At 63.5% G+C, this 57,671-nt stretch carries 41 protein-coding genes; 26 read left to right on the top strand and 15 right to left on the bottom strand.

Going from position 1 to position 57,671, the window contains the following annotated elements; translation table 11 throughout:
* Positions 1-657 precede the first annotated feature (657 nt).
* Positions 658-1,092: a nuclear transport factor 2 family protein gene (locus BLU76_RS27145; protein WP_063325053.1), complete on the top strand. Its 435-nt coding sequence runs from the start codon at positions 658-660 to the stop codon at positions 1,090-1,092.
* A gap of 115 nt (positions 1,093-1,207) precedes the next feature.
* Here the strand turns inward: BLU76_RS27145 and BLU76_RS27140 are convergent, their stop codons facing one another.
* Positions 1,208-2,131, bottom strand: a complete 924-nt coding sequence (locus tag BLU76_RS27140; protein WP_092225226.1) for a LysR family transcriptional regulator — start codon at positions 2,129-2,131, stop codon at positions 1,208-1,210.
* A gap of 126 nt (positions 2,132-2,257) precedes the next feature.
* On the opposite strand from BLU76_RS27140, the gene BLU76_RS27135 reads away from it, so the two are divergent.
* Both BLU76_RS27135 and BLU76_RS27130 read left to right on the top strand, forming a co-directional pair.
* Entirely contained in the window at positions 2,258-2,464 is a 207-nt protein-coding gene (locus BLU76_RS27135; protein WP_025213530.1) for a tautomerase family protein, read from the top strand.
* Positions 2,465-2,717: 253 nt separating this feature from the next.
* Entirely contained in the window at positions 2,718-3,452 is a 735-nt protein-coding gene (locus BLU76_RS27130) for an SDR family NAD(P)-dependent oxidoreductase (protein WP_092145806.1), read from the top strand.
* Positions 3,453-3,517: 65 nt separating this feature from the next.
* On the opposite strand, the gene BLU76_RS27125 is transcribed toward BLU76_RS27130, so the two are convergent.
* Both BLU76_RS27125 and BLU76_RS27120 read right to left on the bottom strand, forming a co-directional pair.
* Positions 3,518-5,659 (bottom strand): TonB-dependent siderophore receptor, encoded by a 2,142-nt coding sequence (locus tag BLU76_RS27125; RefSeq protein WP_092225224.1) that lies wholly within the window; start codon positions 5,657-5,659, stop codon positions 3,518-3,520.
* 200 nt (positions 5,660-5,859) lie between these two features.
* Entirely contained in the window at positions 5,860-7,251 is a 1,392-nt protein-coding gene (locus BLU76_RS27120) for an aminotransferase-like domain-containing protein (RefSeq protein WP_092225222.1), read from the bottom strand.
* A gap of 136 nt (positions 7,252-7,387) precedes the next feature.
* On the opposite strand from BLU76_RS27120, the gene BLU76_RS27115 reads away from it, so the two are divergent.
* The 17 genes from BLU76_RS27115 to BLU76_RS27035 all read left to right on the top strand — a co-directional run bounded on the left by BLU76_RS27115 (position 7,388) and on the right by BLU76_RS27035 (position 22,863).
* Entirely contained in the window at positions 7,388-8,554 is a 1,167-nt protein-coding gene (locus BLU76_RS27115) for an MFS transporter (protein ID WP_092225220.1), read from the top strand.
* A 203-nt stretch (positions 8,555-8,757) separates the two neighbouring features.
* Complete coding sequence (locus tag BLU76_RS27110; protein WP_063320817.1) at positions 8,758-9,429, top strand: GntR family transcriptional regulator; 672 nt, start codon at positions 8,758-8,760, stop codon at positions 9,427-9,429.
* Between the two features lie 112 nt (positions 9,430-9,541).
* The gene (locus BLU76_RS27105) at positions 9,542-10,474 is read left to right on the top strand and encodes a 4-hydroxyproline epimerase (RefSeq protein WP_092225218.1); all 933 of its coding nucleotides are present in this window, start codon (positions 9,542-9,544) and stop codon (positions 10,472-10,474) included.
* On the top strand, positions 10,471-11,586 hold the full coding sequence (locus BLU76_RS27100; RefSeq protein WP_092225216.1) for an NAD(P)/FAD-dependent oxidoreductase: 1,116 nt from the start codon (positions 10,471-10,473) through the stop codon (positions 11,584-11,586). Before BLU76_RS27105 ends, BLU76_RS27100 begins: the two co-directional genes overlap by 4 nt.
* A gap of 191 nt (positions 11,587-11,777) precedes the next feature.
* The gene (locus BLU76_RS27095) at positions 11,778-12,014 is read left to right on the top strand and encodes a 2Fe-2S iron-sulfur cluster-binding protein (RefSeq protein ID WP_092225215.1); all 237 of its coding nucleotides are present in this window, start codon (positions 11,778-11,780) and stop codon (positions 12,012-12,014) included.
* The gene (locus BLU76_RS27090) at positions 12,011-13,267 is read left to right on the top strand and encodes an NAD(P)/FAD-dependent oxidoreductase (protein ID WP_092225214.1); all 1,257 of its coding nucleotides are present in this window, start codon (positions 12,011-12,013) and stop codon (positions 13,265-13,267) included. The genes BLU76_RS27095 and BLU76_RS27090 overlap by 4 nt, the downstream gene beginning before the upstream one ends.
* Positions 13,268-13,387: 120 nt before the next feature.
* Entirely contained in the window at positions 13,388-14,137 is a 750-nt protein-coding gene (locus BLU76_RS27085; protein WP_092225212.1) for an AraC family transcriptional regulator, read from the top strand.
* A gap of 233 nt (positions 14,138-14,370) precedes the next feature.
* A complete protein-coding gene (locus BLU76_RS27080) occupies positions 14,371-15,189 on the top strand; it encodes an ABC transporter substrate-binding protein (RefSeq protein ID WP_092145822.1) in 819 nt (272 codons plus the stop codon).
* Between the two features lie 10 nt (positions 15,190-15,199).
* Positions 15,200-16,975, top strand: coding sequence for a cis-3-hydroxy-L-proline dehydratase (locus BLU76_RS27075; protein ID WP_092145824.1), 1,776 nt, complete (start codon positions 15,200-15,202; stop codon positions 16,973-16,975).
* Positions 16,968-17,633 (top strand): amino acid ABC transporter permease, encoded by a 666-nt coding sequence (locus tag BLU76_RS27070; protein WP_092225210.1) that lies wholly within the window; start codon positions 16,968-16,970, stop codon positions 17,631-17,633. Before BLU76_RS27075 ends, BLU76_RS27070 begins: the two co-directional genes overlap by 8 nt.
* A gap of 12 nt (positions 17,634-17,645) precedes the next feature.
* Entirely contained in the window at positions 17,646-18,296 is a 651-nt protein-coding gene (locus BLU76_RS27065) for an amino acid ABC transporter permease (protein ID WP_003202560.1), read from the top strand.
* A complete protein-coding gene (locus BLU76_RS27060; RefSeq protein WP_063320807.1) occupies positions 18,289-19,011 on the top strand; it encodes an amino acid ABC transporter ATP-binding protein in 723 nt (240 codons plus the stop codon). The genes BLU76_RS27065 and BLU76_RS27060 overlap by 8 nt, the downstream gene beginning before the upstream one ends.
* 120 nt (positions 19,012-19,131) lie before the next feature.
* Positions 19,132-20,160, top strand: coding sequence for a trans-3-hydroxy-L-proline dehydratase (locus tag BLU76_RS27055; protein WP_092145828.1), 1,029 nt, complete (start codon positions 19,132-19,134; stop codon positions 20,158-20,160).
* A 214-nt stretch (positions 20,161-20,374) separates the two neighbouring features.
* The gene (locus BLU76_RS27050; RefSeq protein ID WP_063320805.1) at positions 20,375-21,292 is read left to right on the top strand and encodes a dihydrodipicolinate synthase family protein; all 918 of its coding nucleotides are present in this window, start codon (positions 20,375-20,377) and stop codon (positions 21,290-21,292) included.
* A 137-nt stretch (positions 21,293-21,429) separates the two neighbouring features.
* Entirely contained in the window at positions 21,430-21,984 is a 555-nt protein-coding gene (locus tag BLU76_RS27045) for a DinB family protein (protein WP_092225206.1), read from the top strand.
* Positions 21,985-22,009: 25 nt separating this feature from the next.
* Complete coding sequence (locus tag BLU76_RS27040) at positions 22,010-22,360, top strand: DUF6152 family protein (RefSeq protein ID WP_092225204.1); 351 nt, start codon at positions 22,010-22,012, stop codon at positions 22,358-22,360.
* Positions 22,360-22,863, top strand: coding sequence for a DUF6644 family protein (locus BLU76_RS27035; RefSeq protein WP_092225202.1), 504 nt, complete (start codon positions 22,360-22,362; stop codon positions 22,861-22,863). The genes BLU76_RS27040 and BLU76_RS27035 overlap by 1 nt, the downstream gene beginning before the upstream one ends.
* 52 nt (positions 22,864-22,915) lie before the next feature.
* On the opposite strand, the gene BLU76_RS27030 is transcribed toward BLU76_RS27035, so the two are convergent.
* From BLU76_RS27030 to BLU76_RS27010, 5 genes are all read right to left on the bottom strand, one after another.
* Positions 22,916-23,980, bottom strand: a complete 1,065-nt coding sequence (locus tag BLU76_RS27030) for a 2,3-butanediol dehydrogenase (protein ID WP_225917632.1) — start codon at positions 23,978-23,980, stop codon at positions 22,916-22,918.
* 85 nt (positions 23,981-24,065) lie between these two features.
* Positions 24,066-25,178 (bottom strand): acetoin dehydrogenase dihydrolipoyllysine-residue acetyltransferase subunit, encoded by a 1,113-nt coding sequence (locus BLU76_RS27025; RefSeq protein WP_092225197.1) that lies wholly within the window; start codon positions 25,176-25,178, stop codon positions 24,066-24,068.
* Positions 25,178-26,194 (bottom strand): alpha-ketoacid dehydrogenase subunit beta, encoded by a 1,017-nt coding sequence (locus BLU76_RS27020; protein ID WP_014339122.1) that lies wholly within the window; start codon positions 26,192-26,194, stop codon positions 25,178-25,180. The genes BLU76_RS27025 and BLU76_RS27020 overlap by 1 nt, the downstream gene beginning before the upstream one ends.
* Positions 26,195-26,230: 36 nt before the next feature.
* On the bottom strand, positions 26,231-27,208 hold the full coding sequence (locus BLU76_RS27015; protein WP_063320801.1) for a thiamine pyrophosphate-dependent dehydrogenase E1 component subunit alpha: 978 nt from the start codon (positions 27,206-27,208) through the stop codon (positions 26,231-26,233).
* A 2-nt stretch (positions 27,209-27,210) separates the two neighbouring features.
* Complete coding sequence (locus BLU76_RS27010; protein WP_092225195.1) at positions 27,211-28,284, bottom strand: ATP-NAD kinase family protein; 1,074 nt, start codon at positions 28,282-28,284, stop codon at positions 27,211-27,213.
* 342 nt (positions 28,285-28,626) lie between these two features.
* Between BLU76_RS27010 and BLU76_RS27005 the strand changes: the two genes are divergently transcribed.
* The gene (locus tag BLU76_RS27005) at positions 28,627-30,492 is read left to right on the top strand and encodes a sigma-54-dependent Fis family transcriptional regulator (RefSeq protein WP_092225191.1); all 1,866 of its coding nucleotides are present in this window, start codon (positions 28,627-28,629) and stop codon (positions 30,490-30,492) included.
* A gap of 4 nt (positions 30,493-30,496) precedes the next feature.
* Here the strand turns inward: BLU76_RS27005 and BLU76_RS27000 are convergent, their stop codons facing one another.
* From BLU76_RS27000 to BLU76_RS26990, 3 genes are all read right to left on the bottom strand, one after another.
* Positions 30,497-30,826 (bottom strand): hypothetical protein, encoded by a 330-nt coding sequence (locus BLU76_RS27000; RefSeq protein WP_063320798.1) that lies wholly within the window; start codon positions 30,824-30,826, stop codon positions 30,497-30,499.
* A 231-nt stretch (positions 30,827-31,057) separates the two neighbouring features.
* Positions 31,058-32,269 carry a cytochrome c biogenesis protein DipZ gene (locus BLU76_RS26995; RefSeq protein ID WP_092145846.1) on the bottom strand — a complete coding sequence of 404 codons (1,212 nt, stop codon included), beginning with the start codon at positions 32,267-32,269 and terminating at the stop codon, positions 31,058-31,060.
* A gap of 168 nt (positions 32,270-32,437) precedes the next feature.
* Positions 32,438-32,701 (bottom strand): DUF2790 domain-containing protein, encoded by a 264-nt coding sequence (locus BLU76_RS26990; protein WP_092145848.1) that lies wholly within the window; start codon positions 32,699-32,701, stop codon positions 32,438-32,440.
* Positions 32,702-32,924: 223 nt separating this feature from the next.
* Here BLU76_RS26990 and BLU76_RS26985 point away from each other — a divergent pair, with 223 nt between their 5' ends.
* The 5 genes from BLU76_RS26985 to BLU76_RS26960 all read left to right on the top strand — a co-directional run bounded on the left by BLU76_RS26985 (position 32,925) and on the right by BLU76_RS26960 (position 40,467).
* The gene (locus BLU76_RS26985) at positions 32,925-33,665 is read left to right on the top strand and encodes a response regulator (protein ID WP_003202589.1); all 741 of its coding nucleotides are present in this window, start codon (positions 32,925-32,927) and stop codon (positions 33,663-33,665) included.
* Positions 33,662-34,972: an ATP-binding protein gene (locus BLU76_RS26980; protein ID WP_092225189.1), complete on the top strand. Its 1,311-nt coding sequence runs from the start codon at positions 33,662-33,664 to the stop codon at positions 34,970-34,972. Before BLU76_RS26985 ends, BLU76_RS26980 begins: the two co-directional genes overlap by 4 nt.
* 316 nt (positions 34,973-35,288) lie before the next feature.
* Positions 35,289-37,088 carry a thiamine pyrophosphate-requiring protein gene (locus BLU76_RS26970; protein WP_092225187.1) on the top strand — a complete coding sequence of 600 codons (1,800 nt, stop codon included), beginning with the start codon at positions 35,289-35,291 and terminating at the stop codon, positions 37,086-37,088.
* 11 nt (positions 37,089-37,099) lie between these two features.
* Positions 37,100-37,780, top strand: coding sequence for a DUF2238 domain-containing protein (locus BLU76_RS26965; protein WP_092225185.1), 681 nt, complete (start codon positions 37,100-37,102; stop codon positions 37,778-37,780).
* A gap of 113 nt (positions 37,781-37,893) precedes the next feature.
* Positions 37,894-40,467, top strand: a complete 2,574-nt coding sequence (locus BLU76_RS26960) for a bifunctional diguanylate cyclase/phosphodiesterase (protein ID WP_092145855.1) — start codon at positions 37,894-37,896, stop codon at positions 40,465-40,467.
* A 143-nt stretch (positions 40,468-40,610) separates the two neighbouring features.
* Here BLU76_RS26960 and BLU76_RS26955 read toward each other — a convergent pair whose 3' ends face one another.
* The 4 genes from BLU76_RS26955 to gspE all read right to left on the bottom strand — a co-directional run.
* On the bottom strand, positions 40,611-53,231 hold the full coding sequence (locus tag BLU76_RS26955; RefSeq protein WP_092225183.1) for a filamentous hemagglutinin family protein: 12,621 nt from the start codon (positions 53,229-53,231) through the stop codon (positions 40,611-40,613).
* Positions 53,232-53,445: 214 nt separating this feature from the next.
* Positions 53,446-54,630, bottom strand: coding sequence for a substrate-binding domain-containing protein (locus BLU76_RS26950; RefSeq protein ID WP_092225181.1), 1,185 nt, complete (start codon positions 54,628-54,630; stop codon positions 53,446-53,448).
* Positions 54,631-55,140: 510 nt separating this feature from the next.
* The gene (gspF, locus tag BLU76_RS26945; RefSeq protein WP_092145861.1) at positions 55,141-56,352 is read right to left on the bottom strand and encodes a type II secretion system inner membrane protein GspF; all 1,212 of its coding nucleotides are present in this window, start codon (positions 56,350-56,352) and stop codon (positions 55,141-55,143) included.
* A partial coding sequence (gene gspE / locus BLU76_RS26940) for a type II secretion system ATPase GspE (protein ID WP_139211681.1) occupies positions 56,352-57,671 on the bottom strand: 1,320 nt, incomplete at its 5' end. The genes gspF and gspE, both read right to left, overlap by 1 nt.

The raw sequence follows: 57,671 nt of genomic DNA, 5'->3' as shown, positions 1-57,671 counted from the left end.
TGTGGCGAAGGGATTTATCGCGAGGGGCTGTGAATACACCACCACAGCTAAAAGGCCCCCCTGTGGCGAGGGAGCTTGCTCCCGCTGGGCTGCGAAGCAGCCCCAAAAAGACAACGCAATAAACCTGACACACCTCGGTGCCGATTCCTGGGGGCTGCTGCGCAACCCAGCGGGAGCAAGCTCCCTCGCCACAAAAGCCGGATGCGACGCGCCTGTGGCGAGGGGATTTATCCCCGCTGGGCTGAAGCAGCCCCAAAAAAGACAACGCAATAAACCTGACACACCTCGGGTGCCGACTCCTGGGGGCTGCTGCGCAACCCAGCGGGAGCAAGCTCCCTCGCCACAAAAGCCGGATGCGACGCGCCTTGTGGCGAGGGGATTTATCCCCGCTGGGCTGAAGCAGCCCCAAAAAAGACAACGCAATAAACCTGACACACCTCGGTACCGATTCGTGGGGGCTGCTGCGCAACCCAGCGGGAGCAAGCTCCCTCGCCACATTGTTGGCCATCCCCCCCGATGTTCTTTTGACCAGACCTGGCTGATTTCACAAATGGCCTAGCTGCCTGGCTATTCCCGTTGCCTTCGACAAGTTGTACGATGACCGATGAGAGCAAGCGCTCGTATGTTCCGGATACCTACAACAACAAGGAAATCTCCATGAAAAAAGCGACATTGATCGTCAGCTTCTTGTGCCTGTTCAGCGGCTACGCAGCGGCAGCCCCTTCTTCGGCCGAGCAGGAAGTGGCCGAGGCCGTCGACCACCTGACCCAAGCCATGCTGCACAAAGACATCCCACAACTCCAGGCACTGGCCGCCGAGAACCTGACCTACGGGCACTCCAGCGGCAATATCCAGGACAAGAAAGCCTTCATCGCCGACATCGAAACGGGCAAGAGCGCGTTCAAGACCCTGGAAATGCAGAACCAGAAAATCACCTTGTCCGGTGACGTAGCGCTGGTGCGCAACCACTTCTCGGCCCAGGCGCTCAAGGGCACCGAAGTGGTTCCGACGGAAATCGAGAACTTCCAGATCTGGCAGAAGCAGAAGAATGGCAAGTGGCTGCTGATTGGCCGTCAGGCGTTTCGGTTCTGATCGCGATCTGACGGTTGGAATCTCTGTGGCGAGTGAGATCGAGTGAGCACTTCGCGCTCAAGCGGGAGCAAGCTCCCTCGCCACAGGAATGCTTTTTCAGCCCTGGCACCTTGTGTCAGGCCAAGGCCCATTGCTGCCGGTGCTGCAGCAGGAAATCCACGAAGGCGCGCACCCGTTGCGGCACGTACCGGCCATGGGGATACAGCAGTGTGAAAGGTCGTGACCGTCCCCCGAAAGGCTGCAACACCTCCACCAGCCGGCCATCCGCGAGTTCCTGTTCGACGATGAATCGATAGGTCTGGAACAACCCGGCGCCATGCTTGGCCAGCGTCACGCCGCCAAGCACATCGTCCGAACAACAATATCCCCCTTCGCCGAACACCTCCTTTTCTTTGCCCTCGACATTGAACAACCAGGAAATCCGTCGTCCGCTGCTGGGCAATTCGAACTGGATGCACTCGTGATCGTCCAGGTCTTCAAGGGTCTGCGGCGTGCCGGCCTTGCGCAGGTAGTCCGGTGAGGCGACCACCGCCAGATTCGCGTCTTCCAACAACCTGGCGATCATGGAGGAGTCCGGCTGGGCCCGCACCCGGATGGCGAGGTCATAACCTTCGGCAACGAAATCGATGTTTCGATTGCTCAGGTGCAGGTCCACAGTCACTTGCGGGTACAGCGCTCGAAAGGCCGGCAGCAACGGCAGGATGCGGTGATGGCCGTAGGTAGTGGGCAGGCTGATGCGCAGTTGCCCGGACGGCACCGATTGCGCACCCATCATTTCCTGTTGCGCCTCGACCAGTTGCGTCAACGCCTGCCGACATTGCTCGAAATAGGTCTTGCCGGCTTCGGTCAGGCGGATGCTGCGGGTGGTGCGCACGAAAAGCCTTGAACCCAGGCGCTCTTCCAGGCGAAAGATCGAGCGGCTCACTGCCGCCGGGGTAACCCCTGCCAACTGCGCCGCCGCCGTGAAGCTGCCCGCCTCCGCCGCCAGGCAGAACAGTTCTATGCTGCCCAACTGCAGGTCTTCGAAATGACGCTTCATGATTCATTACACCGCGTATCAACTGAAGTTTCCAAAGGCCTGTTTATCAGTCTGCGGCGTATAAATACAGTGGCCTTCCACCGCGCAGGGTTGTCCTGCGCTCATTTCCATCAGTTGGAGTGCAACATGCCTTTCGTCAATGTGCGAATTACCCGAGACGGCGTCACCCGTGAACAGAAAGCCCAGGTGATTTCCGAAATCACCGAAACCCTCCAGCGCGTACTGGGCAAGGACCCGCATTTGACCCACATCGTGATCGAGGAAGTCGACACGGATAACTGGGGATACGCGGGCATGACCACGACGGAGTATCGAAGTCTTCCCAAGGAATAACGCCCTGCCCCTCCCGAGCCCGGTCCAACTGACCGGGCTTTTTTCTGCCTGCGACAATCCTGTGAGCGTTACCGGCGAACCTGGGTTTGCAATCAGCCGGGAACATTGTGTGTGGCCCCGACCATTGATTACATGACGTATCAACTCAAGTACCAGAAGCCTTATTTATCAAACCCTGGCGCATCAATACCCTGGACTCAACCACCGCCAACACAGGCGCACCGGTTCAACTCAATGTGATCAGGAGTCAATCATGAGCCTCAAACAAACCGTCATCATCACCGGCGCTTCCAGCGGGATCGGCCTGGGTTTGGTCAAAGCGTTCCTGGGTCGGGGCTATAACGTGGTGGGCAATGCCCGCTCCCCGTCCGGCCTGGAGGCTGCCGCCGCCGACCTCGGCCACCCGGCCGGCTTCATCGGCGTGGCCGGCGACATCGCTGACCCGGCCACCTCAACCGCCCTCATCACCCAAGCCGTCGCGGCGTTTGGCGCCGTTGACGGGCTGGTGAACAACGCCGGCTTCTTCCTGCCAAAACCCTTCGTCGAATACAGCCCCCAGGATTTGGACGCGCTACTGGACACTAACCTCAAGGGTCTGGTCTACGCCAGCCAGGCCGCTGCCGCGCACATGATCGGGCGCCAACAAGGCTTTATCATCAACATTTCAGCCGCCGTGGCCCTGCAACCGAACATCCAGGTGCCGGCAGCACTGCCGGTGTTGATCAAGGGCGGCGTCAACCAGATGACCCGCGCCCTGGCCCTGGAGCTGTCGCCCCACAACATCAAAGTCAACGCGGTCGCCCCCGGCATCATCGACACGCCCATGCACGACCCGGCGCACCGCGCATTCCTCGACAACCTGGCCCCGGCCGGTCGGGTGGGCACCATCGAGGAAATTGCCGAGGCCGTGTTGTACCTGGCGGGCGCTGATTTCACGACTGGCGCGATACTGCCGGTGGACGGCGGGATGAGCACAGGCAAGTGGTAAAGAGGCAAGTGGTAAAAGAAAAACCCCGAAGGCAGAACCTTCGGGGTTTTCATGATGCATCGAATTCAGAGCGTGTAGGAGATGCCGGCCTGCACGGTTCGCGGTGCACCCGGGTAGGCATAGACGCCCCCGAATGCACCCTCTTCGTAGTCGGCGTCAAACAGGTTCTTCAGGTCCAGGTTGAGGCGGATCCGCTCGTTGACCTTGTAGTAACCGAGCAGGTCCACGACGGTGTAGCTGTCCATGGTAAAGGTGCTGGCCGCGGTATTGCCGGCCCGCGCATCGACGTATTTGGCACCAACGCCAAGGCCGAGGCCCTTGAGGCCACCGTCCTGGAACTCGTAGACGTTCAACAGGCTGAAGGAGTTCTTGGGCACGTTGAGCAGGCGAGTACCGGACGGGATGCTGATGTCCTTGGTCACTTCGGCATCTACATAGGCGTAACCACCGATCACGCGCCATTGTGGCGTCAAATTGCCCGCCACGTTCAAGTCAAATCCGCGACTGCGCACTTCGCCGGCAGCCACGTTGAATGTTGCATCCTGCGGGTCGGGCGTGAGTACATTGCGCTTTTCAATCTGGTAGATCGCCGCGTCGACGCTCAACTGGCGATCCAGCGCTTCCCACTTGACACCCATTTCGTAGGACTTGCCCTCTTCCGGCTTGAACCCTCCGCCCTGGAGTCTGGCACCGGTGTTGGGTTTGAATGAGCGTGCGGTGTTGGCATAGACCGCCACGGTGTCGGTCAGGTCGTAGATCATCCCCAGGCGCGGAGTGACGGCGCTGTCGGTGACGTCCCAGTTCCGGCTACCGGGCGGGTTCTGGGGGACGAAACTTTCGTACTCATGCTCGAACCGCTCGAAACGCGCCCCAGCCAACAACTTCAAGCGCTCAGTCAGCGCCACCTGATCCTGGACGAACACGCCAAACGTCTTGAGGTTTTCCTGGTCATCGGTGGGCTTGCGCGTCAATGCCGGGCGTGGCTGGCCATACACCGGGTCGAAGATATCGATCGGGTAAGCCCCGACGACGCCGGAGGAACGCTGGATGATGGACTGGTAGTCGTAGTCTTCATACTCGATACCCGTCAGCAACGTGTGCTCGAACCCGCCAGTGGAAAAATGCCCGGTGAGGTTGAGTTGGGTGTCGCGGTCGGTCCACTCCAGCTTGCGGTAGTTGAAGTTGCGACCCAGGGTGCGCCCATCGGCGGCGATGCCGTTGCCTTCGATGGCATTGCCCTGCAAGGTGCCGTCGAGCCATTGGGTACCGCCGGCCAGGGTCCAGTCGTCGTTGAGCATGTGCTCGAAACGCACCTGCAGCATGTTGTTGTCGTTATGCAGCTTGCCGACGTCTTTTTCACCGAAGAACGTATCCCGCGACGCGGTGCCGCGCTGGCCGGCGTAATGAGTCAAGCCACGGTCCAGCGGCGCATTGTTGCGCATGAAGTCGCCTTCGAAGGTCAGGCGCGTGGTGTCGTTGACCTGCCAGGACACCACGGGTGCAACGCCGTAACGCTCGGTCTCGACGTGATCGCGGAACGTGTCGCCGCCCTCGCCGATCACGTTCAGGCGATAAGCCAGGCGCCCTTCTTCATCCAACGGACCGGACGCGTCCAGCGTACCGCGACGCATCCCCTGGTCGCTGACCTGGCTACCCAGGGTCACCGTGCGCTCGGCCAACGGCTGCTTGGACACCACGTTGAAGGTACCGCCGGGATCGCCCCGGCCATAGAGCATGGTGGCCGGGCCGCGCAAGACCTCCAGCCGCTCGATGGTGTTGGCGTCAGGCATGTTCGGGTAGCCACGGTTGATCGGAAAACCGTTGCGGTAGAACTCTCCGGTAGTGAAACCGCGTACGGTGAAAGTAGTCAGGCCCTGGCCGCCGAAGTTGTTACCCCGGCCGACCCCTCCAGCGTAATCGAGGGCGTCCTGCAGACGCGTGGCGCCAAGGTCTTCGACGACGTCGCGAGACACCACGGAAATGGATTGCGGGGTTTCATGGATCGCCGTGTCGGTACGGGTGGCACTGGCCGAACGGGTGGCGTGATAGCCCTTCACCGGTCCCTGTGCTGATTCATAGTCGGCGCTACCGACGATATCCGTGGCTTGCAACTCAAGGGAAGCCGGCTTGGCAGGGACTGGCTGTTCAGCCCAAGTGGAAACGGAGTAAGCCTGGAGCACACACAGTGAAACGAGTATCCGACGCATCGATGCACAATCCTAATGGAAAAAAGCCTCCACATCGGGAGGCTGACAAGAATGTGTCGCGAAAGATACAGCAACTCATTTCTGTTTGACATCTATTCCCATTAACGCCGATATTTTTTGTGACCGGTCAGTCCGTCATCGCGAGCAAGCTTTGCTCCACAGGGGATTGCTCGCGATGACGCAGAACAATCTCCCAAACCCTACTGAGCCACCGCAGTCGACTCCTGCTCCACCCGCTGGAAGAACACCTGCGCCCGATGATCCTGGGTATAGGCCACATTCAACCGCAACCAATCGCACGCCTCGCCCTGGGGCAGGAACGTCGAGCCTTGGGACAGTTGGATTTGCAGCTCCCGGGCGATCTGCTGCACCCGTTGTGCCGCCAGGTACCGAGGCCTGGCCCAGACGAACATCCCCCCCAGCGGCTCGGCAAACACCTCCCAGTGGGCTGGGTCCAGTTGGCGCAGCGTATTTGCCATCTGCTTGTTCAGGCGCTGGCGCAAGCGCTGGATCAACTTGCGATAAGCACCGTTGGCCAGCAACGTCGCCACCACGTTTTCTGCCAGCAGCGAACAACCGATGCCAGTAATCATCTTGACTTCGGCCAGGCGCTGGATGATCTCGGGATGGGCGACCACGTAACCGATGCGCAGCGAACTGGACAGCGTCTTGGAAAAACTCGCCAGGTAGATCACCCGGTCCAGGGCATCCAGGGAGGCCAGGCGTGAGGTCGGACCATTCTGGAAATCGGCGTAGATATCGTCCTCGATGAGGCGAAAGTCATGGGCCGTTGCCAGTTGCAGCAGACGATAGGCCACGCTTGGCGCCAGGCTGGTGCCAGTGGGGTTCTGGTACATGCTGTTGATGAAGAAATACGAGGGCTTATGCTCGCCGAGAAGCTGTTCCAGGCGGGCGATGTCCGGGCCTTGGGCGGTTCTCGGCACCGCCACGGTCTTGACCCCATTCAGTTTCAGCAGATTGAACAGGTTGTAGTAGCCAGGACTTTCCACCAGCACCAGGTCACCGGGCTTGAGCAGGGTTCGCACCAGCAGGTCGAGGCCCTGGCTGGCACCTTGGGTGGTAATGATTTGCGTCGGGTCGACATGAATATCGATCAGGCCCAGGCGCTTTTGAAGGTGCAGGCGCAGATGAGGCGAGCCCAGCGGGGTGCTGTAGTTGAACAACGCATGGTTGTCGCTGCGCACCACTTGGCGGATCGCCTGGCCCAGGTCGGTGTCGTCGCGCCAGGCATCGGGCAGCCAGCCACACCCCAGCTTGAGCTGCGTCGACTCATTGTCGAACAACCGCCACCGCGCGTTATCCGTTTCCGGCTCCGGCTCCACGGGCCGGACCAACTGCTGCGCGACAAAAAAACCCGCGCCATGTCGAGACTCCAGCACCCCGCTGGCAACGAGTTGGTCATAGGCCTTGATCACGCTCGACAGGCTCAAGCTGTTTTCCCGGGCCAGTTGACGAATGGACGGCATGCGCGCACCGGGGCGGATGCCATGGGCGTTGATCCAGCCCATGAGGTGCGTCACGAGCTGCCGGATCACAGGCTCGGCAACGTTGCGATCAATCTTCAGGTCCACGGCTGGCACTCTTGGCTAAGTGTTCTCGAATTTCGAGCGAACAGTTAAGCACAAATGGCCTGGGTCTGTTCCTTGTTTGCGCTGTGCCCGGCAGTGATAGTCCCCGAGACTTCATGCACACCTCTAAGGAACACCCTTGAACCCATCGCATCGACATTCCTGGGGACTGGCTTTCGGCCTTTGCCTGATCACCCTTGCGGTCAACCTGCAGGCGCCGCTGTACACCACTTACGCGCAGTTGTCCGGCTACGGGGCCGGAGCCACGGCGGTGGCGTTTTCCGGTTATGTGCTGGGCGTACTGCCGGTCCTGCTGGCGTTCGGCGGGCTGGCCGACCGGGTGGGACGCAAGCCGTTGATCCTGGTCGCCCTCGGGCTGTCGATGCTGGCGACGCTGGTGACACTGCTCTGGCCGAGCCTGGAAGCCCTGGGCGTGGCGCGCCTGATGATGGGGGTCGGCACAGGGCTGGCCTCGGCCACATCAACCGCCTATATGGCCGAGCTCATGGCAACCCGCGATCCCCGCTCGCCGGCCAACCGGGTCACCGCCAGCACCTCCCTGGGCTTTGGCCTGGGCGCGGCGTTGACCAGTCTGTTCCTGTTCGTCCATCACAGCGCCACGCCCGGCAGCTTCTGGTTGCAGTTGATGCTGGCTGCAATGGCGATCGTCGTGGTCTGGCGCTTACCGGACCCGGCGCAGAAAATCAAAGATGCACCGTTGCTGCGCCTGCCGTTGTTTCCCGCCGGCAGCCTGCCCTACAGTTTTTCCATGCTGTTGGCCTGGGCGACCTCGGGCCTGGTCATTGCCATATTGCCATCGGTGCTGGCGACCCACGACTTGCAGCGTTGGTCGGGCCTGTCGACCTTTACGGTGATCAGTTGCGGCTTGCTCTTCCAGCCCTGGGTTCGACGCATGCAGCCGGCCAGGGCCACGGGCTTGGGCCTGTTGATCCTGCCTGCGAGCTACGCGTTGCTGGCCTGGGGCGCGAGCGCCGGCTCCCTGCTCGCCGTGTTGCTGGGAGCGCTGGGCGCCAGCAGCGCTTGCTACGGTTTCCTGTACTTGGGTGGGTTGTCGGCCGTCACGGCCATGGCTGGCGCGGAAAAGGCCCGGGTCAGTGCCGGGTTTTTCCTGTTCGCCTATGTCGGGTTCAGCATCCCGGTGGTGGTGACCGGGTTGCTGGCCGATCATTTCGGCGCGGACGTGGCGTTGATCGTGTTCGGCCTGGCGTTATTGGCTGGGGTGTCTGTTACCGGATGGCGCATCGTCCGGACCGAGGCTTATGTGAGCCACCTGTCCCACGGCTGAAACAACCAACCGGTGGCGAGGGAGCTTGCTCCCGCTGGGTTGCGCAGCGACCCCAACATTCTGCGATTGCTGCGCAATCGAGCGGGAGCAAGCTCCCTCGCCACAGAGGCTGACTGAAGGATTGGGGAAGCCTTGGACAGCTCGACACTGCGCTCGGCAAAGTCGTATACCATATCCCCACCTAAGCCGAACGACCCGCCGCCGTGACTTTATCCAAGTTCAACCTGCCTGATCTGGGCAACACCCCTTCCACCTCGGAAATCATCACCCGCCATCTGCGCGATGCCATCGTGGCCGGGCACTTTGCCGAGGACGAGCCTATTCGCCAGGATGACATCGCCCGGCAGTTCAACGTCAGCAAGATCCCCGTGCGCGAAGCCCTCAAGCGCCTGGAGGCCGAGGGCCTGGTGATGTTCCAGCGCAATCGCGGGGCGATGGTGACGCGCATTTCCGAGGCAGAGCTGGCGCAAATGTTCGAAGTGCGGATGCTGCTGGAAGACAAAGTACTGCGCCTGGCGATTCCCAACATGACCGAAGCCACCTTCGCCCGCGCCGAAAGCATCTGCCGGGAGTTCATCGGTGAAGACGACGTAGGGCGTTGGGCGGAACTGAACTGGCAGCTGCATGCCTGCCTCTACGAACCGGCGCAGCGGCCGTTCATGGTGAGTCTGATCCGCTCGGTCCACGACAAGCTGGAGCGTTATTTGCGCATGCAGATGAGCCTTTCGGCCGGCAAGGAGCGCGCCGATCACGAGCACCGGGAAATCATCAAGGCCTGCCGCGCCGGTGACGTCGAGCGAGCCGTGATGCTGCTGGACGAACACATCGCCGGGGTCTGCGAGACCTTGTTCAAGTTCCTGCCTTCCAGCCATTGATGGGCCGGCACTGTGCCGATTTCGTCATCGGCGACAGGTAAAACCATCAAGCCGTCGCCCCCTGGCGCGGGCCACGCTTGCCGTCACTCATCTGAACGGACGTGGCCCTCCCATGAAACGCATCACCGTGATCGACTCCCATACCGGCGGCGAACCGACCCGACTGGTCACTGGCGGTTTTCCTGACCTGGGCCAGGGCAGCATGGCCGAGCGCAAGCAACGCCTGGCCACGGAACACGACGCCTGGCGCACCGCCTGCGTGCTGGAACCGCGGGGCAGCGATGTGCTGGTGGGGGCGCTGCTCTGCGAGCCGGTGGACCCGAGCGCCTGTGCCGGCGTGATCTTTTTCAACAACAGCGGCTACCTGGGCATGTGCGGCCACGGCACCATCGGCCTGGTGGCGTCACTGGCCCACCTGGGCAGGATCGGCCCCGGCGTGCACAGCATCGAAACCCCGGTGGGCACGGTACAGGCAACCTTGCACGAAGACCGCTCGGTCAGCGTACGCAACGTGCCGGCCTACCGTTACCGCAAGGCCCTGGCCCTGGAGGTGCCCGGCATCGGCCAGGTGGTGGGCGACGTGGCCTGGGGCGGCAATTGGTTTTTCCTGATCGCCGAACATGGCCAACGCGTGGCCGGCGATAACCTCGACGCGTTGACCGCCTACACCTACGCCGTACAGCAAACCTTGGAGCAGCAGGGTTTTCGCGGCGAGGACGGCGGCTTGATCGACCACATCGAACTGTTTGCCGACGACCCGCATGCCGACAGCCGCAACTTCGTACTCTGCCCGGGCAAGGCCTATGACCGCTCCCCTTGCGGTACCGGCACCAGCGCCAAACTGGCGTGCCTGGCGGCCGATGGAAAACTGCAACCCGGCCAGATCTGGCGCCAGGCCAGTGTCATTGGCAGCGAGTTCGAGGGCTCCTACGAGCGCTCGGGCGAGCGCATCGTGCCGACCATTCGCGGTCGCGCCTACATCAGCGCCGAAACCACACTGATCATCGAAGCCGATGACCCGTTCGCCTGGGGCATTCGTCCGTGAGCGAAGGCCATGTCGCCGACGTGATCATCATCGGCGCGGGCATCATCGGTGCGGCCTGTGCCCAGGCATTGGCCCGACGCAACGTCAACGTGTTGGTGCTGGACGCCGGTTGGCACGGCGCCACGGCGGCCGGCATGGGGCACCTGCTGGTGCTCGATGACAACCCGGCGGAGCTGGCCCTCAGTCAATATTCCCTGCAACGCTGGCGCGAGCTGGCCCCAGCCCTGCCCGACGGCTGCGCCTGGCGCAACAACGGCACCTTGTGGCTGGCGGCCAATGCCGAAGAAATGGCGGTGGCCCATAGCAAATACCTGAACCTGCTGGCCCATGACGAAGCCTGTGAGCTGATCGGCCACGCCGCGCTGCATCAGCGTGAACCCGAGCTGCGCCCGGGGCTGGAAGGTGGGTTGCTGATCAAGGGTGACGGCATCCTCTACGCCCCGGCGGCCGCGCGCTGGATGCTGGACGCGCCCACCATTCGCCAGCAACGGGCGCAGGTCAGCGAAGTTGACGGTCATCGCGTGCGCCTTGATGACGGTCGCTGGTTGAGCGCCGAAGCGGTGGTCCTCGCCAATGGCATCCAGGCCACTGAATTGTGCCCGGAGTTGCCGATCGTGCCGAAGAAGGGCCACCTGCTGATTACCGACCGCTACCCCGCTACCGTCACCCACACCCTGGTGGAGCTGGGCTACGTCACCAGCGCCCATAATGCCAGCGGACCGTCAGTGGCGTGCAATATACAGCCGCGCCCGACCGGGCAATTGTTCATCGGCGCCTCGCGGCAGTTCGGCACGCTTGACCCCCGGGTGGAAGGCTGGATGCTGGCGAAGATGCTCAAGCGCGCCGTCGAATACCTGCCAGGATTGGCGCATTTGAACGGCATCAGGGCCTGGACCGGTTTTCGCGCAGCGAGCCCCGACGGCTTACCCCTGGTGGGCCAACATCCACAGCGCCAGGGACTTTGGCTGGCGGTGGGTCACGAAGGCCTGGGGGTCACCACGGCACCGGCGACGGCTGACCTGCTGGTCGCCCAACTGCTCAACGAAACCTCGCCGCTCGCGCCTCAAGCTTACCTGCCGCAGCGTTTCCTTGGAGAGCCGGCCCATGCTTGAAGCCCGACACAAGTCCTTGTGGCGAGGGAGCTTGCTCCCGCCGGATTGCGCAGCAGTCCCCTGGACTGGCCTGATACACCGAGTTGTCAGATCGTTGTCGGGGCCGCTGCGCGCCCCAGCGCGAGCAAGCTCCCTCGCCACGGGATGGGCGTTGGGCGCTGATATCCCTTTACCCCTGGAGGATTGCTCCTATGCCTGATCTATTCCTCGACGGCCAGCCCTTGTCAGTGGCCAACGGCACCAGCGTCGCGGCGGCATTGGCGTTGGGCGCGGATGGTTGCAGTCGCACCTCGGTCAGCGGCCAGCGCCGTGCGCCCTTGTGCGGCATGGGTATCTGCCAGGAGTGCCGGGTGCTGATCGACGGTCGTCGACGCCTGGCCTGCCAGACCTTGTGCCTCGACGGCATGCAGGTCCAGACCCGACCATGAACGAAACCACCGACCTGCTGATCATCGGCGCCGGCCCCGCCGGCATGGCCGCTGCCCTCGCCGCAGCCAGCAGCGGCGCGCGCATCGTGCTGCTCGACGACAACCCGCTGCCCGGTGGGCAGATCTGGCGCGACGGCCCCCAGGCCAACCTGCCCAGCGCCGCCCGACGCCTGCGCGAGCAACTGCAAACCTGCGCCAACGTACGTTGCCATGCCGGCACCCGTGTGATCGCCTGCGCGGCGGATAAAACCTTGCTGGTGGAAGATGCCGAGCGCGGCTGGCAAATCAGCTACGAGCGCTTGATTCTCTGCACCGGTGCCCGCGAACGACTGCTCCCGTTTCCCGGCTGGACACTCCCCGGCGTGACCGGTGCTGGCGGCTTGCAGGCGCTGATCAAGGGTGGCTTGCCGGTGCGCGGCGAACGGCTGGTCATCGCCGGCAGCGGCCCCTTGCTGCTGGCCAGCGCCGCCACGGCAAAGCATCAAGGTGCACAGGTGCTGCGCATCGCCGAGCAGGCCCGTCGCGGCACCGTCGCCGGTTTCGCCGCACAACTGCCGCGCTGGCCGGGGAAGTTTTTCCAATCGTTCAGTCTGTTCGACCGGCACTACCGCACCGACACCCACGTGGTGGAAGCGCTCGGCCGGGAACGGCTGGAGGGCGTGCGCCTGTATCAGCAAGGCAAGACGATTGAATTGGCCTGCGACCGGCTCGCCTGTGGTTTCGGGCTCATTCCCAATACCCAATTAGGCCAGGCCCTGGGTTGCGCGGTTGAAGACCAGGCGCTGGCGGTTGACGCCTGGCAAGCGACCACTCGCCATGAACATTATGCGGCAGGCGAATGCACCGGTTTCGGCGGCAGCGAACTGGCGCTGGTGGAAGGCGCCATCGCCGGCCATGCCGCCGTCGGCAATAGCGCGGCTGCCCAGCAACTGTGGCCGCGCCGCGCACGTTGGCAGGGTTTCGCCGGGGCATTGAACCAGGCCTTCGTCCTCGATCCACGGCTCAAGACCCTGGCCCGCAGCGACACCCTGGTCTGCCGCTGCGAAGACGTACCGTACGGCGAACTGGTCGGCCACGAAAACTGGCGCGAAGCAAAACTGGCAAGCCGCTGCGGCATGGGCGCCTGCCAGGGCCGAGTGTGCGGCGCCGCCCTGGAACACCTGTTCGGCTGGACACCGCCCGCCCCCCGCCCGCCCTTCAGCCCGGCGCGAATCGAAACCTTGCTGGCCCTGGAAGAAACCCCACCCACCTGACTGATCTGCACTCACCCCAATCCCCTGTGGGAGCGAGCCTGCTCGCGATAGCGGCGTGACAGACGGCGCATTTTCGATTGACACTCCGACATCGCTCCCACAAAAAAGACAACGCCGGCCATGTACCCCTCGCTCACCCCCTTCGCCCCCTGCGACCTCGACACCCTGCTGCGCAGCCTGCAGCCCATCTCCGCGCTGCTGGACACCCTCGCGGACGTGGTGTTTTTCATCAAGGACAAGCAGGCCCGCTACGCCTTCGTCAACCAGACCCTGGCCCGCCGCTGCGGTTTCAAACACAGCGGCGACCTGCTCGGCCTCACCGCCGAACAGGTGTTCCCCGAGCGCTTCGGCCCGCTGTACACCGAACAGGACCGCCGGGTGCTGGCCAGCGGGCGGGAGCTGGCCGACCAGCTCGAACTGCATTTGTATTACGGCAACCAACCCGTATGGTGCCTGACCCACAAGCTCGCCCTGCACGATCCAAACGGCCAGATCGTCGGCCTGGCCGGTATTTCCCGCGACCTGCAACTGCCGCAATCGGGCCATCCAGCGTTCCACAAACTGGCGGCGGTGGACGCCCATATCAAGCAGCACTTCGCCCGCCCCATCAGCCTTGCCGAGCTGACCGCCATTGCAGAATTGTCGGTGGCGCAATTGGAGCGGCACTGCAAGCGCATCTTCCAACTCACGCCGCGACAGATGATTCACAAGGCACGGCTGGAAGAAGCCTCGCGGCTGTTACTCGACAAAGACCTGCCGATCACCGAGATCGCCCTGCGCTGCGGTTACACCGACCACAGCGCCTTCAGCCGCCAGTTCCGGGCCCTGACCAGCCTGTCCCCCAGCCAATATCGCGAGAATCAGCGCTGACCCTTGTTCCCTCATGGGGCATCGAGCCCCGTGGGTGCTCCCATCTGTAACACCCTGGCGCCAGCACCACCCTTGCCCTGCTCGTTACCGCCCGGCATGAAAGCCTCTAGACCAGCCCTCCGGTGGCATTACTGCGGCTCTACCAGAAACAGGCACGCTGATTGCTTATCTAATATCGTATACGAAATCCTCAATACGATATCTCACCGCATTTATTCGACAGCGAGGCATTTATGAAAAACCCTGCATTGGCCGTAGCCCTCAGCGTTGTCCTCACCCCGCTTTTCATCGCCCCCGCCCACGCCGACAAGCTCGACGACATCGTCGGCTCCGGCAAGCTGCGTTGCGCCGTGACCCTGGACTTCCCCCCGATGGGCTTTCGCGACGAAAGCAATAAACCGGCGGGATTCGACGTGGACTATTGCAACGATCTGGCGAAGGTCCTCGGTGTAGATGCCGAAGTGGTGGAAACCCCATTCTCCGACCGAATCCCCGCGCTGCTGTCCGGTCGCGCCGATGTCATCGTCGCCTCCACATCCGACACCTTGGAGCGAGCCAAGACCGTGGGCCTGACCGTGCCCTACTTCGCCTTCCAGATGGTCGTGCTGACCCGCGACAACACCGGCATCAACAGCTACGCCGACCTCAAGGGCAAAGCCCTGGGCAATACCAGCAGCACCTACGAAGCCATCGCCTTGGAGAAGGACCAGAAGAGTTGGGGCAGCGGCAGCTTCCGCGCCTACCAGTCGCAGAACGACACCTTGCTGGCCGTCGCCCAGGGGCACATCGATGCCACCGTGGTAACCAACACCGTGGCCGCCGCGACCATCAAGTCGGGCAAGTACAAGGGCCTGAAGATCGCCGGTGACGCGCCCTACGTCATCGACTATGTGTCCCTCGGTGCCAAGCGCAGCGAATACGGCCTGCTCAACTACCTCAACCTGTTCGTCAACCAGCAGGTGCGCACGGGTCGCTACAAGGAACTGTTCGTCAAATGGGTGGGCAGCGACATCCCGCCGGCCAACCTGACCGTTCCCCAGGTCTATTACTGAGGATCGGCGCATGCCAAGCACGCCTGTCCGTGTGAAAGGCCGCAGCCTGGTGGAGGGTGCCGCCCAGGGCGCCCTGCTGTTCGCCGAGGTGGGGCTGAGTTTCTGGGGCGGGGTCGATCCAGCCAGCGGCGAAGTCATCGACCGCCACCATCCATTGAGTGGTCAGCGCCTGGCAGGGCGCGTGCTGGCGATCCCCAGCGGACGCGGCTCCTGCACCGGCAGCAGCGTCTTGATGGAGCTGATCAGCAACGGCCACGCACCCGCGGCCCTGGTGCTCGCCGAAGCCGATGAAATCCTGACCCTGGGCGTGCTGGTGGCGCAGGTGATTTTCCAACGCTCGCTGCCGGTGCTGTGCGTGGGGCATGAGGCCTTCAATGGGCTGCGCGGCCAGGGTTTCGTGCGCCTGGAAGGCGACGTCCTGACACTGTCTGGCCGGCCCCCAAACGACGGTTGGCAAGGTTCCGACGCAGCGCCGCAGCCGTCCACTTTCTCAACCCTGGAGCTGAACGAACAGGACCGGGCATTGCTCGACGGCACCCACGGCAAGGCTGCCCAAGTGGCGATGCAAATCGTGCTGCGCATGGCCGAGATCCAGGGCGCCACGCAACTGCTGGACGTGACCCAGGCCCACATCGACGGCTGCATCTACACAGGTCCAGCCAGCCTGCGCTTTGCCGAACAACTGGTGCAGTGGGGGGCAAAGGTTCGCGTCCCCACCACGCTCAACTCCATCTCCGTGGACCAGCGGCGCTGGCGGGAACTGGGTGTCGATCCGGCCTTGGGCGAGCCGGCCAGTGCCTTGGGCGATGCCTACATGGCGATGGGCGCGCAACTGAGTTTCACCTGCGCGCCCTACCTGCTGGACACCGCGCCAAAGGCCGGCGAACAAATCGTCTGGGCTGAATCCAACGCCGTGGTCTACGCCAACAGCGTGCTGGGCGCGCGTACGCAGAAGTACCCGGACTTCCTCGATATCTGCATTGCCCTGTGCGGGCGAGCGCCGTTGACCGGCTGCCATCTCGACGACCCGCGCAAGGCCCGGCTGATCGTCGACGTGCCGGCGCTGGGTCACGTCGATGACAGTTTCTATCCGCTGCTGGGCTATCACATCGGCGGCCTGGCGGGCCGGCGCATTCCGTTGATACGTGGCCTGGAACACGCCGCGCCCACCCTGGACGACCTCAAGGCCTTTGGCGCCGCGTTCGCCACCACCAGCGCCGCGCCGTTGTTCCACATCGCCGGGGTGACGCCCGAAGCCCTTGATCCGGCCGATGTCCTGGAGCGCGACGTCACCTTGGCGCAGGAAAGCGTCGATGCCGCAGGCCTGCTTGCCAGTTGGCGTGAGCTCAACAGCGCCCGGGACAACTGGGTGGACGTGGTGTCCCTGGGCAATCCGCATTTCTCCCTCAGTGAATTCGCCACCCTCGCGACCTTGTGCGCCGGTCGGGTCAAGCATCCGTATGTGGTGCTGGCGATCACCTGCGGCCGGACGGTGTTGGAACAGGCGCGCAGAGCCGGGTATCTGGCCGCCATCGAGACCTTCGGTGCAGTGCTGGTGACCGACACCTGCTGGTGCATGTTGGGCGAACCGGTGATCCCGCCCCACGCCACCACCCTGATGACCAATTCCGGCAAATACGCCCACTACGCACCCGGCCTGGTCGGTCGCGGCGTGCACTTTGCCGCCCTTGCCGAATGCGTCGAGGCCGCGTGTACCGCCGCAACCGCCGGCCAGCCGCCGACGTGGCTGCAACCCACCCGCACCGGGAGCCAGCCCCATGTTTGACTACAGCTTCCAATGGCGCCCGGCCTTGCGCGCCCTGCCCGACATGCTCGCCGGGGCCTGGGTGACGTTCGAGACCGCTGCGCTGTCGATGATTTTCGGCGTACTGATCGCCCTGGTGCTGACGGTAATGCGCCAGGCCCCGAATCGCTTGCTGCGGGGCGTGGGCAATGGCTGGGTGTCCATCGCCCGCAACACGCCCTCGCTGTTCCAGATCTACATCCTCTACTTCGGCCTCGGCTCCCTCGGGCTGCACGTCAGTTCCTGGCTGGCCTTGCTGACCGGGATCACCTTCAACAACGCCGGCTACCTGGCGGAAAACTTTCGCGGCGGTCTCAAGGCCGTGCCCGGTACGCAAATGCGCGCCGCCCGCTCCTTGGGGATGAGCGCCTTCCAGGCGTACCGGATGATCATCGTCCCGCAACTGTTGCGCATCGTGTTCTACCCGTTGACCAACCAGATGGTCTGGGCGGTGTTGATGACGTCCCTGGGCGTGGTCGTCGGCCTGAACAACGACCTCACCGGTGTCACCCAGGAATACAACGTCAAGACCTTCCGCACCTTCGAATACTTCGCCCTCGCGGCGGTGCTGTATTACCTGATCGCCAAGCTGATCGTCGGGTTGGCCCGGCTGTTGTCCTGGCGGCTGTTTCGGTATTGAGGAGCGTGGGTCATGTTCTCTACAAGCCTCAGCGTCAACGACCTGCTGTATTTGCTCGAAGGGGCCTGGGTCACGCTGCAACTGACCGTCTGGTCGATCCTTTTGGGCACCCTGGCCGGGTTGCTGTTCGGTCTGTTGCGGGCGTTGTTGCCACGGGCCAGCCTGCCGTTGGCCTGGTTGCTGGACGTGTTCCGCAGCGTGCCGCTGCTGATCCAGTTTGTGCTGTTCAACTCGCTCAAGAGCATTGCCGGCCTGAACCTCAGCGCCTTCGCCGTCGGTTGCATCGTCCTCGGCGTCTATGCCGCGGCTTACTTCACCGAGATCGTCCGCGGTGGCGTGCTGGCGGTGCCGTTGAGCACCCGCCGGGCCAGTCGGTCACTGGGCCTGAGCTATGTGCAGGACCTGCGCTTCATCGTCCTGCCGATTGCCACGCGGGTGGCGTTTCCCGGCTGGCTGAACCTGGTGCTGGGCGTGATGAAAGACACCGCGCTGGTGATGTGGATCGGCATCGTCGAATTGCTGCGGGCATCGCAAACCATCGTCACGCGCATTCAGGAACCCCTGCTGGTGCTGTGCATCGCGGGCCTCATTTACTACGTCATGAGCCTGGTGGTCGCCCGCCTTGGCGCACGCCTGGAAAGAAGGTGGCAGGAAAATGATTGAGATCGAAAACGTGCACAAATCCTTCGGTGACCTGGAAGTGGTCAAGGGTGTGAGCCTGACGGTGGACAAGGGCGAAGTGGTGTCGATCATCGGCGGTTCCGGCTCCGGTAAGTCGACCCTGCTGATGTGTATCAACGGCCTGGAACCGATCCAGAAAGGCAACATTCGCGTGGACGGCATCGAGGTCCATGACCGCGCCACCGACCTCAATCGCCTGCGGCAGAAGATCGGCATCGTGTTCCAGCAATGGAACGCCTTCCCTCACTTGACCGTGCTGGAAAACGTGATGCTGGCGCCGCGCAAGGTGTTGGGCAAAAGCAAGCAGGACGCCGAAGCACTGGCGGTGCAACAGCTTGAGCACGTGGGCCTGGGGGACAAGCTCAAGGCCTTCCCAGGCAAGCTTTCCGGCGGCCAGCAGCAACGCATGGCCATCGCCCGAGCGCTGGCGATGTCGCCGGACTACATGCTCTTCGACGAAGCCACCTCGGCCCTGGACCCGCAACTGGTGGGTGAAGTGCTGGACACCATGCGCATGCTCGCCGAAGACGGCATGACCATGGTGCTGGTGACCCACGAGATCCGCTTCGCCCGGGACGTGTCCGACCGCGTGGCGTTCTTTTGCAATGGCCGGGTCCATGAGATCGGGCCGCCGGACCAGGTGATTGGCAACCCGATGCAGCCGGAGACGGCGGCGTTTCTCAAGTCGGTGAAATAACGGATGGCCCTATCGCGATCAAGCTCGCTCCCACACTGTTTTGTGTACACCACAGAACCCTTTGTGGGAGCAAGGCTTGCCCGCGATGAGGCCCCGCCAGACAACACAAGGATTTGATCCATGCGGTCATCAAAAATCATCCACGTCGTCAGTTGCCACGCCGAAGGCGAAGTCGGCGATGTGATCGTCGGCGGCGTCGCCCCACCACCCGGCGCCACCGTGTGGGAACAGTCACGCTGGATCGCCCAGGACCAGACCCTGCGCAACTTTGTCCTCAACGAACCCCGTGGCGGCGTGTTCCGCCACGTCAACCTGCTGGTGCCAGCCAAGGACCCGCGGGCGCAAATGGCCTGGATCATCATGGAACCGGCCGACACGCCGCCGATGTCCGGCTCCAACTCGCTGTGCGTCGCCACCGTGCTGCTGGACAGCGGCATCCTGCCGATGACCGAACCCCAGACCCGCCTGGTGCTCGAAGCGCCGGGCGGCCTGATCGAAGCGGTGGCCGACTGCCGCGACGGCAAGGTGCAACGGGTCGAGATCAAGAACGTGCCCTCCTTCGCCGACCGCCTCGATGCCTGGATCGAAGTCGAGGGGTTGGGCTCGTTGCAGGTGGACACCGCCTACGGCGGCGACAGCTTCGTCATCGTCGACGCCCAGCGCCTGGGCTTTGCCATTCGCCCCTTTGAGGCCGCCGAGCTGGTGGCCGTGGGCTTGAAGATCACCCGCGCCGCCAACGAACAATTGGGCTTCGTGCATCCGCTGAACCCCGACTGGTCGCACATCTCGTTCTGCCAGATCGCCGCGCCCATCGTCCAGGAGAACGGCATTGCCACCGGCGCCAACGCCGTGGTGATCCAGCCCGGCAAGATCGACCGTTCTCCCACCGGCACCGGTTGCTCGGCACGTATGGCGGTGCTGCACGCCAAGGGCTTGATGCAGGTCGGCGAGCGTTTTATCGGCCGCTCGATCATCGGCTCCGAATTCCACTGCCGCATCGACTCTTTGACCGACGTGGCCGGACGCCCGGCGATCTACCCGTGCATCGCCGGACGGGCGTGGATCACCGGGACCCATCAGCTGTTGCTCGACCCGGCCGATCCGTGGCCCCAGGGCTATCGGCTTTCGGACACCTGGCCTGGCGCATGAATTTCGAATCTTGCACATCCCCTGTGGCGAGGGAGCTTGCTCCCGCTGGGTCGCGCAGCGGCCCTCTGGATCTACCTGACACACCGAGTCGCCAGGTAGTGATTGGGGCCGCTTCGCAGCCCAGCGGGAGCAAGCTCCCTCGCCACAAAAGCTATGTACTCGACTCAACTTTACCTGCGTATATGAGAAATCCCCTTAACCACCGGAGACAACCATGAGCAAACGCATCAACTGGAGCGGCGTCTTCCCTGCCGTCACCACCCAATTCAACGATGACTTTTCCATCAATCTGGAAAAAACCCACCAAGTGATTTCCAACGTCATCCGTGATGGCGTTTCCGGCCTGGTGGTCTGCGGATCGGTGGGGGAAAACACCTCCTTGAGCGCCGAAGAAAAAATCGCCGTGACTGAAGTGGCGGTAGACGCCTCCCGCGGCCGCGTGCCGGTGATCTGCGGCGTGGCCGAGTTCACCAGCGTGCAGGCCGCCAAGGTCGCCAACGCGGTGCGCAAGGTCGGCGTCGACGGGGTGATGCTGATGCCGGCGCTGGTCTACGGCTCCAAGCCCTTCGAAACCGCCGAGCATTTCCGCTACGTGGCCCGCCACGCCGATGTGCCGCTGATGGTCTACAACAACCCGCCGATCTACAAGAATGACGTGACGCCGGACATCCTGATTTCCCTGGCCGATTGCGACAACGTGGTGTGTTTCAAGGATTCCTCCGGCGACACCCGGCGCTTCATCGACGTGCGCAATGAAGTCGGCGACCGCTTCGTGCTGTTCGCCGGCCTCGATGACGTAGTGCTGGAAAGCCTCGCCGTGGGAGCCGAAGGTTGGGTCTCGGGCATGTCTAACGTGTTCCCGCAGGAAGGCGAGACCATTTTCCGCCTGGCCCGCGCCGGACGCTTCGCCGAGGCGATGCCGATCTACGAATGGCTGATGCCGATCCTGCACCTGGACGCCCGCGCCGATCTGGTGCAATGCATCAAGCTGTGCGAAGCCATCGCCGGTCGCGGCAGCGCCCTCACCCGCCCACCGCGCCTGGCCTTGCCAGAGGAAGACCGGCTGTACGTGGAACAGATCATGGCCAAGGCCATGGCCAATCGGCCGGTGTTGCCGGATGTGGGGCTTTAAGGTCCGGCCTAACCCGCAAGCCCACCCTGTGGGAGAGGGCTTGCTCGCGGTAGCGGTCTGCCAGAGCCGGCTATGCTGGATGTGCCGTCCCTCTTCGCGAGCAAGCTCATTCCCACAACGTTTCGATGAGGCTTTCCATGAATTACTTCCTGGCCCAGGCCCTGAACAACCGATGGGCCAACCACAGACTGCTCGGCGCCTGCGCGCATCTGAGCGAGGCAGACTACACGGCGCCGCGCACGGGGTTCTTCCCGTCCATCCAAGCCACGCTGTGCCACATCCTGGAAGTGGACCGTTATTACCTCACCGCTCTGGAAGGCGACCGGGACGGCCAGATAAAGGACTTTTCTGAAACCCTGGCCTTTGCCCAACTGAAGCAAAGCCAAACCCAAACCGACCAGCGGCTGGTGGCGTTCTGCGAAGCCCTGCGGGAAACAGACCTCGCCCGCTGCGTCGACCTGGTGCGGGCCGACGGTGTCGTGCGCGAACGAATCGACCGGCTGCTGTTGCACCTGTTCGAACATCAGATCCATCATCGTGGGCAGGTCCACACCATGCTCAGCGCCACCCACGTCGAGCCGCCACAACTCGATGAGTTCTTTCTCGACTGCGACCGACCGTTGCGCAAGGACGAGGAACAGCGGCTTCAACTCGATGAACGGCGGGTCTGGCGCGATTACGTGCCTGGTTGAACCGCCCCCAAAAGGAAACCTTGCCATGAACGTTATCCTTCGTTGCATCGGTTTGGCGTCAATGCTGATGGCCACGGCAGCACTCGCTCACCACGGCTGGAGTGAATACGACGTCAGCACCCCCTTGGAACTCGACGGCACCATCAAGGAAGCCGGTTACTCCCATCCCCATGGCTACGTGCGCCTGCAGACCACCGACAAAACCTGGACCGTCGTGCTGGCCCCGCCGTCACGCATGGAGAATCGGGGCCTGACCAAAGACATGCTCAAAGCGGGTAACCGGGCCACCGTGGTCGGCTATACAAACCGCAACAAACCCGACGAATTGCGCGCCGAACGCATCACCATCGACGACAAGACCACCGAGTTGCGCTGATGCAGGCCTCCCAGGCTGGCGCGACCCAAGGCTGGATGGACCAACTGGGGGATTCATCCCTGGCGCTGGCCATGCGCAGCGAGCTGTGGCTCTACCCGCTGGTGGAAGTCGTGCACATCATCGGCTTTTCGGTGCTGGTGGGCGCGGTGGTGATGTTCGACCTGCGTATCCTGGGGCTATCCAAGGGCATCGCCGTGACTGCCCTGGCCCGTCATCTGCTGACCTGGGCCATTGCGGCCCTGCTGCTGATCGTGCCTGCCGGGCTGATGATGTTCAGCGCGCACCCCCATGATTTTGCCGGCAACGACGTCTTCGTCCTCAAGCTCTGCCTGATCGCGACGGCGGGCCTCAACGCCCTGGTGTTCCACGTTGGAACCTACCGCGGCGTCCAGCAATGGAATATCGGCCACAAGGCACCCGGCCTGGCCAGAATCCAGGCGCTGGTGTCGATGGCGCTATGGATCGCGGTGATCTGCTGCGGTCGCCTGCTGGCTTATACCTGAAAAAATGCGATGGCCGCTGCCGGCCATCGCCAAATCGCCCACCCGGGCGCTCTCAGATCCGTGCAGGAGACACGATGATCTTCACGTTGTGTTCCTTGTTGTTCACCAGTTCCTCGAAGCCCTGCCCGACGATCTCCTCCAACTGGATGCGCCCGGTCACCAGCGGCGAGATGTCCAGGCGTCCGTCGGCGATGAAGGCAATCACATCGGCGAACTCACCGTTGTAAGCCAGCGCGCCAAGCACTTGCTTCTCGGTGGAGACCAGTTCAAAGAAGTTGAACTCGCTCGGTTCCTCGAAAATGCCCACCAACACACATTTGCCGGCCTTGCGGATCAGGTCGATGGCCAGTTTGGCGGTGTGCTTGTTGCCGATGCACTCGAAACTGACATCGGCCCCCAGGCCACCGGTCAGGCGGCGGACTTCGGCCAGGGCGTCGCATTCGTTCGGATCGATCACATGACTGGCCCCGACTTCCAGGGCCTTGGCCTTGCGGGCACCGGACATTTCCAGGGCGATCACCTGGGCCGCCCCGGCGGCCTTGGCGCACATGATGGTGCACAGGCCGATGGTCCCGGCGCCGACCACCACGACGTTCTGGCCCAGCAGGCTCCCGGCTTTTTTCACCGCATGCATGCCCACCGCCAACGGCTCGATCAGCGCGCCGGCCTCGGCCGGGAAATCGGCGGGCAGTTTGTAAAGCAGGTTGGCTGGCACGTTGACCAGTTCCGCGAACGCACCGTTGTTCATCAGCCCGGTGAAGGCCAGGTTCTCGCAAATGTTGTAGAGGCCGTGGGTGCAGTAATAGCAGGTGCCGCAGTGCTGGCAGGCGTCCGCCGCCACCGGTTCACCGACACTGAAGCCTTCGACACCGGCGCCCAGTTCGACGATCTCGCCGCAGAACTCATGACCGAGGATGCACTGGCCCTTGATCCCGGTCAGCGGGTGTGGCGCGTCCACCGGGATGAACACCGGCCCGGCCACGTATTCATGCAGGTCGGAGCCGCAGATGCCGCACCATTGCACGCGGATCTGCACCCAACCGGCGGGCGGCGAAACCGGCAGTGGCACGTCTTCGACGCGGATGTCGTTGCGGCCATGCCAGACAGCGGCGCGCATGCTGCGGGTCGGCTTGATTGAAACGTTCATGACGTTGCCTCCAGAAGTTTTGTTGGGGCGACGAATCACCTCGCCGCCCGCTTGATCAGTGCTGCTCAATGAATGCCAGGATCAACGAGTTGACCTGTTCGGCCGCTTCCATCTGCACCATGTGACCCTGACCGGGCAGCACCTCGACCTGTGCGCTCAATCCTTCGCTGTGGGTCACTGGAATGATCGCGTCGTCGCTGCCCCAGACCACCAGGGTCGGCACCTGGCCGGCCTGTACCACTTCGCGCAGGTCGGTTTGCTGGCGGCCATCGGCGAATAACCTCGAGGACAGCTGTTGCAACGCGGCGTCCACACCCTCCAGGCGCTTGTACTTGAGCATGTCGTCAAGCATTTGCCGGTTGACCAGTTCGGCATTGGAAAACAGTTGCACCAGTTGCGGCTTGAGGGCGTTGCGGTTGGCCGCTTCGACAAAACCTTGCAGGTAGCTGCCGTTGATCTCCGACCCCAGCCCGGCGCTGCCGATCAAGGTCAGGGAACGCACCCGCCGGGGCGCCAGCCGTGCCGTGTTCAGCGACACGGCGCCGCCCATGGAATGCCCGACGAGGTGCACAGCGTTGATGTCCAGGTGATCGAGCAAGGCCAGCACCACGCCGCTCAACTCATCCAGATCGCCCCGTTGCAAGACCTTGCCGGACTCACCATGGCCCGGCAGGTCCAGCGCAATGACCCGGCGCCCGGCCGCCAACGCCTCATGGTTGAACAACCAGTTGTTCAAGTCGCCGCCGAAACCATGCACCAGCAACAACGGCGTACCGCCCTCGCCGCGCTCGAAATAGCGGATCAAGCGGCCATCCAATTCGACTTTCTGCGGTTTCGGCCCACTGTCTTCGTCGGCCGCATCGCCGGGCACAAAGGTCGATTGGAACTGTTCGATGACCGCGTCGATCTCGGCATCGCTGGCTTCGCCGTCGACCACGATGCCGAGCAAGGCGCCGACCGCCAGGGTTTCGTCCTGCCGGGCGATCTGGCGGCGCAGGACTCCGGAAAACGGCGCTTCGACACTGCTGGAGATCTTGTCGGTCTCGACGTCCATCACTTCATCGCCCTTGGTGATGGCCTGGCCCTCCTCCTTGAGCCAGGCATCGACCCGGCCCTCGGTCATCGACAGGCCCCACTTGGGCATGGTCAGGGTATGAATCTGGCTCATCAGCGCTTGCTCCACTCGATCACGTTGAGCACGGCTTGTTCGATCTTCGCCGCGTCAGGGATGTACAGGTCTTCCAGCGAATCGGAGAACGGCACCGGGGTGTGCGGCGCGGTGACCATTTCAATCGGCGCCTTGAGCGCGCCAAAGGCTTTCTGCGCCACCAGCGCCGAAATATCGGTGGCCATGGAACAGCGTGGGTTGGCCTCATCGATCACCACCAGGCGCCCGGTCTTCTCGACACTTTCGAGGATGCTGTCCTCGTCCAGCGGGCTGGTGGTGCGCAGGTCGATGACTTCGCAGTCGATGCCACGCCCGGCCAGGCTCCGCGCCGCGTCCATGGCGGTGTTGACGGTGCGCCCGTAGGACACGAGGGTCACGTCCTTGCCGTCGCGCAGGAAATTGGCCTCGCCAAAGGGGATGGTGTAGAGCTCTTCCGGCACCTCGCCCTGCATGCTGTAGAGCAATTTGTGCTCGCAGAAGATCACCGGGTCGTTGTCGCGGATCGCCTGGATCAGCAGGCCCTTGGCGTCGTAGGGCGACGATGGGCACACCACTTTCAGTCCCGGAATGTGCGTCCACAAGGACGTGAGCATCTGCGAATGCTGGGCGGCGGCGCGCAGGCCGGCGCCGACCATGGTGCGGATCACCAGGGGCGTGGAGGCCTTGCCGCCGAACATGTAGCGAAACTTCGCCGCCTGGTTGAGGATCTGGTCCAGGCAGCACCCGGCAAAGTCGACGAACATCAGTTCGCACACCGGGCGCACGCCGCAGGTGGCGGCCCCGACCGCCGCGCCGACGTAACCGATTTCCGACAGCGGCGTGTCCAGCACGCGTCCGGGGAACTGGTCGTAAAGCCCCTTGGTAACGCCGAGCACGCCGCCCCAGGCGTCGTTTTCACCGGGTGCGCCGGCGCCACCGGCCACGTCCTCACCCATGATGAAGACGCTGGAGTCGCGGCGCATTTCCTGGGCCAGGGCCTCGTTGATTGCCTGCTGATAGCTGATTTTTCTCGCCATGATGGGATTCTCTATTGTTGTTATTCAGGGGGGCGTTCAGGGATAGCTGACGTAGACGTCGGTCAGCAGGTCCGCCGCGGAGGGCTTGGGATCGGACTTGGCCTTGTACACGGCGTTTTCAATCAGCATGTCCACCTCCTTGTCGATCTGGTCCAACTGCTCGACGGTGAGCAAGCCGGCCCGAGTGGTGCGCTCGCGGAACTGCATCAGGCAGTCCTGGTTCTCGCGAAAATGCTTGACCTCGTCGGGCGCCCGATAGGTTTGAGCGTCGCCCTCGAAGTGGCCGTAGTAGCGGGTCAGCTTGACCTCGATCAGCGACGGCCCTTCCCCGGCACGGGCGCGTTCGACGGCGGCCCCGGCGGCCTCATGCACGGCAAAGAAGTCAAAGCCATCCACCGTCACTCCGGGCATGCCGAACCCGGCCGCACGGTCGGCGATGTGATCGCAGGCCACTGACCAATTGGAGGCGGTGGCTTCGGCGTAGCCATTGTTTTCGGCGATGAACAGGCACGGCAGGTTCCACACCGAGGCCATGTTCATGGCTTCGAACACCGCGCCCTCGTTGGAGCCACCGTCGCCGAAAAACACCACGGCGACGCTGTCGGTGCCCTTGAGCCGGGCCGCCAAAGCCGCGCCGACCACCAGGGGCGCGCCGGCACCGACAATGCCATTGGCGCCGAGCATGCCCTTCTCGAAGTCGGCGATGTGCATCGAACCGCCCTTGCCTTGGCAGACGCCGGTTTTCTTGCCGTAGATCTCGGCCATCATCCCGTAGACGTCCACGCCCTTGGCGATGCAATGGCCGTGACCACGGTGGTTGGAGGCGATGCAATCGTCATCACCCAGGTGGGCCATGACACCGGCGGCCGAGGCTTCTTCGCCGGCATAGAGGTGGACGAAACCGGGAATTTCGCCGGTAGCGAACTCCACGTGCAGGCGCTCTTCGAAGGCGCGGATGGTGCGCATCACCTGGTAGGCGTGCAGCAGTTGATCGTGGGTGAGCGGTGTCGACATTTTTATTCTCCTGGGGTGTCTTCTTGAAGATTCAGAGGGTGTTGCGGGTGTTCGCGGCCGATGGCCAGCAAACGGTGTTGCGCGGCGTAGGCCAGCACCGCATTGACGTCGATGCTCAGCGGGCCGCCGGCATCGAGGGTGACCGTGGGCCGGTCCTGCGCGTTGAATTCGATTTCCCGCTCGCCGTCCAGGGCCAGAGTGCCGCTGGAGAGCGACAGGCCATGGGCGACACCGGGTTCCAGGGGGCCGGCGGCGAGCACGCCACAGCCCTGCAACAGCCCCGGCGCGAGCGGCACCAGCAGCGCTTCGGGGGATTGCGGGTCCAGGCGCATCCAGGCGCCACCCGGGGCCTGGCGTGAAACCGGAAACCACAAGCCGCACAGCGCCGACAGGCCAATGGATTGCGGTTCGGCGAAGGTCACGAAGACTTCGGCCAGGTCCTGTGCCCGACTGATGGCCCGGGTGCCGACAAACCGCAGCGACGACACGGCGACGTCCACCAGGGCGACTTCGCGCAGGCCACGTCCGGCATCACAGACCAACAAGCGCTTGTTGCGGCGCAAGCCGATCGAGTCCGGGATTCGGCCACTGGCGTACAACCCTCCGGCCAGGCCGGCACTGGTGGCCTCGCGCAGTTCGGGAAAGGCGTTGTTAGTGCCGGTGGACAGGGTCAGCAATGGGATGTCCCCCACTTCGGCGGCCACCGCCTTGTGGGTGCCGTCGCCGCCAAGTACGGCGATCAACGCCACCTCGCGCTCGGCCATCAGGCGTGCGGCCCGACGGGTGTCTTCGACGGTCTGGCGCAAGGTCAGGTCGAGGAACTCCAGGGCCGGCCAGTGGCTGCTGCGGGCCTGGCGGCTGTGGCTGTTCTTCAGCACGGCGGCGGCCATGCCAATCATGTCGGTGGGCATCAACACCTGTTCGACGCCAGTGGCGCCGAAAGCGGCCAGCAAGCGCTGGATCACCGAGACCTTGTCAGTGCTGGAAAACAGCCCGGCATTGGCGGTCAGGCGCCGCACGTCACGGCCCGATGCGGGGTTGGCGATGATGCCCACGGTCAATGGCCGGCGACTCATGACGCCACCGTGGAGAGAGCAGGTACACGGCCTGGGCAGGAAACCATAGACACCTCGTTGTTATTATTGGATGACCCGTCGAGCGGGCTCCAGAGGTAGAGCAAGGGCGGTGCCAGTTGTGAAAAAAACCTGCTCAAAGCCCGGGCCAGAGCGGCCCCCATGGGATTTTCGATGCAGCGAACCGAGCCCCGGTGAGACGCTCCATGTCAGGCTGCACGAGGTTGCGGCGAGACCCTGAGACGTGGCGTCTCACACCACCCGAAGAACCCGTCGAGCTTGTCTGCACCCGGCGAACGGCGCTTAATGTGTGCACAACGATAAGAAGCTGAATCGGAGGCCCCTATGCTTTCCGCTCATTCCCGGGCGCACGTGGATTGCGTCAGCCGCGTGGTGAAAAACGCGAACCAATTGCCACAACTGCCGGTCCCGGACCTGATCCTCGACTCCTGGCGTCGCTCCCTGGAGCAACATCACCTGGACCCCGGTTCGCTGCAGGGTCCGCGCATCCTCTCCCAGGACGTGCTCAAGCAATGCCGCGAGCGCTCCGAGCTGTTCCTCAATATCGCCAGCGAAGAAGTGGCCCGCCTCCATGGCCGGGTCCGCGATGCCGACTACTGCGTGCTGTTGACCGATGCCCAGGGCCAGACCATCGACTATCGGGTGGAAACCACGATTCGCAATGACTGCCGCAAGGCCGGGCTGTACCTGGGCACCTGTTGGTCGGAGGGCGAGGAAGGCACCTGCGGCGTGGCGGCAGTGCTCACGGCCAAGGCCCCGGTGACGGTGCACAAGCGCGACCATTTCCGGGCGGCGTTCATTGGCCTGACCTGCTCCGCCGCACCGGTCTTCGACCCCCAGGGAGAATTGCTCGGGGTGCTGGACGTCTCGGCGGTGCGCTCGCCGGATGATCGGCGCTCGCAGCACCTGATCCGGCAAATGGTGGTGCAGAGCGCCCGGGAGATCGAACAGGCGTTTTTCATGAGCAGCGCCCAGGGTTACTGGGTGCTGCGGGCCCATCGCAACGCCGGCTACGTCGACAGCCAGCCGGACTTCCTGTTCGCCTGGGACGACGACGGTTGCCTGCAAGCCTTGAACCCGGCCGCCCGCCAGTACCTGCTGCAACATTACGGGCAGTTGCCGCAACACATCGGCCAGGTGTTCGACCAGCAGTTGCTGCACCGTGCCCGGGACGAAAGCCTCTGCTCGCTCGATCACGCCATGCACGGGCGCTTGAGCGCACCACGCCAGCGGGCCAGTTCACGTTCGCGGGTGGCGATGACCCCGTTGGAAATCGATCCACGCCTGGCCGACAGCCTGCGCCTGGCGGTGCGGGTCAAGGATCGCAACCTGCCGGTGCTGATCCAGGGCGAAACCGGTTCCGGCAAGGAAGTATTCGCCCGGCAGTTGCACCAGGCCAGCCAGCGCCGTGATCGCCCTTTCGTGGCGTTGAATTGCGCCGCTATTCCCGAAAGCCTGATCGAAAGCGAATTGTTCGGCTACGTCGCCGGCGCCTTCACCGGCGCCTCGGCCAAAGGCATGCAGGGCCTGCTGCAACAGGCCGATGGCGGCACCTTGTTCCTCGATGAGATCGGTGACATGCCCCTGGCCTTGCAGACCCGCCTGCTACGCGTATTGGCCGAGGGTGAAGTGGCGCCACTGGGCGCCTCCCGCCGCAAGGCCGTGGACATCCAGGTGATCTGCGCCACTCACCGCGACCTGGAGACCCTGGTGGCCGCTGGCGAATTTCGTGAGGATTTGTATTTCCGCCTCGGTGGTGCGCGTTTCCAGCTACCACCGTTGCGCGAACGCAGCGACCGGCTGGCGTTGATCAATCGAATTCTCGCCGAGGAGTCGGCGCTCTGCGGGGCAACAGTGCAACTGAGCGGCGCGGCGCTGGAATGCCTGCTCGGTTATCACTGGCCGGGCAATGTGCGCCAGTTGCGCCATGTGCTGCGCTATGCGTGCGCGGTGTGCGAAGCCAGCGTGGTCCAACTCAGCCACCTGCCCGAGTCAATGCACCACACGGACGCCGCCGATCACGGGCCGGAGCCGAGCGCCAGCCCGGAACGCCAGGCACTGCTCGATGCCTTGGTGCGCCACCGCTGGAAACCCACCGCTGCTGCCCGGGCCCTGGGCATTTCCCGGGCGACCCTGTATCGACGGGTAAACCTGCATGGCATCGAAATGCCGGGCCGCAGCCCGGCCTGAGGGCCTATCGTCGCGCCAGTTCATGACGGACACATTGTTCGTAGTAGGTCTGCTTGACTGCGGCCGGCTTGAGACGCGAGGCGCTGTTGTAGGTCTGCTCGGTAATGCCCAGGGCGGTCATGCGCATCCAGGGCCGGGGAAACTTGCGTACTTGCAGCTTCTTGCGCGCGCCGTACAGGCTGACGCCGGAAAGCTTCGACGCCTGCGCCCCTGCCGCGATGTCCGAACCCCAGCGGCACACCGACTGCTGGTTTTGCGTCAGCGCCCTGGCCTGGACCTCAAGCGAAACGGCGGCCAAGAGAAACGTCGCCACGACCCACATAGAAATACGCATAGGTTTGTCGCCCAACTTTCTGAAAGAAAAGAAGTTTGACCTTACGCAAATGAGCAAGGGGCCAGCACGGCTACCCCGATATGTGCCTATGTGAGCTTTTGTGGCGAGGGCGCTTGCTCCCGCTGGGCTGCGCAGCAGCCCCCCCCGAAATCGACCTGACAACTGGGTGCGTCAGGAAAATAAAGGGGCCGCTTCGCGCCCCAGCGGGAGCAAGCTCCCTCGCCACAGGTATCACTGGCCTGCCTTGGCCTCCTGCAACAACTGCTGGATCACCTGCTCCTGCTCGCCGTAGCGCCCTTCGCCAAAATGGCTGTAGCGCACCTGTCCCTTGGCATCGATGAAGTAATGGGCCGGCCAATACTGGTTGTTGAAGGCGCGCCAGATCGCATACTGATTGTCGATCGCCACCGGGTAGTGGATGTCCAGTTTGCGTACCTGCTCACGGACGTTGTCGATGATCTTCTCGTAGCCGTATTCCGGGGTGTGGACACCGATCACCACCAGCCCGTCCTTTTCATACTTCTTCGCCCAACCGTTCACATAGGGCAAGGTGTGCTGGCAGTTGATGCAGTCGTAGGTCCAGAAGTCCACCAGCACCACCTTGCCCTTGAGTGATTCGCTGCTCAGCGGGGGTGAGTTCAGCCATTGCACCGCGCCGTCCAGCGCAGGCATGGTGCCCTGGGATTCGAGGGCCGGCATGGAACTTGCGCCAGCCTTGCTCACCACATAGTCGATGGCCTTGGGCACGTTTTCCAGCAGGCTTTTTTCCAAGGTGACCGATTGTTGGGAGGAAGTCGCCGCCAACAATCGGTCATCCGCCCCGGTGCCAATCGCCACGGCCGCCAGCAACACCACCGCTCCCGTTCCCCGGCGCAGCCAGGTGGTGATCGGCAGCGAGAGTTTCAGGCGTCCGACCAGCCCGCGCCCGGCCAGGATCAGCGTCCCCAGGGACAAGGCACTGCCCAGGCCGTAGGCGAGCAACAGCAGGCTGGTTTGTGCGCTGGCGCCTTGCAGCATGGCCCCGGTCAGGATCACCCCGAGGATCGGTCCGGCGCACGGTGCCCAGAGCAACCCGGTGGCGACCCCGATCAGCACTGAAGCCACAGGCCCGGCCATCCGCCCGGCGCCGGCGTCCAGGCGATTGCCCAGGCTGACCAGCGGTCGCGCCAGCCAGGTGCCGACCCGACTGAAGATCAGCGACAAGGCAAACACCACCATCACCACCAAGGCGACTTGCCGGCCAACGCTGCTGGCACGCAGCACCCACTCGCTGCTGACCACCGCCAGGCTGGAGACCAGGGCAAAGGTCAGTACCATGCCGCCAAGGGTTAGCAGTACCGAGCCACGGGAGCGATCAGCCCGGGCAAACAGAAACGGCACCACCGGAAGAATGCAGGGGCTGAGGATCGTCAGGATCCCGCCGAGAAAAGCGATCAGAAGCATGGCAACACCTCAAAATAATAAGCTGACATAGACCCTGTGGCGAGGGAGCTTGCTCCCGCTGGGCTGCGCAGCAGCCCCCGAAATCGACCTGACAACTGGGTACGTCAGGAAAATAAAGGGGCCGCTTCGCGCCCCAGCGGGAGCAAGCTCCCTCGCCACAAAAGCAGGTCAGTTCTGGTTGCTGCAGTTGTCGGAAAACTTGCGGTAGTCCAACGCCTGCTTGTGGCCTGCCGAATCCAGGTAGGTCATGTGGGCGTTGACCACGCCGCAGGTCGGCTCGGTGTCTTCGCTGAGGGACAGCACTTTCTGGATGTCCAGGTGGGTGCCGTAGGCGTAGGTTTGCGCCTGCACGTTGCTTTCGGCCCGGGCCGACAGTGTGCAAATGTTCAGTGCAGCGAATAGGCAGGCGGCGTAGATGGCTTTGCTGTTCATGGCGATTCCTCGATTCAATGGGTTTACCTGCCGAGGCCTGTTGTGTTGCCTCGATGGACGCCATTGAATGCCGCGCAGGTATCGCGCCTGTATCGAGCCAGGTGGCTTTTTGCATCGCTGTGTATCCGTCGCGCGCCAGATACACTGCAATACAAACCGCCGCGAGCCAGGCCAGCCGGTGCCTGTAGACTGCTCACAACGAAACGCCGAGGAGCTGGACACCATGGATCATGTCGATCACGTGTTGATAGTGGATGACGATCGCGAGATCAGAGAGCTGGTTGGCAACTACCTGAAAAAGAACGGTCTGCGCACCACTGTCGTTGCCGATGGCCGGCAAATGCGCGCCTTCCTGGAAACGACCCCGGTGGACCTGATCGTGCTGGACATCATGATGCCCGGTGACGACGGCCTCGTGCTGTGCCGGGAGCTGCGTGCCGGCAAGCACAAGGCCACGCCGGTACTGATGCTCACCGCGCGCAACGACGAAACCGACCGCATCATCGGCCTGGAAATGGGCGCCGACGATTACTTGGTCAAGCCCTTCGCCGCCCGTGAGCTGCTGGCCCGCATCAATGCCGTGCTGCGCCGCACCCGCATGCTGCCGCCCAACCTGGTGGTCACCGAAAGCGGTCGCCTGCTGGCGTTCGGGCGCTGGCGCCTGGACACCACCGCCCGCCACCTGCTGGACACCGACGGCACCATGGTTGCCTTGAGCGGCGCCGAATATCGTTTGTTGCGAGTCTTCCTCGATCATCCGCAACGGGTGCTCAACCGCGACCAGTTGCTTAACCTCACCCAGGGCCGGGACGCCGACCTGTTCGATCGCTCCATCGATTTGCTGGTGAGTCGCCTGCGCCAGCGCCTGCTGGACGACGCGCGAGAGCCGGCCTACATCAAGACCGTGCGCAGCGAAGGCTACGTGTTCTCGCTGCCGGTGGAGATCCTCGAGGCCTCGGTATGAACCTGTCGTTGCGCTGGCCGCGTACGCTGGCCTCGAGGCTGTCGCTGATCTTCCTGGTCGGCCTGATCCTGGCCCAGGGGCTGTCCTTCGGCGTCCAGTATTACGAGCGCTACCAGAGCGCCAAGTCGACCATGCTCGGCAACCTGGAAACCGACGTCTCGACCTCCGTCGCCATTCTTGACCGTCTGCCTGCCGCCGAACGCCCGGCCTGGCTGCCGAAACTCGCCCGGCGCAACTATGGCTACCTGCTCGACGAAGGCCAGCCCGGACAACCGATGGACCTTGCCGACGCGCCGATCTCGGTCAGTTCGATCCAGGAAGCCATCGGCCAGGCCTACGGCCTGACCTTCAAACAGATTCCCGGACCGAAAATGCACTATCAGGCGCACCTGCGCCTGGGGGACGGAAATCCGCTGACCATCGACGTACGCCCGGCAATGACGCCCCTCTCCCCCTGGCTGCCGATGGTGTTGCTGGGGCAGTTGGCGCTTTTGATCGGCTGCACCTGGCTGGCCGTGCGCCTCGCCGTCGGCCCATTGACCCGACTGGCCGAGGCGGTGGAAACCCTCGATCCTAACGCCCACAGCGTGCGCCTGGACGAGAAAGGCCCGACCGAAGTGGTGCATGCCGCCAAAGCGTTCAACGCCATGCAGGACCGCATCGCTGCCTACCTCAAGGAGCGCATGCAGTTGCTGGCGGCGATTTCCCACGACTTGCAGACCCCCATCACGCGTATGAAGCTGCGCGCTGAATTCATGGACGAGGGGATCGAGAAAGACAAGCTGTGGAGCGACTTGAATGAAATGGAGCACCTGGTGCGTGAAGGTGTGGCCTATGCCCGCAGCATCCACGGCGCCACCGAAGCCAGTTGCCGGATCAGCCTGGATGCGTTCCTCGACAGCCTGGCGTTCGACTACCAGGACACGGGCAAGGACGTGCAATTGACCGGGAAAAACGCCGCCGTCATCGACACCCGTCCCCATGCCCTGCGGCGGGTGCTGGTCAATCTGGTGGACAACGCCCTGAAGTTCGGTGGCTCGGCGCAGATCCATGTGCAGCTCGCCGACAACGGACAATTGGCGATTCAGGTTCTGGACCGCGGCCCCGGAATCAACGAGCAGGAACTGGCCGAAGTGCTCAAGCCGTTCTATCGGGTGGAAAGTTCACGCAACCGGGAAACCGGCGGCACCGGCCTGGGCTTGGCCATCGCCCAGCAATTGGCGATCGCCATGGGCGGCTCACTGACCCTGAGCAACCGCGACGGCGGCGGCTTGTGCGCCGAGTTGCGCCTGGCATTCGCAAGCTGACACAGCCCCTGTGGAGCGAGCTTGCTCGCGACAGTGGTCCCCATGAGCGCCTGGTATGTGCTGCCCTTCGGCCTGATCTGCTCCGCCACCGCCATCCGCCTGGTGGGCAAGCTGGCCCAGGCCACCCAGCGACGCCAACGGCCGCGACACGCGGCTTGAGCCCAGGGAAGTCGATCCTATACAAGCCGCCCCTGACCACAGGTCCGCGCCCTTGAAAAAATCGAAACCTTGGACGGCATACGCCGGTCAAGTCCTGTATGAACGTCAACCGCTGTACGTCGCGCCAAGCGACCGCAGCCTGAAACGAGGGACAGGCATGAGCATGACCGTCGGTGATTTTCTGGTGGAACGTCTTTACGAATGGGGGGTTCGCCGTATCTATGGCTATCCGGGCGATGGCATCAACGGCGTCTTTGGCGCCTTGAACCGCGCCCAGGGAAAAATCCGCTTCATCCAGGCCCGCCACGAGGAAATGGCCGCCTTCATGGCCTGCGCCCACGCCAAGTTCACCGGTGAGCTGGGCGTCTGCATCGCCACCTCCGGGCCCGGCGCATCCCACTTGGTGACCGGCCTCTACGACGCCCGGATGGACCACATGCCAGTGCTCGCCATCAGCGGCCAGCAGGCGCGCGCCGCACTGGGCGGGCATTACCAGCAGGAACTGGACCTGGTCAGCCTGTTCAAGGACGTGGCCGGAGCATTCGTGCAGCAAGCCAGTGTGCCCGCCCAGGTGCGCCACCTGTTGGACCGCGCCGTACGTACGGCAGTGGGCGAGCGCCGGGTCACGGCATTGATCCTGCCAAACGATCTCCAGGACATGGAATACACCGCGCCACGCCACAAGCACGGTACGGTTCACTCCGGCGTCGGTTACCGCAAGCCCAGCGTCGTCCCCTACGAAGAGGACCTGCGCAAGGCCGCCGAGGTCCTCAATGCCGGCAAGAAAGTCGCCATCCTGGTCGGTGCCGGAGCGCTGCACGCCACCGACGAAGTGATCGCCATTGCCGAGAAACTCGGCGCCGGCGTGGCCAAGGCGCTGTTGGGCAAGGCCGCCGTACCGGATGATCTGCCCTGGGTCACGGGCACCATCGGCCTGCTCGGCACTGAGCCCAGCGACAACCTGATGGCCGGCTGCGACACGTTGCTGATGATCGGCTCCGGCTTTCCCTACGCCGAGTTCCTGCCCCCTGAAGGCCAGGCCCGGGGCGTGCAGATCGACATTCAGGCGGACATGCTAAGCCTGCGCTATCCCATGGAAATCAGCCTGCACGGCGACAGCGTCGACACCCTGCGCGCCCTGCTGCCGCTGATCGAAGAAAAACCCGACCGCGCCTGGCGCAAGAAGATCGAGCATTGGCGCGAACGCTGGGAGCGGACCCTGGAAAAACGCGCCCGGGTCCCTGCCAAGCCGATCAATCCGCAGCGCGTCACCTTCGAACTGTCGCCCCGGCTGCCGGAGCGCGCCATCATCACCTGCGATTCCGGCTCCTGCGCCAACTGGTACGCCCGGGACCTCAAGATCCGGCGCGGCATGATGTGTTCGCTGTCCGGTGGCCTGGCGTCAATGGGCGCGGCCGTGCCCTACGCCATCGCGGCGAAGTTCTGCCATCCGGAGCGGCCGGTGATCGCCCTGGTGGGCGATGGCGCCATGCAGATGAACAACATGGCCGAGCTGATCACCGTCGCCAAATACTGGCGTACCTGGGCCAATGGCACCTGGATCTGCGCGGTGTTCAATAATCGGGATTTGAACCAGGTCACCTGGGAACAACGGGTCATGGAGGGCGATCCGAAATTCGCCGCCTCCCAGGACATCCCCGACGTGCCCTATCACCTGTTTGCCGAATCCATTGGCTTGAAGGGCATCCTAGTGCTGCACGAGGACGACGTGGCCACGGCCTGGGAAACCGCGCTGGCGGCGGGTCGTCCGGTGCTGATCGAGTTTCGCACCGACCCCGATGTGCCACCGCTGCCGCCGCACATCAAGCTGGAACAGGCGAAAAAGTTTGCCTCGACCCTGCTCCAGGGCGACCCGAACGAGCGAGGCATCGTGGTGGAGACCGCCAAGCAGGTCTTGGGCGCCCTGCTGCCGGGCCAGCGCACGGATAAAGAGTGAGGCACGACGCGATGCCAACCGTTGAGCTGCATCGTCGCTATGAACGGTCCCTGCTCCTGGCGTTCTGCGTGGTGTGGGGGTGGCTGGCCATTGCGCCGATAAAACGCAGCGACTGGCTGGCGGAGAACCTGCTGGTCATAGCCTTATTGGTGGTCCTGGTGACCGTTCATCGGCGATTCAGCTTTTCCCGACTGTCCGCCACGCTGTTGTTCGTCTTCCTTTGCATCCATGAAATCGGCGCCCATTACACCTATGCCAAGGTGCCTTACAACCAGTGGTGGCAGACCCTGACGGGAGGCCAGTCGCTTGATCAATTCATGGGTTTCCAGCGCAACCAGTTCGACCGGCTGGTGCATTTCAGCTACGGCCTGCTGCTGGCCTATCCGCTGCGCGAGGCCTTGCTACGGGTTGCGCCAGCAACGGGGTTCAGGGGGTATTTCCTGGCCTGGAGCCTGATTCTTGCGTCGTCGGCGATTTACGAAATCATCGAATGGCTGGGCGGCGCCTACATCGGGGGCGATACCGCCAAGGCCTTTGTCGGCGCCCAACAGGACCCATGGGACTCACAAAAAGACATGGCCCTGGCGGCGCTGGCCGCATTCATGACCCTGCTGGCCGCCGCCGGGGTCAGTTACCTGCGCCAGCGGGACTTCGCCCTCGAATGGACGCTGCGCTTCAAGGCTCGCACCTGACGCAAGCCCCCATATCCGCCGGTTCCTGTGTGATCACGACTAAGTAAATCAGCTCACCAGCCGATATAAGACAGGTGCGGGTGAAATCGCTTTTTGGCTGATGACTTATTTTTATGATTGAAATTGCTGGCAATGACTCAACTGTCCTTTCCCCGGGTTCGCCAACCCGAAGTTTCACCCGTCGCACTTTTCCGGCCATCATGCTCCTGCTGTTTGTCATGTCCGCACTGGCGATCGCCGTGCTGCTCAACATCACCGGCGTCCAGGACCGCCGCGCCCGTGAACAGAGCCTGTTTTTCGCCCAGCAGGCCGTCGAGGGGATCCGCAAAGGTATCGGACGCGACCTGAGCGATTATTCCAAGTGGAGCGATGCCTACCGGCACCTGCATGTCAGCGTCGACAAGGAATGGGCCTACGACCAGGAAAACGTCGGCAGCAGCGTGTATTCGCTCTATGGCTACCAGGCCGTGTTTGTCATTTCGCCGACCGGCCAGACCGTCTATTCGGTGATCGACGGCCAGATGAGTGAGGTCAATGCCGACACCTGGCTGACCGGCGACTTGCGAGCGCTGTTGAAAAAAGCCGCCGCTGCGCAAAATCACGACGAAGTGGTCGTCGAGATGCTCCATCACGAGGACGCCCCTGCGTTTGTCGCCGCGTCCGCCATCACCATCGGCACGGACAGCAGCGTGCCCGAAATCCCCGGCCCGCCCAGCCTGATGCTTTTCGTCAAGGTCCTTGATCCCGGCGCCCTGGAAAACCTGGCGCGGGACTTCGCCCTGCCCGATGCCCATATCGCCAGGACACCGGGCCCCGCCGATACCGCCCAGCTGCTGCTCGACAACCTGACCCTGGAAGCCTTGGCCTGGCGGCCGCAGACCCCGGGCCAGGATCTGCGCAAAATCCTCCTGCCGTTGCTGGCCGTGGCGTTATTCGTGCTGGGGATTCTGGCCCTGGCCGTTCTGCGCCATGCCTTGGCCATGCTCCGCGCCCAGGAACGCCAGTACGCCAGCCTGCTGGCCCATCGCAAGGCGCTGGAACGCAGTGAAGAACGTTTCCGCGACATTGCCGAAGTGTCATCCGATTGGTTGTGGGAGGTCGATTCGACCGGGACCCTGACCTATCTGTCGGAACGCTTCGAACAAGTGACCGGCTTCAGTCCCACGCAGTGGCTGGGCAAACCCCTGCACCGTCTGCTTCACCCCCATGGCGGCTCGATCTCGATTGCCCAATGGCTGCTCGGCGGTGCCAACAGCGACTCCTCGGCGCCGCTGCTGTGCGAGTACACCGCGCGCAACCAGCGCATCCGTACCTGCAAACTCTCGGTGCGGGCCATCGAAGCGGGCACCCTGGGTTTTCGCGGCACCGCCACCGATATCACCGACGAATTGCGGGCTCTGGCCCAGATCAAGCACCTGTCCCTGCATGATCCACTGACCGGGCTGGCCAACCGCAACCGCTTGTTCGATTGCCTGCGCGAGCACCTGGACCGAGCCGATCGTCCGCCCCTGGTGCTGCTGAACCTGGACATGGACCGATTCAAGCCGGTCAACGACTCCCTGGGGCATGCCGTGGGCGATAAAGTGCTCAAGGAGGTGGCGCATATCCTCCAGCAAAACGTACGCGGAACTGATCTGGTGGCACGTCTGGGCGGTGATGAGTTTGTCATTGTCATGCCCGACCCGGGCGATGCCGACGATCTCGATCAACTCTGTGAACGGCTGATCGATTGCATGCAACGGCCCATGCACCTGGACGGCAATACCCTGTACCTGGGGGTCAGCATCGGCGTTGCCTGGTCGCAACCCGGAGACGAACGTGCCGATGAACTGTTGCGCCACGCCGACATCGCCTTGTATGCGGCCAAGGCCGCCGGCCGCAACACCTGGCGCGTGTATGTGGAAGCCATGGGCAACCTGGCCCGCGACCGGCGGCAATACGAACAGCAACTGCGCGACGCCATGCAACGGGATCAACTGGAACTGCGCTACTTGCCTCGCTTCGACGTGAGCGCCGAGCAATTGCACGGTTTCGAAGCCCAGACCTTCTGGCACCACCCCGAGAAAGGTGAACTGGGTGGGGCCGACTTCATACCGGTGGCCGAAACCTCGGGCCAACTGGAAGAGCTGGGTACCTGGATGCTGATCAACGTCTGTGAAGAGGCCGCCACCTGGCCGAGCGCCGTCAACGTCTCCATCGCGGTTTCACCCCGGTGGTTCAACAGCAGCTTCCTGCTCGACCAGGTACAAGAGGCCCTCCAAGCAAGCGGCCTGGCGCCTCACCGGCTGACCCTGGAAGTGGCCGAAGGGGTTCTGCTGGCCGACCACAAGACCGTCGCCAGCACCCTCCATGCGCTCAAGGACCTCGGCGTGCGGATCAACATCGACAAATTCGGCACCAGCATCGCCTCCCTGCGCGAGGTACTGGACCAGCCGTTCGATGGCATCCGCTTCGATCGCAACATCCTGACGCAGCTGGGCCTGGAGGATGACAAGGAGGGCGTCCTGGCGATGATCCGATTGAGCCGCAGCGTAGGGCTCATGGTCACCGCCGAAGGCATCGAAAACGCCCGGCAATTCAGCCAACTGCGCAACGTGGCCTGCGACCATGTCCAAGGCCCCTACTTCGGTGCCGCCCTGGCCCGCTCGGAAATGGCCTCGTTCTTCACCACCCCGCGGTGGCTGTAACCCACTTCCCACCGCTATCGCGAGCAAGCCCACTCCCACAATAGTGGGCCCGTGGTGAACACAAGACTCATGAACACCCAAGATCACCTGTGGGAGCGAGCTTGCTCGCGATGACGCCGGCACAGCCAACCTCCCTGCCCCCCTTACAAACTCAACCGCCCCCTCTCTTCCTCAGTCAGCCGCTGGCGGTTCTGTTCGTCCAAAGGCCCCGCACCCAGGACCTGCACCGGGCTGGCCGGGTCGTAGGCCCGAGGCGCTTCGCGGCTGGCGCCGTCGCGGGACGGGGCCAGTTGCTCGGAGCCAAAACTCACCACCTGGACGGTAAACACCGACGCCTGGTTCTGCCGCGCCGCATTCTGCTGCTGACGGGCCACGTCTTCAGCCGCCTGCGTCGCCGAAGACGCCGCCGAACTGGCCGAGGTGATGGCCCCGGTGTTCACCGAGGCCGCCAGCGGCACGCCGGTGGATTTGCCCTGGGTCTGGATGTTGGCCGCGTTCACCACGGTCAACGCCGCGATATTGACGTTGCCCGACACCCGGATCCCCGCCTCGCCCGCATCGATGGTGCCCAACGGCGCGATCAGGTCGATATCCCCCGGCGCCACTTCGGCAATCGGGTTGAGGGTGGCGATACCCGCGCCAGTGCTCGGCACCGACGGCGACAGGGTCACGTTGCCCCAGGTGTCGTACAAGCGCTTGGGCGGCGTGTACACCACGGTGGTCTTCGAACCGCGACCCGCGTTGATGTCGCCCTGGGCCGACCAGCCGAGGATCGAGCCGCCGAAGGTGGTCATGATCCGGCTCTGCCCCAGCAGGATGCTGTTATGCGCATACAACTGGATATCGCCCTCACCCTGGGTGATGACGCCTGCGGTGGACGGCGGCGCGTTGCCCTCGATGCCGAAAGTCTGGCCGCCGCCCGGGGTCAGCATCTGGATACTGCCGCCGAAATCGGTGTGCACCCCCGCCCCGCCGAACATCGTGATGTCGCCCTTGTAGGTGATCGGATTGCCCGCCACGTCCTTGGTCGGGAACAACAAGTCGATAGCCTCGCGCCCGCGCAGGTAACTGCCCTGGCGCACGCCACCGACTTCGTTGTACTCACGCCCGCCGGCCTTGAGTTCGGCGAAGTACACGTCGCGGGCAAACACCCGCTGCTGCTCGGCCGGCAGTGCCGCGAAGTAGCTGCGGGCCTGCTCGGTGTCGCCGCTGAAACCGAAGCGCTTCTTCAGCCAATCCACCAATTCGGTTTCATAGGTCTTGGCGACCTTGCCGTCCTGGTTCGCCAGCGGCACACCGGCCAGGGCCTGGTTCGCCGGGTCCAGGTAGGCCTTGACGAAGCGCTCGTAATCCGCGCCGTTGAGGCCCACGCCAGCTTGCAGCACCAGGCTCGCGCCAGGGCGCGAATCTCCCGGCACCACGGCGCCGAGGCTGGTGATGCTGACCTTGTCGTCCATCAGGATATTGCGCCCGGCGGTGATTTCCAGCAGGCCGGGACCGGCGACGTTGAAGTTGCTGTAGAGGATGTCGCGCCCGGCTGACACGATGGAGATGTCGGTGGGGTTGTTGTGGATGAAGAGGTTGCCGGCGCTGGTGTACTGCCCCGTGACAAACTCACCACCCTGGCCGCCACTCAGCGGTGTTCCGCTGCTGACGATGTCCCGCCCGGCCATCATCCACACCGACCCGGTTCCTTCGTAATAAGTCTGGCCGAATCGGCTGTCATTCGGGGTGGTGAACGTCATCGTCCGCCCGCTATTGACGGCCAGCAAGTCGCCCTTGAGCGCATAGAAACGGGCAGGATCGGTGTTGCTCGCCCATTCGTCGGACGCGCTGCTGCTGTCAAAAGCAAACAACGGCAATGTATTTGCGCCTATAGAGACACGATTGGCATCGACGGAGAGATTACTGACCACCACAGTGTTACCGACAAGCCCCATGAAGGCCGGCCGAAATGGTGTGGCCATGGCCGTGGACGAGGCACCAGAGCGACTGACCGTCAGGTCACCGCCATAGATGGAGTCACCCGCGAGGAACTGCAACTCGCTGTTGATGCCGGGGGCAAGCAGCAAGGCTGAGCGATAGCCGTTACTGGAGTTACCGGAGCCTGCGACCTTGGCCTGGCCGTAGTAAAGACTGCCACTGGCCGCAACGGCCCGCAGAATCGATGGGTAGACTACCGCCAAGTCCGTCTCGCCCCCAGACATCAGCGGCGTCAGATTGCCCCCCGATGACCAGAGATCAATCGCAGTATTAGCCGTCCACAACGAAAACCAGCTCACGCCCGAGCCGTTAGTCGCACCATTTTTGAAGGGCGACACGCTCATCATCGGCGCCCGGCCTGGGTCGGCAACGTCCATCACGACCAAGTCGCCCAACGTACGCAGATCGAAGGTAGCATCACCAGGCATGAGGGTCAGTCCACCGGTTGCAGCTCCTCGTGTGGACTTGAAGGAGTCGTAGGCCCGTGTTTCTCCAGGGGATTGCACTGGGGCACTGTTGCCGTAGAGCAGGTCGATACGACCAATGGCACCACCATCGATTTGGGCGTGTCCTCGCAAATTGATGATCGCGCCGTTGAGATGCCCCATGGTGAACGAGCTCTCGGGATTCAAAACACCACCCACACGCAGGTTGAGATCGCCACCGCCGGTCAATTGCAGGCTGCCATCAGAGCCCACACGTCCGGTGCTGCCCACCGCCAACAGCAGCCCCTGGCTACGAGGGTTGATGTTTGAGTTGAAGTCGTTACCGGCGAGCCGGTTCAACACCCCCGCGTCACCCTTCACCTGTACATCCAGATCACCGCCACCCAAAGTCCCGAACCCGGTGAAAGCGGCCATTTGATCAGCGCCCCCCGACACCGTCGACGCGGTATGACTACCAAAGTTGATCCACCAGGCGGTCGGCTGGCTGCTCGCGGAATCACCATTGCCCTGGCGCCAGAGCCAATTGCCTACATTGGCCGAATCCTGGCCCATGTCGGTAGGGTTCGGTCGCCCGTTAGAGTTGACAGGCGCCGTCAGGTTGCCACTGAGGTCACCGCCGACCTTAAGCAACAGGTTACCGCCCGCGTCCGGATACCAGGCGCGATAGAGACTTTCAGTGCCGCCATCGACCAGCTTTTCGTTACTGCCATCCTCGTCGGTGAGTACCTTGCCGTTGGCGCCCAGGGCCTTGGGCTGGTTGTAGGGATCGCCTGGGAACGTCGGTGCCGACGAGGTGCCGGCGGTGTAGATGCCAAACAACGAATCCATGCGCAGGCTGCCACCGCTGAGCAGTTCCAGGTCGCCGGTGCCGGTGCGGATGACGCTCGGACGGACACTGCCGGCAACCGCTTCATACTCCACGTCTGCGGGGGCACAGACACTCGGCGCCGCGTCGCAGAGTGACTGAACCGAATCAAACTGGAAAAACTGCGCAGCGGCCTGGCTGATCAGCTCGCCGGCCTTGACCTCAAAGCCGGAACCTGCCAATTCCTCCTCCGCTGCCTTGGTCCATCTGTAAGAAGCTTGAAGCGCGCAAATACCAGCGAAATCCGCACAGAACGCGTCAACCGAGTCGTAGCCAAAATTGCTCACGATTGTCAGGTCGACGGTTTGTCCGAGCGCTACCGTGAACCCCGCGCCCGCCAGCTCATCGACCCCTAGTTGAGTCCACTGATAGGTGCCCTTGGCCGGCACGGATTTGCCAAACATGCCGTAGTGGCTATCGGCAAGACGCAAGTCGCCTTGTACCGGATCGGGCTGGACGATCCGGCTGTCCGCCGCCGTCGTATCCGCCCCGGCCACCAGCCGCAGCGACCAGGATTGCGAACCCTCGGCGAGCATCGGGGCGATAGCCCACATGCGGCCATCGCTGCCGGCGATTTCCGGACGTAGCTGGATCGACTCGACGCCATTGGGCAACTTCACATCGGTGCCGGACGGGATCAGCGAACCGCGGTTCAACGCCAGGCTGCCGTCCAGCTTGAGAATATTGCTCTGGACATTGCCCGCGTCGGCCACGTTGGGCAGCGCCACGCCCTTGGGCCAGGTGAAACCGAGCAAAGCGGTGGCGCCGCTCAACACGCTGCCAGCGCCCAACTGCGAGCCGGCTTCGAGGGTCTGGGCCCGGCTCAGCAAAGTGCCGGCGGCAAACAGCAGGTTGCCGGAGGCGTCGTGCACCGCAGCCGCCAATACCGTGCCGGCCGGCAGTTCCAAGGGTTGTTCCAGGATCGCCGCCACTGGCAACCGGGTGCCGGCCGCCAGGGTCACGTTTTTGATGGGTAAGTCGTAGTTGAGCGTGGTTCCCGCAGGGAACGCCGTACCGTCGGCCAGGGTCACGCCAGCACCGGGGACGACGATGTCGCCACCGGTGAAATCGATGCCGGGCAGCAACACCCAGCCTTTGTCATCCTGAGTGGCGGGCGGCGGAGCGAATCCGTCGTTGATGCTGCCGTAGATGCTCAGGTCGCCCCCGGCGCGCAGGGTCAGCGCGCCGGCCTCACCGGAGCCGTACACGGCGGTTTGCCGAGTGTGCGGGTTGACACTGGCGTAGCGATAACCGGACAGGTCCAGGTCACCCTGCACCACCAGGTCGCCGTCGGCCGTGGCGCTGACAATCTCAACGCCGGGCCGCAGGTGGAACGCATCGGCGTAACGGGCGTTGTTCAGGCCGGCGAGTCTACGTTGCATCAAATCGCTGTTGGCCAGCGCCGCGTTGATGAAGGCGAGGCTATCCTGGTGCTTGCCATCCAGGTAGGCCTGGTCGATGACCTGATAAGGACGGCCACTGGCCGCCGGATCGCTGCCAAAGGCTGCATCGTTGTACTGCCACATACCATTGACGGCGATGGACCGCGCGCCCTGGATATCCAGGTTGCCGCTGGCATCGATGGCGATGTCACCTTGGGTGGCATCCGGGCCGGCGCGCCGGGCATTGAGTTCCAGGGTGCCGCGAGCGCGGCCATCATGCTGCCCCGCAGGCGCCGCGGTGCCATGGCGCAGATCGATGCGCGCGCCGTCGGCCAATGTCAGCACGCCGCCCCGGGAGGTCAGGTCGACCATGGCGCGGTTCGGTGAGTCGATGATCTTGCCGTAGCTGTCCACCCGCAGGCGATTGCCGTGGGCGTCGAGCACCGCGTTGCTGCCCAGGGTCAGAGAGCGCCCGGCGGCGAGCCGGATGCTGCCGACCCGTTCGCCGCTGGCGTCTACCTTGCCATTGACCAACAGGTTTCCGTTGTCGACCGACACACTGATGGTCGAGGCCTTGAGTTCGTTGCCGATCACCAGGTCGCCCTGTTTGAGCTGGAAGCCACGGGAACCGAACACCTGTCCGTCATCCAATCGTTGGTTCAAGGCCGCGAACTGCTCGCTGAGGCTGCCGTTGCCGCCCAGGCGCTGGGCCTGGACTTCCACACCGCCGGCCAGGTACGGCATGGCGGTGCCGCCGGCGTCGTATTCGCCCGTGCTGCTGCCGAGAATCCGACCCTGCAAATCAACGATCCCGGCGGCCTCGTCCAGGGCCACGGCACTGAGCCGGCCAGCCTGGTTGTTACGGGCCGAGAGGTCGATGCTTGAACCATCCGCCTGGCGGATGTTGCCGTTGCGGCTTTGCAGGATCAGCTCACCACCGGCGCTGTAACGCGTCACATCGTTGAAGGTGACTGCGCGCCCAGCCAGGTCGATCTGCGCCGCATCCGTCAGGGTCAGGTCATCCGTCGCGCTGAGGGTGAGCTTGCCGCTGGGCAGCACCACTGCGCTGGCGAGGTTGAGGCTCGCGCCCTTGAGGGACAGCTCGCCCCCTAGCCCGGAGACAGCGCCAGGCTTAGCGGTTGTGCCCGTTACATTGACCACGCCGCCTGCAGTAATGCGGTTGACCGATCCGGCTTCACCCGTGAGCAACGGCGTGAGGATATTCAGGTTGCCGCCGCTGTAGACGTAGCCTGTTTTTGCGTCATAGGCGCCCTGGCTTTGATACACCGCCAGGCTGCCCTTGTGATTGGCGGTCAGGCGTTCGCTGGCGCTGAGGTTGACGTTGGCGAATCCCAGGGCCAGGCGGTCCAGGGTGCTGACCGAGCTGGGCTGGGCGAAGTCACCGTAGCCGAATTCGATGCGCTGGGCCTGGATGTCCAGGCGACCGGCACCGGTACCGGCCCCACCGGCAATCACCGAACCCGGCGCGCCGACAGCGCCGTTCCAGATCAGGTTGGTGGTGCGAATGGTCGCCACATCATTGGCGCTACCGGCACCATAGATGGCAGGGGTGCTGAGCATCAGATTATTCAGGCGCGACTTGCCTGTTGTCGGGTCATAGGTGTCGAGACTGACGGTACCGTAAAAATTCAGCGCCTGACTGGCCGACAGTTCGAGGGTTTCCAGGGCCGGAGCACCGTACTCGGTGTCCCCGCGCAACAGGCGATCGAGCACGGTCTGGCTCAGGGTCAGCCCCGCCGGCAAGACCTGGTGCGTTGCCGCAGCGCTCAGGGCCTGGGCGGTGCCAACGTTGATGTTGCTCAGGGCCAGCGTCAGGTGACGGGTGCCATAGCGCACTTGGTCGTCCAGTTCCAGGCTGCTGCCCGAGGCGGCGACGATACTGCCTTCAGAGTGAATCTTCGTCACGCCTGTGCACGGTGTCAGGCTGCAACCGCCGATACTGACCGAACCCGTGGAGCCCGATTGCGGAGCCAGCACGTTGAGCAAGCCGTTGGAAGCCGCCAGCAAATTGTAATTCTGGTTCCTCACATTGAGGTTATAGATAAAGCCATCACGGGCATCGTACGCCGCCTTGCCTTGCCCGAGGGTGTTGATGGCGGCGCCTTGTTCCACCAACAGCTCGCCCCCGTCGGTCAGCAGAAAAACCTCCGGTGCCGCCAGAGTCGCGCCTTCACGCAAAGTCACACTGCGGGAGACCCTTTGTGGCGTGACGTAGTTACCCCCTTGGCCATAAAGAATTGAAAACTGGCCGCCGATCACTTGGCGCGAGGCGTTCAATGCATTGAGGCTTGCGGCATTGAGGGTCACACCTTCGAAACCGGCCGTGGCCCCGCGCCCGTCGGCAACTACCTCCAGTGCGCTACCGGTGCCCCCCACCACTGCAACGGTACCGCCGTATCCACCCGTCTGAGGCGCGAACTTGCCAATACCCTTGAAGGAGAACGCCTGATCCCCAGCGCCCCTGGCCAGGTTCAGCTTCAAAGTCTTGGCATCCACTGGCAATAAAGCCCTGGGGACACCCAGGCGTCCGGCGTCGGCCACGGCAAACTGGGCGTAGCTGGTTTCGTTGTATTGCGAGTAGCGGCGAAGCACATCTCCCGACGTCAGAATGACCTGACTGGACAAACTGTTGCGCTGCCCGGTATTAGCCACCGACAGTACCCCAGCGGTGGTCCAGGAGCCGTTGCGCATCTGTTGCGCAGCCGTTGTCACCCCCTGCCCCGCCAGGCCATTGACTTCGACCCGGAACGCTCCCGGCAACAAGGCGTAGGTGGAGGGCATCAAGGTATAGGTACCCGCGGCCAATCCCGGAACGCCAGCACCAATGGTAATTTGCTGGCCTACCCTGGGGTCCACTGCGCCGCCTTCGGGGGCGACTGGTGCATATTGGCTCTGGTTGCCCGGCACGATGGCATAGACCGGGTTGCTGGATAGGCCCGGCAAGGTAAAACCGCCGTTCGCGCCGATTTGTACCAGCGGATTGAAACGCGCGTCGGTGGAACCCCCTCGGCCAGAGATAAACCCGGCGCCGAGCAAGTCACCACCCCCCGAGAGGTCGAGTACCGAGCCTTCCTGAGCAACCACCGACTGCCCCCCCAGAATCACGCCGACATTGAGGTCACCATTGTCGGAGGGCACTGCGCCTTGCCCCAGCAGAACGACTTTTTTGCCTGCGTACTGGTAACTCTGCCCATCGACAGTACCGCCATAAGGCAGGATCAGCCCTAGGCCGCTGACGGAGGTCAAACTGTCCGGCAACAAGTCCAGCCGGGCAGATATGCCCGCCGAGCTATCATTTGTACCGACTTCAAGCAGCCCAAGCGGAGCCCGTACGACACCCCCTTGTTCGATCTTCGCACTGCCCAATTGCAAGCGACCGAACACCGAATAAGGCACCTGGGGGACGACCTGGGTGGTACGGCCGATAACCAGACTGCGCGTCGGATCGTAGAGAGGGATGTTGTTAACGGGATCGCGCCCCCAGCCATACCCTGCCAAAACACGAGCGCCTACGCCGGTCGCTGGGTACAGTTGGGCGGCCTGCAGGATCATGTCCGCAGGCGTCACCAGTTGAGTTGTGAAACCTAAAGGCAACCCTTCGTTCGAGAACCCGGCCAGGAATCGCACATCTCCCCGACTGCTTAACTGAACCCGGTCAAAACCTGTGCGCTCCAACTCGACGGTGCTGCCGTCGGCCTGCCGCACGGTGCCCTTGCTGCTGAACGTCACGTTACCCTGCACATCCAACAGGTCTGCGTTGACAGAAAACACGGCCTTGTTCGTCTGCAATGATACGCCGCCGTCGACCACCGGTCGGACGTAGTTATCCTTGTTTGGAAGGTTGGCCGCGGGGCCCGACAGCAGTACATGGGAAGCATTGAGTTGAGCCCGGGTATTTGGCGCGGCTGCACTCGTGACAAAGTTGCGGGCATACAGGCTCAGGCTTTGGCCAAGGGACAGCGACACGTCACCATCGATGCTCAACAGTCCATTGCTCAACAGCGCCAGGCTGTCGAAACCTCCCGACTGGACCTGATCAACACCCAAGCGCCCGTGGCCGTAAACCAACGAGTCCGCCGCTGTCTCGGCATTACCCTCCAGCAAGCTCGCAGGCGCGGTCTGTCCCAACACCAACTCACGCACCTTCATCGCTCGGTCGCTGGCGGCGTTCTTCACGTAGTAAGGCGTTTCCAATGCCACCGACAACTTGCCGCCCGCCGCCCCTGTCCCGCCCGAATGGGCGCTGAATGCGCCATCCAGGTACAAACCATTGGCCGACGCCAGGGAAATGCTGCCGCCATTGCTCGCCACCGAGGTGCGCCCCTGTCCGGGAATATCCAGCACGGCCTGGCTGCCATCCGCTTGCAGACGCGCGCCCTCGCGCACCACCACAAACAGTTCGGATGCGGAAGCCGAACCTTTCTCGGCGTCGATCTGGCCGCCGATGACAATCTGCCCGCCATCACGTACCAGGCCATAGGTCTGACCGCGCATATCCTGGGCGGTCACGGCCCGGCTGGAGACATCGATCAGAGCCTGCTCGCCCAGCCAGATGGAGCGACCGTGGCCCTGAGCGTTGACGGCTTCACCCTCCGCACCGATGACACTCAACCCGGTGAGGCTGACCCGCCCACCCCACGCATTAAGGGTACCGTTGGCGGTCAGTTGACCGATGCTGCGCACATCGATGCCCTGGCCCGGATCGACGCTGACCACGCTGCCCTTGCCCAGGTTCAACACCGTGCTGGCCATGTCGGCGGCGCTGGAGTTCGCGGTACCGGCAGTGAGACTCAGGCTCGCGCCGCGACGCTGGGTCATGACACCTTTGATCGCATCTTCCTGGTACAGCTCCGGCGTCCAGCGCTGCAACGCATCGGCCGGCTCCGCGCCGCTGCCGGTGTTCAACGCCTGCTCGCCAAAGCGGTACACCGGCATCGTCACATCGACCTGGGCCCCGTCGGCCACGGTCAGACCTTCGTTACCGGTGATGTCATAGGCCGAGAAGCCTTTGTCAAAAAAGTCTCCGCCCAGTTGCAGGGTGCCCGGTTCAAGCGGCGAGCCGCTGTCGCCGATCAGCACTTTATTGGCCGCCAGCGTCAAGGTCCCGCCGCCATTCACGCCGGTGCCGCGCAGTTCACCGTCAAGGTTCAAGGCGCCGTTATCGGACGATGCGCCGGTACTGGCGGTCAGGGTCAGGTCACCGCCCTTGCCGCCGCGGGTCTTGCCATCGGCCATGACCGCAGCACCGGAACTGACGTCAATCCGACTGCCCTGACGCACGTCAATGTCGCCGCTGCTGCGCACGGACACCGTGCCGCCGTTGAGGAACGGCAGGCCTTGGCGGTCGTTGCCGTCAAGCAGCAAATTGCTCCACCGCCCAGCGGTGTTCAGCATCACGCCCTCGCCCAACGTGACCCCGGCACGCTGACCGGTGGCGGGCGAAAGCACGACGTCTCCCATCTGGAAGTTATCGGTTCTGACCTGCTTAAGAACGTTACCCAAGGCAATGCGACCGCTGCGAGCCGTCAGGTTGGCGTTGACTTCCACCTGTGGTGCATAAAGCGTGATGTCGCCGCCATCGGCCACTTTAAGCGTGCCATCGACTTTGATACCTTCTGCCGCCGCCACCTTGACCGCGCCGAGCTGAAAGCCATTGAGCAGTTCGTTATCCAGCACCAGCTTGCCTTGCCGATCGGTGTCGACCACCGAGGTCAGGTCCTGGCCCGCGGCAATCTTGTCGGTCACCTTGCCGACGGTGACCTGATCGAAGGTGGGGTTCAAACCGCTGTTGATCACGCCTGCAGTCTTGTCATAGATCGGCGTGTAGCTGCCCACCCACAACTGCGCCCGTCGGGCCACGGCATTTTGCGATTGCTGGTAACCGTCGAGGTTGAGATTCGGCGCCTGAGTCTGGCGTTCACCCTGGTAGACCTCACCAACGATTTGGCCTTCCAGCACCGCGTTGCGGGTCGACACCACCAGCTTGCCGGCATCGCGGCCGACGGTGTAGCCGGCTTCGAAACGCTCGCGTGGGGCAATCAGCGGGTTGTAGTAGTAATCGGTCTGGCCCCAACGCTGGCTGTGGTCTTCGTAGCCCTTGTAGATACCGGTGTAGAGAATGTCCCCCGGCGCCTTGGACAATTCATGCAAACGCCCATCAGCGCCCTTGAGCCAGGACTGCCGCAAGTAGCCGCTCTGCACATCCAGGGTACCGCCAGACAGGTTCAGTTGCGCTGCCTGCTGGGTCACCACGTCGTTGCCAGTGAACGTCAGGGTGCCGCCTTGAGCAGCCCATTCACCGGCGCTGTGGCCTCGGGTCCCCAAGTAACCGCCGACTTCCAACAGCCCACCCGCCGTGTACCAACGGTCGGTGGCGTAGCCATTGGTGCCTGCCGGCACGTAGATCAAGTCACGCACATCCACCCAGACATCGTTGTTGGTCAGCTTGCCGCCGTCGCGGTTGACCGGCGCATCGCGCTGTTCATTGCCCTGCACGTTGACCTTGATGGAGTTGGACTCCATCGCCACCTTGACGCCAATGGCGCCGGATACGTCGATCACCGCGCCATCGCGCACCAGGCTGCGCCCGGCGGCGCTGACCGCGACCTGGCCGCCGGTGGCCAGGGTGATGGAGCCGTTCTGGAAGTCGACGCTGCCGCCACTGACGATCTCGACCCGCGACTGATCGGTGCGGTCGACCACGCTGCTGAGGTTGTTGAACTGGCCGGTGATCAGGTTGTTCGGCGTGCCATCCAGGCCGGCCGGTCCGGCATTGCGCTGACTGTCCAGGGCACTGCCGCCGGCGGCGTCGAGCAACACCGCCGTGGCGCTGCCCAGCCCCAGGGTCACGCTGCCAGTGCTGTCGCTGAAGGCGTTGAGCAGGTGCACGGTGCCGCGGGTGTCCACCGAACTGCTGGCCACGGCCACGCCGTTCTGCTGCACATTGTGTCCGGTGAGGGTGATGTCGCCGGTGCTGGCCTGGATCAGGCCGCTGTTGATCACCGTGCCGGCGCTGCTGCCCGGCTTGAGGGACGTCGCCACCTCGTTGCCACGGGTGGTGGAACGCAGGTTACCGCTGGTGCCCTGGCCCCGGCGGATGTAGAAGCTGTCGCCCGCCGCCAGGGAGGTCTGGCCCTTGGCGGTGATGATAGAGCCGGCGTTCTCCACTTCGCTACCCAGCAACAAGGCATAACCACCACCGGTCGTAGAGGTAGAGGCGCGGTGGGTTTCGATCAGTGCGCCCTGCTGCACTTCGACCTTGCCCGCCGCGTCGGTGAAGGTCGGCTGGGTGCCAGTGGCATCGACGTACAAGCCGCGCTTGCTGAATTGCTCATCGCTGATGTTGGCCGCCACCGCCGCCAGGTTGCGCACGTTGACCTGGCTGCTGCCGCTGAAAATGATGCCATTGCGGTTCACCAGCATCACCGTGCCGTTGCCCTTGATCTGGCCCTGGATCTGGCTCGGTCGCGCCTGCGGATCGTTGACCCGGTTGAGCACGGCCCAGTCCGACTGCTGCTGGAAATCCACCGTGGTGTTGCGCCCGACGTTGAAGGTTTCCCAGTTGAGAATCGCCTTGTCGGCGGTCTGCTCGATCTTCACCGTGGTCTTGCCGCCGGCCTGGGTCTGCTGCGGTCCCTTGGCGTTGAGCCAGCCCTGGGCCAGGCTGTTATCGACCTTGAGCCCGCCCTCGCCCAAGCCGTCGGGCACGGTCTGGATTTGCCCGAACGCGGCCTGCCTTCCTGCCGCTTGCGCCGCCTGCTGGGCTGCGATGGCGGCCACGGTGTTGTTGAGGTTGGTCAGCGACCGCTGCAACTGCGCATTGGCCCGTTGCTGTTGGGCCAAGGGCGGCGGCATGCCTGGCAACGCCGTCGTGGGCCGTGCCGCGCCACCGGCAGGGGACGCGCCCTTGGCGGCAAACCAGGCCGAACTGAACGCGGTCGCCGCCTGGGCATTGCCAGCCACCATCAGCAGGGCAATGGCCTGGGCCAGCGGCTTGAGCCGCAACATCGACAACTCGCCATCGCGACGTGGAGCATTCAGGTTCGTCTGGGGTTTGCAGCGCAGCATCCTACTCATCCTTTCGGGTTCGCTCTAAGGGGGCGCAACGCAGTGCTATCAAGCTGCCAGCGTTGGTTATAGGGGATAGGCGGTTACAGCCGCTCGGGACCGAACGGATGTCATGAAAATTTCATGTGGCTGTGTTGGCGCGGGTATGACGCAAAAAGTCAGCAACGGCTTTCACCGTTGCTGACCGGCTGTTGCAGGTCGTTCAAGCCTGGGCTTACAACGGACGACCGATGGCGTTGCAGACACTGGTGTTGCCGATGCTCAGACCGCTGGAAGCCGTGACGAAGGAATCACGAATGGCAGTTTTCCAAGCCGAAGGCAGTGGCACGAAACGGTTGGCGGTGATGGCCGAGTCGTTGTTGGTCAACGAACCGTAGTGACGGCTGAAGAAGTTGCGAACCTGAGTGGTCTGGGTCGCATCGGCGTAGCACTGGCTGAAGATCACGTTGGTGAAACCCAGGATTGGGTAGCCGGTGGTTGGGTAGAGGCGCAAGCTAGGATCAGCCGGAATGGTTTCATCGATCACTTTTTGGGAAGTGAAAATAGGCACCCAGGCGTTTGGTTTTGACCGGTCGGCAACAGCAGGAACCGTAACGGCATTGATAGCTGCCGACACGTTGGCTGGTGCAGGGGAAAGACCGCCAACACGAGCGACCTTGGTGGCGTCGTCCAGACCGGCCAGGGTAGTAGCGGCGTAATCCGGGCTCATATAGGTGATACGACCCTGCGCAGCGTTCAGTGCAGTCATCACGTTAGCACTGCCGGAGGCGGAAACGGCACCAGTTGGCAGGCCACCGCTGTAGCTGGAGGCGAAGGTGGTGGTGACACTGAAGGTGCCGGTTTCAGCGCACTTGGCATTCAGGAAGCGGGTGAACAGCTCGGTGGTGCCGCTGCTTTCTGAACGGTAAACCACGGTGATTGCGCCAGTACGGCCCGAACCAGTGATCTGGCTCCAGTCGGTCAGACGGCCGGAGAACACGCCGCACAGTTGGTTGACGCTCAGGTCGACGTTGGCGGTGCCAGTCTTGTTGAACGGAATGGCAACCGAAGTGGCGACCGAAGGCACCTGGATCAATGGACCCCAGGCGGCACCGTGGGCACTGACGTAGGTGCTCAGTTCAGTGGCGCTGAGCTTGGAGTCGCTACCAGCCCAGTGCACTTTCTTGCCGCTGGTGTCGCCAGGCACGAACTTGGTGTAGTCGTTGGTCAGGAAAGCAGCCTTGCCAGCACCGCTGCCCACGCCGATGTAGGGGGCAAAACCGGCAGGCAGTACGCCGGAAGTCTGATAGAGCGGCTGAGGCAAGGTAGCACCACCGCCGTTGACATCAGCCATGGCGGCCTGAGCGACGCAGAGGCCGGCGAGGGTCAGGGATACCGCGAGAACGTTGCGCTTAAACATGAAGAATCTCCTTTCATCGTGTTCGTACGAAGGTTGGGTGACGCGTGCTTGCCGTCATGGCGCTCGGTCCTGTGCCGGTGGCGATGGGGTGAGGCCATGGGTTAGAAATTCGCAGTTTCCGGTGACAGATAAAGGAAAAAACCTCGGGAGCCGAGGGCTGTTTTTCAGGTTTTTTCCTCGGGTGTTCGAGGGCTCTGCGCCGTGGGTTCAGGCGGATTTTCCAGGGGGATGGCGAGGGTTGGCCGTGGAGGGGGCGGTGGACGGTTGCCGGGCGACGGAAGATGACAGAACGAGGAACCCGAGTTTGGCGAGGGTGAGGCTCGGGAGGTGTCGCGTCACTGCCAAACAACGGGCTGCTTTTGTGGCGAGGGAGCTTGCTCCCGCTGGGTTGCGAAGCGACCCCAAACCGGCTGACTGCGATCTGTCTGTTGTACTGGAAAGTCAGGTTTTGGGTCTGCTGCGCAGCCCAGCGGGAGCAAGCTCCCTCGCCACGGTTTTGTGCGCGGTGGGCTATTGAACCAACTGATTGATCTCGATAATCGGCAGCAACACCGCCATGACGATCACCAGCACCACCGCGCCCATGACCACGATCATCAGCGGCTCCAGCAGCGCGGTCATGCCCATGGCCCGGCGTTCGATGTCGCGGGACAGGGTTTGTGCGGCGCGTTCGAGCATCGGCGGCAGGCAGCCGGTTTTCTCGCCGCTGGCGATCAGGTGGATCAGCACCGGCGGGAAGACTTTTTCCACCCGCAGCGCCGCCGCCAGGTTGACGCCTTCGCGGACCTTGGCCGTGGCCTCGCTGACGCTCAGGCTCAGACGGTCGTTGGACAGCGTCTGGCGCGCCGCCTCCAGGGCTCGCAGCAACGGCACCCCTGCTCCGCCGAGAATTGCCAGGGTCGAGGCAAACCGCGCGGTGTTGAGGCCCAGTACAAAACGCCCGATCAGCGGCAGGCGCAACACCCGCGCGTGCCAACTCAGCCGCGCCGCCGGTTTGCGCAAGTACATACGCCAACTCCAGAAGCCACCGGCCAGCACGCCAAAACACAACCAGCCCCAGGCACGAATGAAATCACTGGCAGTGAGCATCGCCACGGTCAGCGCGGGCAGGTCTTGCCGGGCCTGGGAGAACGCGCTGACCACCTGGGGCACCACGTAGCTGAGGAGGAAAATCACGATGGCGATCGACACCAGCCCCACCACCCCAGGGTAGATGAACGCCGTGAGGATCTTGCCCCGCAAGTTGTTACGCTCTTCGATGTAGTCCGCCAATCGCTCCATCACCTGGGCCAGGTCGCCGGACTCTTCACCGGCGGCAATCAACGCCCGATAGATTTCCGGAAAATCCCGGGGGCGTGCCGCCAGGGCTTCGGCCAGGCGCATGCCGCTGCGCACATCGGCGCGCACCGCGCTTAAGGTCTGGGCGATGTGCTTGCGCTCGGCCTGCTCCACCGTAGCGCTCAATGCGGCCTCCAACGGCAGGCTGGCGCCCAGCAGGCTCGCCAGTTGGCGGGTGGCCCAGGCCAGGTCGTTGTCCGAGAGCTTGGCGCTGAACAAGCCTCCGCCGTTGGCCGGTGGCGTGTTGCGCTCGACCTGCACCTGCAATGCCGTCAGCCCACGGCTGCGCAACAGGTTGAAGGCTGCCCCCTGGCTGTCGGCTTCCAAATGTCCGGATTCGATCTTGCCCTGGGCGTCGGCGGCCTCGAAACGGTAGCGATTCATCAGGCGTCCCGTGTCACGCGCAGGATTTCTTCAGGGGCCGTGGTGCCACTGCGCACCCAGCGCTCGCCATCCTCGCGCATGCTGAACATCCCGGCTCGGCGGGCAGCGGCGCGCAGTGCCTGCTCCCCTGCCCCCTGGTGGATCAGCGTGCGGATGTCATCGTCAATGCAGAACAGTTCATGGATCCCGGTGCGCCCGCTGTAGCCGGTCTGGTTGCAGCTCGGGCAACCCACCGGGCGCCAGGTGCCGGGCGTGGCCGGATCCGGTTGCTTGCACTGCGGGCAGAGCCTGCGCACCAGTCGCTGGGCCAGCACGCCGAGCATCGACGAGGCCAGCAGGAACGGCTCGACGCCCATGTCGATCAAGCGGTTGATGGCCGACACCGCGTCGTTGGTGTGCAGCGTCGCCAACACCAGGTGACCGGTGAGGGAGGCCTGCACGGCGATTTGCGCGGTTTCCAGGTCGCGGATTTCGCCGATCATGATGATGTCCGGGTCCTGGCGCAGGATCGCCCGCAACGCCAGGGCGAAGGTCATGTCGATCTTGGCGTTGACCTGGATCTGGCTGATGCCCGGCAGGTCGTATTCCACCGGGTCTTCCACCGTGAGGATGTTGTGGACGCTGGCGTCCAGCCGGGCCAGGGCGGCATAGAGGCTGGTGGTCTTGCCGCTACCGGTGGGACCGGTGACCAGGACGATGCCGTGGGGCTGACGGATCAGGTGATCGAGCTTGCCCAGCACGTCCGGGTCCATGCCTAACGTTTCCAGTTGCAGGCGTCCGGCCTGCTTGTCCAACAGCCGCATCACCACCCGTTCGCCGTGGCCGGTGGGCACCGTCGAGACGCGGATATCGATCGGGCGCCCGGCGACGCGCAGGGCGATGCGTCCGTCCTGGGGCAGGCGTTTTTCGGCGATGTCGAGCTGGGCCATGATCTTGATCCGCGACACCAACGCGCCGTGCAGGGCCTTTCGCGGCGAAACCACGTCGCGCAGGGTGCCGTCGACGCGGTAGCGCACCACCGAATGGCTCTCGTAGGGTTCGATGTGGATGTCGCTGGCCTCGTCTCGTGCGGCCTGGGTCAGCAAGGCGTTGATCATGCGGATCACCGGCGCGCCGTCCTGGGTGTCCAGCAGGTCGGTGATCTCGGGGATGTCTTGCATCAACCGGTCGAGGTCCACTTCGTTTTCCGCCGCGCCCACGACGGCGGCAGCACTGCCCGTGTCGGCATAAGCACTGTTGAGCAGCCCATCGAGCTCCTCGTCGCGCACCCGCTCCAGCCGCACGTCGCCGAACTGACGGCGCACCTCGCTGATGGACCA

This window comes from Pseudomonas sp. NFACC08-1 (genome assembly GCF_900106735.1).
GTDB classification, from domain to species: Bacteria; Pseudomonadota; Gammaproteobacteria; order Pseudomonadales; family Pseudomonadaceae; genus Aquipseudomonas; species Aquipseudomonas fluorescens_Q.
Note: the sequence above shows the minus strand (reverse complement) of the source record. Positions and strands in the feature narration are given on the sequence as shown.

Excerpts from the sequence above, each read along its gene's own strand:
- BLU76_RS27070 (WP_092225210.1), top strand. The coding sequence starts at position 16,968 with ATGTTTGACTACAGCTTCCAATGGCGCCCGGCCTTGCGCGCCCTGCCC.
- BLU76_RS27050 (WP_063320805.1), top strand. The coding sequence starts at position 20,375 with ATGAGCAAACGCATCAACTGGAGCGGCGTCTTCCCTGCCGTCACCACC.
- BLU76_RS27075 (WP_092145824.1), top strand. The coding sequence starts at position 15,200 with ATGCCAAGCACGCCTGTCCGTGTGAAAGGCCGCAGCCTGGTGGAGGGT.
- BLU76_RS27020 (WP_014339122.1), bottom strand. The coding sequence starts at position 26,194 with ATGGCGAGAAAAATCAGCTATCAGCAGGCAATCAACGAGGCCCTGGCC.
- BLU76_RS26990 (WP_092145848.1), bottom strand. The coding sequence starts at position 32,701 with ATGAACAGCAAAGCCATCTACGCCGCCTGCCTATTCGCTGCACTGAAC.
- BLU76_RS26980 (WP_092225189.1), top strand. The coding sequence starts at position 33,662 with ATGAACCTGTCGTTGCGCTGGCCGCGTACGCTGGCCTCGAGGCTGTCG.
- BLU76_RS27055 (WP_092145828.1), top strand. The coding sequence starts at position 19,132 with ATGCGGTCATCAAAAATCATCCACGTCGTCAGTTGCCACGCCGAAGGC.
- BLU76_RS27080 (WP_092145822.1), top strand. The coding sequence starts at position 14,371 with ATGAAAAACCCTGCATTGGCCGTAGCCCTCAGCGTTGTCCTCACCCCG.
- BLU76_RS27085 (WP_092225212.1), top strand. The coding sequence starts at position 13,388 with ATGTACCCCTCGCTCACCCCCTTCGCCCCCTGCGACCTCGACACCCTG.
- BLU76_RS27135 (WP_025213530.1), top strand. The coding sequence starts at position 2,258 with ATGCCTTTCGTCAATGTGCGAATTACCCGAGACGGCGTCACCCGTGAA.
- BLU76_RS27035 (WP_092225202.1), top strand. The coding sequence starts at position 22,360 with ATGCAGGCCTCCCAGGCTGGCGCGACCCAAGGCTGGATGGACCAACTG.
- BLU76_RS26955 (WP_092225183.1), bottom strand. The coding sequence starts at position 53,231 with ATGCTGCGCTGCAAACCCCAGACGAACCTGAATGCTCCACGTCGCGAT.
- BLU76_RS27025 (WP_092225197.1), bottom strand. The coding sequence starts at position 25,178 with ATGAGCCAGATTCATACCCTGACCATGCCCAAGTGGGGCCTGTCGATG.
- BLU76_RS27045 (WP_092225206.1), top strand. The coding sequence starts at position 21,430 with ATGAATTACTTCCTGGCCCAGGCCCTGAACAACCGATGGGCCAACCAC.
- BLU76_RS26995 (WP_092145846.1), bottom strand. The coding sequence starts at position 32,269 with ATGCTTCTGATCGCTTTTCTCGGCGGGATCCTGACGATCCTCAGCCCC.
- BLU76_RS27140 (WP_092225226.1), bottom strand. The coding sequence starts at position 2,131 with ATGAAGCGTCATTTCGAAGACCTGCAGTTGGGCAGCATAGAACTGTTC.
- BLU76_RS26950 (WP_092225181.1), bottom strand. The coding sequence starts at position 54,630 with ATGTTTAAGCGCAACGTTCTCGCGGTATCCCTGACCCTCGCCGGCCTC.
- BLU76_RS26965 (WP_092225185.1), top strand. The coding sequence starts at position 37,100 with ATGCCAACCGTTGAGCTGCATCGTCGCTATGAACGGTCCCTGCTCCTG.
- BLU76_RS26970 (WP_092225187.1), top strand. The coding sequence starts at position 35,289 with ATGAGCATGACCGTCGGTGATTTTCTGGTGGAACGTCTTTACGAATGG.
- BLU76_RS27010 (WP_092225195.1), bottom strand. The coding sequence starts at position 28,284 with ATGAGTCGCCGGCCATTGACCGTGGGCATCATCGCCAACCCCGCATCG.
- BLU76_RS27130 (WP_092145806.1), top strand. The coding sequence starts at position 2,718 with ATGAGCCTCAAACAAACCGTCATCATCACCGGCGCTTCCAGCGGGATC.
- BLU76_RS26985 (WP_003202589.1), top strand. The coding sequence starts at position 32,925 with ATGGATCATGTCGATCACGTGTTGATAGTGGATGACGATCGCGAGATC.
- BLU76_RS27060 (WP_063320807.1), top strand. The coding sequence starts at position 18,289 with ATGATTGAGATCGAAAACGTGCACAAATCCTTCGGTGACCTGGAAGTG.
- BLU76_RS27145 (WP_063325053.1), top strand. The coding sequence starts at position 658 with ATGAAAAAAGCGACATTGATCGTCAGCTTCTTGTGCCTGTTCAGCGGC.
- BLU76_RS27095 (WP_092225215.1), top strand. The coding sequence starts at position 11,778 with ATGCCTGATCTATTCCTCGACGGCCAGCCCTTGTCAGTGGCCAACGGC.
- BLU76_RS27065 (WP_003202560.1), top strand. The coding sequence starts at position 17,646 with ATGTTCTCTACAAGCCTCAGCGTCAACGACCTGCTGTATTTGCTCGAA.
- BLU76_RS27040 (WP_092225204.1), top strand. The coding sequence starts at position 22,010 with ATGAACGTTATCCTTCGTTGCATCGGTTTGGCGTCAATGCTGATGGCC.
- BLU76_RS27000 (WP_063320798.1), bottom strand. The coding sequence starts at position 30,826 with ATGCGTATTTCTATGTGGGTCGTGGCGACGTTTCTCTTGGCCGCCGTT.
- BLU76_RS27015 (WP_063320801.1), bottom strand. The coding sequence starts at position 27,208 with ATGTCGACACCGCTCACCCACGATCAACTGCTGCACGCCTACCAGGTG.
- gspF (WP_092145861.1), bottom strand. The coding sequence starts at position 56,352 with ATGAATCGCTACCGTTTCGAGGCCGCCGACGCCCAGGGCAAGATCGAA.
- BLU76_RS27105 (WP_092225218.1), top strand. The coding sequence starts at position 9,542 with ATGAAACGCATCACCGTGATCGACTCCCATACCGGCGGCGAACCGACC.
- BLU76_RS27030 (WP_225917632.1), bottom strand. The coding sequence starts at position 23,980 with ATGCGCGCCGCTGTCTGGCATGGCCGCAACGACATCCGCGTCGAAGAC.
- BLU76_RS27090 (WP_092225214.1), top strand. The coding sequence starts at position 12,011 with ATGAACGAAACCACCGACCTGCTGATCATCGGCGCCGGCCCCGCCGGC.
- BLU76_RS27125 (WP_092225224.1), bottom strand. The coding sequence starts at position 5,659 with ATGCGTCGGATACTCGTTTCACTGTGTGTGCTCCAGGCTTACTCCGTT.
- BLU76_RS26960 (WP_092145855.1), top strand. The coding sequence starts at position 37,894 with ATGATTGAAATTGCTGGCAATGACTCAACTGTCCTTTCCCCGGGTTCG.
- BLU76_RS27005 (WP_092225191.1), top strand. The coding sequence starts at position 28,627 with ATGCTTTCCGCTCATTCCCGGGCGCACGTGGATTGCGTCAGCCGCGTG.